The organism is Bacillus sp. AFS053548, from assembly GCF_002575105.1.
Classification (GTDB): domain Bacteria; phylum Bacillota; class Bacilli; order Bacillales; family Bacillaceae_G; genus Gottfriedia.
This window is the reverse complement of sequence record NZ_NUHI01000023.1, coordinates 1-57,671: the sequence shown is the minus strand read 5'-3', so window position 1 is coordinate 57,671 and position 57,671 is coordinate 1. Positions and strand designations below refer to the sequence as shown.

49 protein-coding genes and 2 pseudogenes (1 of these 51 running past the window's edge) are annotated in these 57,671 nt (G+C 33.5%); 30 read left to right on the top strand and 21 right to left on the bottom strand.

The annotated features are described in order from the left end of the window. A protein-coding gene (locus CN946_RS11815; protein ID WP_098861293.1) for a glycoside hydrolase family 65 protein crosses the window boundary here: on the top strand, window positions 1-1,841 show its 3' portion. It extends 382 nt beyond the left edge of the window; the window shows 1,841 of its 2,223 coding nt (coding positions 383-2,223); the start codon falls outside the window, past its left edge; it ends in the stop codon at window positions 1,839-1,841. Window positions 1,842-2,346: 505 nt separating this feature from the next. Here CN946_RS11815 and gloA2 read toward each other — a convergent pair. Together gloA2 and CN946_RS11805 are read right to left on the bottom strand one after the other, a co-directional pair. Then, window positions 2,347-2,733: an SMU1112c/YaeR family gloxylase I-like metalloprotein gene (gene gloA2 / locus CN946_RS11810; RefSeq protein WP_098861292.1), complete on the bottom strand. Its 387-nt coding sequence runs from the start codon at window positions 2,731-2,733 to the stop codon at window positions 2,347-2,349. A 196-nt stretch (window positions 2,734-2,929) separates the two neighbouring features. Beyond that, complete coding sequence (locus tag CN946_RS11805; protein ID WP_098861291.1) at window positions 2,930-3,148, bottom strand: hypothetical protein; 219 nt, start codon at window positions 3,146-3,148, stop codon at window positions 2,930-2,932. Window positions 3,149-3,497: 349 nt separating this feature from the next. On the opposite strand from CN946_RS11805, the gene CN946_RS11800 reads away from it, so the two are divergent. Continuing rightward, window positions 3,498-4,532 carry a DUF3048 domain-containing protein gene (locus tag CN946_RS11800; protein ID WP_098861290.1) on the top strand — a complete coding sequence of 345 codons (1,035 nt, stop codon included), beginning with the start codon at window positions 3,498-3,500 and terminating at the stop codon, window positions 4,530-4,532. A 187-nt stretch (window positions 4,533-4,719) separates the two neighbouring features. After that, window positions 4,720-5,580 carry a pentapeptide repeat-containing protein gene (locus tag CN946_RS11795; RefSeq protein WP_286133913.1) on the top strand — a complete coding sequence of 287 codons (861 nt, stop codon included), beginning with the start codon at window positions 4,720-4,722 and terminating at the stop codon, window positions 5,578-5,580. Between the two features lie 836 nt (window positions 5,581-6,416). Here the strand turns inward: CN946_RS11795 and CN946_RS11790 are convergent. Further along, window positions 6,417-7,262 (bottom strand): FtsW/RodA/SpoVE family cell cycle protein, encoded by an 846-nt coding sequence (locus CN946_RS11790; protein ID WP_141546902.1) that lies wholly within the window; start codon window positions 7,260-7,262, stop codon window positions 6,417-6,419. Window positions 7,263-7,294: 32 nt separating this feature from the next. Continuing rightward, the gene (pdxR, locus tag CN946_RS11785) at window positions 7,295-8,728 is read right to left on the bottom strand and encodes a MocR-like pyridoxine biosynthesis transcription factor PdxR (RefSeq protein WP_098861287.1); all 1,434 of its coding nucleotides are present in this window, start codon (window positions 8,726-8,728) and stop codon (window positions 7,295-7,297) included. A 139-nt stretch (window positions 8,729-8,867) separates the two neighbouring features. Here pdxR and CN946_RS11780 point away from each other — a divergent pair, with 139 nt between their 5' ends. Beyond that, window positions 8,868-9,797 (top strand): DMT family transporter, encoded by a 930-nt coding sequence (locus CN946_RS11780; RefSeq protein ID WP_098861286.1) that lies wholly within the window; start codon window positions 8,868-8,870, stop codon window positions 9,795-9,797. A 72-nt stretch (window positions 9,798-9,869) separates the two neighbouring features. Here the strand turns inward: CN946_RS11780 and CN946_RS11775 are convergent, their stop codons facing one another. After that, on the bottom strand, window positions 9,870-10,232 hold the full coding sequence (locus CN946_RS11775) for a VOC family protein (RefSeq protein ID WP_098861285.1): 363 nt from the start codon (window positions 10,230-10,232) through the stop codon (window positions 9,870-9,872). A 431-nt stretch (window positions 10,233-10,663) separates the two neighbouring features. Between CN946_RS11775 and CN946_RS11770 the strand changes: the two genes are divergently transcribed. From CN946_RS11770 to CN946_RS11735, 8 genes are all read left to right on the top strand, one after another. Next, window positions 10,664-11,944, top strand: coding sequence for a helix-turn-helix domain-containing protein (locus tag CN946_RS11770; RefSeq protein ID WP_098861284.1), 1,281 nt, complete (start codon window positions 10,664-10,666; stop codon window positions 11,942-11,944). A 143-nt stretch (window positions 11,945-12,087) separates the two neighbouring features. Then, on the top strand, window positions 12,088-16,323 hold the full coding sequence (locus tag CN946_RS11765) for a S8 family serine peptidase (protein ID WP_098861283.1): 4,236 nt from the start codon (window positions 12,088-12,090) through the stop codon (window positions 16,321-16,323). A gap of 258 nt (window positions 16,324-16,581) precedes the next feature. Beyond that, window positions 16,582-18,477: a DEAD/DEAH box helicase gene (locus CN946_RS11760; protein ID WP_098861282.1), complete on the top strand. Its 1,896-nt coding sequence runs from the start codon at window positions 16,582-16,584 to the stop codon at window positions 18,475-18,477. Window positions 18,478-18,576: 99 nt separating this feature from the next. Beyond that, window positions 18,577-19,533, top strand: coding sequence for a glutaminase A (glsA, locus tag CN946_RS11755; RefSeq protein WP_098861281.1), 957 nt, complete (start codon window positions 18,577-18,579; stop codon window positions 19,531-19,533). Window positions 19,534-20,021: 488 nt separating this feature from the next. Then, entirely contained in the window at window positions 20,022-20,771 is a 750-nt protein-coding gene (locus CN946_RS11750; protein WP_098861280.1) for a sulfite exporter TauE/SafE family protein, read from the top strand. 108 nt (window positions 20,772-20,879) lie between these two features. Then, window positions 20,880-21,371, top strand: a complete 492-nt coding sequence (locus CN946_RS11745) for a DinB family protein (RefSeq protein ID WP_098861279.1) — start codon at window positions 20,880-20,882, stop codon at window positions 21,369-21,371. A gap of 11 nt (window positions 21,372-21,382) precedes the next feature. Further along, window positions 21,383-21,859, top strand: a complete 477-nt coding sequence (locus CN946_RS11740) for a GNAT family N-acetyltransferase (protein WP_098861278.1) — start codon at window positions 21,383-21,385, stop codon at window positions 21,857-21,859. A gap of 16 nt (window positions 21,860-21,875) precedes the next feature. After that, window positions 21,876-22,358, top strand: a complete 483-nt coding sequence (locus CN946_RS11735) for a methylated-DNA--[protein]-cysteine S-methyltransferase (protein ID WP_098861277.1) — start codon at window positions 21,876-21,878, stop codon at window positions 22,356-22,358. Window positions 22,359-22,428: 70 nt separating this feature from the next. Here CN946_RS11735 and CN946_RS11730 read toward each other — a convergent pair whose 3' ends face one another. The 4 genes from CN946_RS11730 to CN946_RS11715 all read right to left on the bottom strand — a co-directional run bounded on the left by CN946_RS11730 (window position 22,429) and on the right by CN946_RS11715 (window position 28,671). Further along, window positions 22,429-23,580, bottom strand: coding sequence for an AI-2E family transporter (locus CN946_RS11730; protein WP_098861276.1), 1,152 nt, complete (start codon window positions 23,578-23,580; stop codon window positions 22,429-22,431). Between the two features lie 143 nt (window positions 23,581-23,723). After that, window positions 23,724-25,646: an LTA synthase family protein gene (locus tag CN946_RS11725; protein ID WP_098861275.1), complete on the bottom strand. Its 1,923-nt coding sequence runs from the start codon at window positions 25,644-25,646 to the stop codon at window positions 23,724-23,726. 234 nt (window positions 25,647-25,880) lie between these two features. Then, complete coding sequence (locus tag CN946_RS11720) at window positions 25,881-27,758, bottom strand: vWA domain-containing protein (protein ID WP_098861274.1); 1,878 nt, start codon at window positions 27,756-27,758, stop codon at window positions 25,881-25,883. A gap of 19 nt (window positions 27,759-27,777) precedes the next feature. Continuing rightward, window positions 27,778-28,671: an ATP-binding protein gene (locus CN946_RS11715; RefSeq protein ID WP_098861273.1), complete on the bottom strand. Its 894-nt coding sequence runs from the start codon at window positions 28,669-28,671 to the stop codon at window positions 27,778-27,780. A 386-nt stretch (window positions 28,672-29,057) separates the two neighbouring features. Here CN946_RS11715 and pflB point away from each other — a divergent pair, with 386 nt between their 5' ends. The 3 genes from pflB (at window position 29,058) to CN946_RS11700 (ending at window position 32,467) form a co-directional block, all read left to right on the top strand. Next, window positions 29,058-31,283: a formate C-acetyltransferase gene (gene pflB, locus CN946_RS11710; protein WP_098861272.1), complete on the top strand. Its 2,226-nt coding sequence runs from the start codon at window positions 29,058-29,060 to the stop codon at window positions 31,281-31,283. 80 nt (window positions 31,284-31,363) lie between these two features. Beyond that, the gene (gene pflA, locus CN946_RS11705; protein WP_098861271.1) at window positions 31,364-32,092 is read left to right on the top strand and encodes a pyruvate formate-lyase-activating protein; all 729 of its coding nucleotides are present in this window, start codon (window positions 31,364-31,366) and stop codon (window positions 32,090-32,092) included. Window positions 32,093-32,287: 195 nt separating this feature from the next. Next, entirely contained in the window at window positions 32,288-32,467 is a 180-nt protein-coding gene (locus CN946_RS11700; RefSeq protein ID WP_098429177.1) for a hypothetical protein, read from the top strand. A gap of 106 nt (window positions 32,468-32,573) precedes the next feature. Here the strand turns inward: CN946_RS11700 and CN946_RS11695 are convergent, their stop codons facing one another. The 4 genes from CN946_RS11695 to CN946_RS11680 all read right to left on the bottom strand — a co-directional run bounded on the left by CN946_RS11695 (window position 32,574) and on the right by CN946_RS11680 (window position 35,691). Further along, the gene (locus CN946_RS11695) at window positions 32,574-32,699 is read right to left on the bottom strand and encodes a YfhE family protein (RefSeq protein WP_098429176.1); all 126 of its coding nucleotides are present in this window, start codon (window positions 32,697-32,699) and stop codon (window positions 32,574-32,576) included. A gap of 68 nt (window positions 32,700-32,767) precedes the next feature. Further along, window positions 32,768-33,328, bottom strand: a complete 561-nt coding sequence (locus CN946_RS11690; RefSeq protein ID WP_098429175.1) for a GNAT family N-acetyltransferase — start codon at window positions 33,326-33,328, stop codon at window positions 32,768-32,770. 317 nt (window positions 33,329-33,645) lie between these two features. Next, window positions 33,646-34,776: an amidohydrolase gene (locus tag CN946_RS11685; RefSeq protein ID WP_098429174.1), complete on the bottom strand. Its 1,131-nt coding sequence runs from the start codon at window positions 34,774-34,776 to the stop codon at window positions 33,646-33,648. A gap of 18 nt (window positions 34,777-34,794) precedes the next feature. After that, entirely contained in the window at window positions 34,795-35,691 is an 897-nt protein-coding gene (locus CN946_RS11680; protein WP_098861270.1) for a TIGR01777 family oxidoreductase, read from the bottom strand. 79 nt (window positions 35,692-35,770) lie between these two features. On the opposite strand from CN946_RS11680, the gene recX reads away from it, so the two are divergent. Together recX and CN946_RS11670 are read left to right on the top strand one after the other, a co-directional pair. Beyond that, entirely contained in the window at window positions 35,771-36,586 is an 816-nt protein-coding gene (recX, locus tag CN946_RS11675) for a recombination regulator RecX (RefSeq protein ID WP_098861269.1), read from the top strand. Between the two features lie 207 nt (window positions 36,587-36,793). Next, on the top strand, window positions 36,794-37,117 hold the full coding sequence (locus CN946_RS11670) for a YfhH family protein (RefSeq protein ID WP_056468329.1): 324 nt from the start codon (window positions 36,794-36,796) through the stop codon (window positions 37,115-37,117). A 17-nt stretch (window positions 37,118-37,134) separates the two neighbouring features. Here CN946_RS11670 and sspK read toward each other — a convergent pair whose 3' ends face one another. Next, the gene (gene sspK / locus CN946_RS11665) at window positions 37,135-37,290 is read right to left on the bottom strand and encodes a small acid-soluble spore protein K (protein ID WP_082459389.1); all 156 of its coding nucleotides are present in this window, start codon (window positions 37,288-37,290) and stop codon (window positions 37,135-37,137) included. A gap of 120 nt (window positions 37,291-37,410) precedes the next feature. On the opposite strand from sspK, the gene CN946_RS11660 reads away from it, so the two are divergent. After that, window positions 37,411-37,689 carry a YfhJ family protein gene (locus CN946_RS11660; protein WP_098861268.1) on the top strand — a complete coding sequence of 93 codons (279 nt, stop codon included), beginning with the start codon at window positions 37,411-37,413 and terminating at the stop codon, window positions 37,687-37,689. A gap of 47 nt (window positions 37,690-37,736) precedes the next feature. On the opposite strand, the gene CN946_RS11655 is transcribed toward CN946_RS11660, so the two are convergent. Next, window positions 37,737-38,714, bottom strand: a complete 978-nt coding sequence (locus tag CN946_RS11655; RefSeq protein ID WP_098861267.1) for a metal-dependent hydrolase — start codon at window positions 38,712-38,714, stop codon at window positions 37,737-37,739. Between the two features lie 86 nt (window positions 38,715-38,800). Between CN946_RS11655 and mutY the strand changes: the two genes are divergently transcribed. Beyond that, window positions 38,801-39,898, top strand: a complete 1,098-nt coding sequence (gene mutY, locus CN946_RS11650) for an A/G-specific adenine glycosylase (protein WP_098861266.1) — start codon at window positions 38,801-38,803, stop codon at window positions 39,896-39,898. Window positions 39,899-39,951: 53 nt separating this feature from the next. On the opposite strand, the gene CN946_RS11645 is transcribed toward mutY, so the two are convergent. Next, entirely contained in the window at window positions 39,952-40,176 is a 225-nt protein-coding gene (locus CN946_RS11645) for a hypothetical protein (protein WP_098861265.1), read from the bottom strand. A 130-nt stretch (window positions 40,177-40,306) separates the two neighbouring features. Between CN946_RS11645 and CN946_RS11640 the strand changes: the two genes are divergently transcribed. The 4 genes from CN946_RS11640 (at window position 40,307) to CN946_RS11625 (ending at window position 43,690) form a co-directional block, all read left to right on the top strand. Next, window positions 40,307-40,609, top strand: coding sequence for a gamma-type small acid-soluble spore protein (locus tag CN946_RS11640; protein ID WP_098861264.1), 303 nt, complete (start codon window positions 40,307-40,309; stop codon window positions 40,607-40,609). A gap of 307 nt (window positions 40,610-40,916) precedes the next feature. Further along, window positions 40,917-41,174, top strand: coding sequence for a YgaB family protein (locus tag CN946_RS11635; RefSeq protein ID WP_025671838.1), 258 nt, complete (start codon window positions 40,917-40,919; stop codon window positions 41,172-41,174). Window positions 41,175-41,303: 129 nt separating this feature from the next. Further along, a complete protein-coding gene (ntdP, locus tag CN946_RS11630) occupies window positions 41,304-41,834 on the top strand; it encodes a nucleoside tri-diphosphate phosphatase (protein ID WP_088014823.1) in 531 nt (176 codons plus the stop codon). 95 nt (window positions 41,835-41,929) lie between these two features. Beyond that, window positions 41,930-43,690, top strand: a complete 1,761-nt coding sequence (locus CN946_RS11625; protein WP_098861263.1) for an ABC transporter ATP-binding protein — start codon at window positions 41,930-41,932, stop codon at window positions 43,688-43,690. Between the two features lie 569 nt (window positions 43,691-44,259). Here CN946_RS11625 and CN946_RS11620 read toward each other — a convergent pair. From CN946_RS11620 to CN946_RS11610, 3 genes are all read right to left on the bottom strand, one after another. Beyond that, window positions 44,260-45,357 carry an FUSC family protein gene (locus tag CN946_RS11620; protein ID WP_098861262.1) on the bottom strand — a complete coding sequence of 366 codons (1,098 nt, stop codon included), beginning with the start codon at window positions 45,355-45,357 and terminating at the stop codon, window positions 44,260-44,262. Window positions 45,358-45,693: 336 nt separating this feature from the next. After that, window positions 45,694-50,085 carry a glutamate synthase-related protein gene (locus tag CN946_RS11615; protein ID WP_098861261.1) on the bottom strand — a complete coding sequence of 1,464 codons (4,392 nt, stop codon included), beginning with the start codon at window positions 50,083-50,085 and terminating at the stop codon, window positions 45,694-45,696. A 95-nt stretch (window positions 50,086-50,180) separates the two neighbouring features. Continuing rightward, window positions 50,181-51,482, bottom strand: a complete 1,302-nt coding sequence (locus tag CN946_RS11610; RefSeq protein WP_098861260.1) for a glutamate-1-semialdehyde 2,1-aminomutase — start codon at window positions 51,480-51,482, stop codon at window positions 50,181-50,183. A 273-nt stretch (window positions 51,483-51,755) separates the two neighbouring features. Here CN946_RS11610 and CN946_RS11605 point away from each other — a divergent pair. From CN946_RS11605 to CN946_RS11580, 7 genes and pseudogenes are all read left to right on the top strand, one after another. Further along, window positions 51,756-52,545, top strand: a pseudogene (locus tag CN946_RS11605) (ABC transporter ATP-binding protein); the annotation flags it as partial. Between the two features lie 86 nt (window positions 52,546-52,631). Further along, window positions 52,632-52,769: pseudogene (locus CN946_RS24100) on the top strand (daunorubicin ABC transporter ATP-binding protein); the annotation flags it as partial. Further along, complete coding sequence (locus CN946_RS11600) at window positions 52,762-53,553, top strand: ABC transporter permease (RefSeq protein WP_056468360.1); 792 nt, start codon at window positions 52,762-52,764, stop codon at window positions 53,551-53,553. The pseudogene CN946_RS24100 and the gene CN946_RS11600, both read left to right, overlap by 8 nt. Before the next feature lie 3 nt (window positions 53,554-53,556). Beyond that, window positions 53,557-54,342: an ABC transporter permease gene (locus CN946_RS11595; RefSeq protein WP_069035236.1), complete on the top strand. Its 786-nt coding sequence runs from the start codon at window positions 53,557-53,559 to the stop codon at window positions 54,340-54,342. Window positions 54,343-54,394: 52 nt separating this feature from the next. Next, window positions 54,395-54,802 (top strand): potassium channel family protein, encoded by a 408-nt coding sequence (locus CN946_RS11590; protein WP_056468366.1) that lies wholly within the window; start codon window positions 54,395-54,397, stop codon window positions 54,800-54,802. Between the two features lie 23 nt (window positions 54,803-54,825). Further along, the gene (bcp, locus tag CN946_RS11585) at window positions 54,826-55,290 is read left to right on the top strand and encodes a thioredoxin-dependent thiol peroxidase (RefSeq protein ID WP_098861258.1); all 465 of its coding nucleotides are present in this window, start codon (window positions 54,826-54,828) and stop codon (window positions 55,288-55,290) included. 327 nt (window positions 55,291-55,617) lie between these two features. After that, entirely contained in the window at window positions 55,618-56,055 is a 438-nt protein-coding gene (locus CN946_RS11580; RefSeq protein ID WP_025672070.1) for a Fur family transcriptional regulator, read from the top strand. A 41-nt stretch (window positions 56,056-56,096) separates the two neighbouring features. Here CN946_RS11580 and CN946_RS11575 read toward each other — a convergent pair whose 3' ends face one another. Together CN946_RS11575 and CN946_RS11570 are read right to left on the bottom strand one after the other, a co-directional pair. Beyond that, window positions 56,097-56,456 (bottom strand): YgzB family protein, encoded by a 360-nt coding sequence (locus CN946_RS11575; protein ID WP_091023209.1) that lies wholly within the window; start codon window positions 56,454-56,456, stop codon window positions 56,097-56,099. Window positions 56,457-56,594: 138 nt separating this feature from the next. Further along, window positions 56,595-57,320, bottom strand: a complete 726-nt coding sequence (locus CN946_RS11570) for a YwaF family protein (RefSeq protein WP_098861257.1) — start codon at window positions 57,318-57,320, stop codon at window positions 56,595-56,597. Between the last annotated feature and the right edge of the window lie 351 nt (window positions 57,321-57,671).

Genomic DNA, 57,671 nt, shown 5'->3' with positions numbered 1-57,671 from the left:
AGGATGATTTACATTTACTCGCTTCAAAAATTACTGTCACGGCTTTAGATTGTAATGCCAAGATTAAAATAAAAACAGGTATTAATGCGGAGTGTGTTATTCAACAAAAGAATGAACTTACAGAAGAATTAGTAAGAATAATGGATAATAGAATTATGCATGGTGTTTATCAAACTACTGAGACTAAACAGAAAATTGCCATTGCAACATGCTGTGTAACACCTGATGAGAGTGAAGTTTCATATTTTACGTTAAATAATCAACTTCTAGCCTCAATTACACAAGAGCTCGTCGTTGATCGAACTGTTGAGTTTTCAAAAATTAGCTCAGTTTATACCTCTAATGATATGTTACGGGAAGAACCTTCTGCAGCTAGTGTTAATACTGTACAGAAATTTTTATCAGAGGGTTATGATAATTTGAGAAATAGTACGACAATCAAATGGCAGGATTTTTGGAAGCAAAAAAGAGTAGTCATAACTTCGAAGGATCAAGCAGATCAGTTAGCTCTAGATTTTTCTTTGTATCACATTGAAGCGATGACCCCTGGGCATGATGATCGATTGAGTATAGGCGCAAGGGGATTAACTGGTGAGGGCAATAATGGTTTAATATTTTGGGATACAGAGATGTTTATTGCACCGGTTCACTTATTTACTGAACCTGAGATTGCTAAAAGATTACTAAGATATCGCTATCATCATATTAAAGAAGCAAAAGTAAATGCATACCAATCAGGTTATGAGGGTACTTTATTTCCTTGGGCAAGTGCTTTTTCCGGAAAAGAAGAAACACAAAAAGGTTCAGCGGATAATACAATACCCGAGATCAATCAAAGCTCAAATTTAGCAAAATCAAGTGAACATATTGTAGCTGACATTGCATTTGCTGTCGTTCAATACTATGAAAACACGCTAGATGAAAGCTTTATGGCCAATGATGGACTTGAACTTCTCAAAGAAACTGCGCGCTTTTGGGTGAGTAGGACAACTGATACAAATGGCGATTTAATTATTAAAAATGTCATCGGTCCAGACGAATATACAGATCAAGTCGATAATAATGCTTATACGAATTACATGGCTTTTTATAATGTGCAGAATGCGTTAAATTATATGGGAAAATACAATGATCCTGATGCAGAATTAAAGCAAAAGTGTACTGATTTTTTAAAACGATTATATTTACCAAACCAGAATGATGAAAATGTCATCCCGCAAGATGATACATTTTTAAGTAAACCCGAGATTGACCTAACGGAATATAGACAATCCATTGCAAGTCGGGAAATTCTATTAGATTATTCTCTACAAGAACTTTATGAACTACAAGTGTTAAAACAAGCTGATGTTGTCATGTTGCTTTATCTTTTCCCAGATTTGTTCTCAACGGAAATCGCTAAAAAGAATTTAGAATACTACGAGGAGCGTACTGTTCATGATTCTCCAATAAGCAAAGCAATTCATGCAATTGTTGCTGCAAGATGTGACTATCAAGAAGAGTCTTACCAATTATTTCAAGAAGGATGTTTAATCGATTTAGGACCGAATCCAAAATCTTCAGATGATGGAATTCATGCTGCGCCTATGGGAGCAAATTGGCTAGTAGCAATCTTTGGCTTTGCAAACATCTCCATGGACATAAATCGTTTAAAAATTGATCCAAAATTACCTCCAAATTGGGATAAGATGATTTTTCCTTTCCTATGGCAAGGAGCAAGACTTGAAGTAACAATTTCCAAAAAATCGATAACAGTCACAAAGGAATATGGTCCACCAGTATCATTAGAAATTAATGGTGAAACATATAATATAACAGATAAAATAAAAGTTTCACTTTAAGAAGAGAGAAAAAAAGGGGAAAAACAAAACACAATCTTTTATTGAGATTGTGTTTTGTCAGTTAGTTGAAATAAATTGGAGTCAATTTTGAAAAGTTTGTGCATTAAGATAGTAGTGTGGATTTTATTAAGATCATAATAATTTTGTTGATTAAATTGATTGTATTATCTTTCAAAAATCAAACAAATTAAAGTGAAAATTAAACTTCTTTTACTCTAAGTAAAAGTTATTAAATTAGGTTTTTAGTGTAATCATTTTTTTAAGAAAAAGGTTGATTGGAACGGAGGGGTGCTCGACTCCTATGGGATATGCGGGAAGGCTGAGACCCCGCAGGCAGGCCGAGGAGGCTCAGGTCTCGCCCCATGGAAAGCGAGAGTATCCCGTAGTGGAAATCAACCTCACGTGGACTCCTTTTACGAGAAAAATGGTCATTAATTAAGAATTTTGTTTTTAAACAGCCTGAAAACCCAATCTTTCATTAAGATTGGGTTTTATTTTTTAAAATCTACTCTTCATACAATTCTAAAGGTAGGCCATCAGGATCCTGGAAAAATGTAAATTTTTTATTCGTTAACTCGTCAATTCGAATTGGTTCTACAAAGACAGCATTTTGTTTTAAGAATTGAATACTTTCTTCTATATTAGTTACAGTAAAGGCTAAATGGCGTAACCCAACTGCTTCTGGATTTGTTAGACGCTTCGGTGGATTAGGAAATGAAAATAGTTCAATTTGTCCAGTTTCTCCAATACTTAAGTCCAATTTATAAGAGTCTCGCTCCTCTCGATAGGTTTCCTTAATTACCTTACATCCTAATAAATTTATGTAAAAGTGCTTAGACGATTCATAATTAGAACAAATAATAGCGACATGATGGATATTCTTAATTTCCATAATAAAACTCCTTATTACTTTGATTTACTAAAACTTTTCCTAGTTTATCATGATTAGTCCAGTTTGAAAAAAGAATACATTCCATTTAGACAGTATAGTTCATAGTTTTAAGTGGAAAAATGAATTGTGATACTGTGAACCTGGACAAAAATTCAAAAAAAATAATGGGAATAATATCCCATTAAAATTTAGAAATTTATCTTCTTCTTTTTTTATCATCTTTTGCTAAAACCTGTACTTTCTTAATAACTTCTAGCTCTAGAATTACATGCACATGTTTATCATTTATTTGATTAACACTTAATACTTTACCTTTTCGACCTTTAATGGAAATAGTATCTCCTTCAGAGGGGACATTTTTGAGTAGTTGGTTTAATAGTTCAACGTTTTTCTCGATATAATGAACTACAATCATATAGCTTCAACTCCTCTAATCATTCTTATCTTTATAAATATTTAAGATTAAATAAAATAAGAACAAATTTAAGCTGATTATTTAACAATACAAGTTCATTTCAGACTGTTGACAAACGTTCGCTTTCTTCGTTGCTTCGCCTGTCTGCGGTGCTCATTACCGTTTAGGGTAACTCCGCTCCTCGAAAGACAAACTCTTGCAATCAGTCTGAAAATCAAATTTTGGGGACTTTTTCTACATACTCAATCATTAGTTGAATGTTTTATTTTTTGAAAAATTCTAACAAATCCTTTCTATTTTAAAAGTTATTTAATACAATTTAAGAAAATAACAGATTGTGAGGGAGCCAATGCATAAGAAAATTTTATCAATAATTGTGATAAGTATGCTTCTAGTAGGATGTAAGCATGGCGAAAAGTCTGTAAAAACAGTTAAAAATGATGATAAAAATCCTTCGAATGAACATGTAATTGATAAAGGAGAAATTGATACGATTTATGCTCCTTTAAGTGGATTGCCATTAAGTCAGGCTAGTGAACAAAGACCTGTAGCAGTTATGGTAAATAATTATTATTTAGCTAGACCTCAAAGTGGATTAAGTAATGCTGACGTTGTTTATGAAATTTTAGCAGAAGGAGATATTACAAGATTTCTAGCCATTTTTCAAAGCAATATACCTGAAAAAATAGGTCCTGTAAGAAGTGCGAGAGATTATTACATCAATTTGGCAAATGGTTATCATGCATTATTTATATGTCACGGAAATAGTCCTAAAGCGAAACAAATGATGGATTCGGGAATGATTGATGCATTAAACGGACTGATCTACGACGGTACGTTATTTAAAAGAGATAAAACGAGAAAAGCACCTCACAATTCTTATATTTTGAAAGAGGGTATTGAAAAAGGAGTTGTTCAAAGGCATTACTCTTATTCAGAAAAAGTTACTCCATTAGATTTTACGCAGAAAGACTTAGTATTTGATAACTCTTGGAAAAATGCTGGTGAAGTATTTATAAAATATTCTCATGATGCAAAAAATAATGTGACTTACAAATATTCGAATTCAACTAAACAATTTCAGCGGGTTCAAAATGGAATTGTAGCAAAGGATGCTTTGAACGGGAAAGAGCTTCAAATTAAAAATATAATAGTCGTAGAAGCGACTCATAAAATTATTGATAGCTATGGTCGCCGTTCAATTGATATCGAACATGGAGGAAAAGGATATTATATTGTTGATGGAAAGTATATGAATATACAATGGAAGAATGTAGATGATCGAATCATTCCGTTTACACTAGATGGAACTGAAATAAAACTTTCACCAGGTCAAACTTGGATTAATTTTGTTCCATTTTTAAAAGATGTAACAATAAAATAAAGTACATTAAAGCAGATAATTTTATATAATTATCTGTTTTTTATTGTTAAAGAATGAAAAAGTAACACCGCCTAATGAATGTTGAAAGTTGCACTTAATAAGCTGAACTATGTTTGACCAAAAAAATTTACGATGTTACGATAAAAAATATTATTCGTTTATATATGGGAGGAAGGAGGCGCAGGGAGTGGCTAGTAAAATTGAAAATATAGGATTAGTAAATGAGCGTTATCAAGATCTAAAAGCGGACTGTGAGAGTTGCTTTGGACTATGCTGTGTCGCATTACCTTTTGCTGCCTCGGCAGATTTTGCTAATGATAAAATTGCAGGCAAACCTTGTCATAATTTACAATCAGACTTTCGTTGCGGAGTTCACAAGAATTTAAGAGAGTTAGGTTTCAAAGGCTGTACTGTTTTTGATTGCTTTGGAGCGGGACAAAAAGTATCACAAGTAACCTTTAATGGACAAGACTGGCGACAAAATCCAGAATTGGCTAATGAGATGTATGAAGTATTTCCTATTATGAAGCAACTGCATGAAATGCTTTGGTATTTAAATGAAAGTTTGACGATTAGTCCTGCAAGTGAGATTCATAATGAAATAAAAACAGTTTTAGAAGAAACTGAAAAATTAACACTTATGGAGCCTAAACTAATACAAAACTTAGATATCACTGCCCACCGTGCAGAAGTTAACTCTTTACTTTTATGTGCTAGTGAGCAAGCAAGGACCGTGGCTTTGAAAAAATATAAAAACAATAAGAAGCGTCAAAAAGCTACAGGTAGAGCTTTAGACTTTATTGGTGCTAAATTAAAGGATGCGAATTTTATCGGAGCAAACTTAAGAGGGGCCTATCTAATTGCTGCAGATTTAAAGGGAGCCGATTTAAGAGGTTCTGATCTAATCGGTGCAGACTTACGTGATGCTAATTTGAGTGGTGCGGACCTTACAGGAAGTATTTTTCTTACTCAAGCTCAAATTAACTCAGCCAAGGGAGATTATCACACTAGAATACCAGCAACACTTAAAAGACCATCTCATTGGTGAGAAAAACTGAACCCTTTTAATGGTTCAGTTTTTCTCATGACGGGTTCATGAGGAAGTAAAATAGCAAAAAAATGATAAGAACATCCTCATAATAGGTTCATGAGTAAGTAAATCAGCGGAAATATGAAAAGAACTTACTCATGACAGGTTCATGAGTAAGTAAAACAGCGGAAATATGAAAAGAACTTCCTCATGACAGGTTCATGAGGAAGTAAAACAGCGGAAATATGAAAAGAACTTCCTCATGACAGGTTCATGAGGAAGTAAAATAGCAAAAAAATGATAAGAACTTCCTCATGACGGGTTCATGAGTAAGTAAAACAGCGGAAGTATGAAAAGAACTTCCTCATGACGGGTTCATGAGTAAGTAAAACAGCGGAAATATGAAAAGAACTTCCTCATGACAGGTTCATGAGTAAGTAAAACAGCGGAAATATGAAAAGAACTTCCTCGTGACAGGTTCATGAGGAAGTAAAATAGCAAAAATTTAAAAAGAACTTCCTCATAACAGCTTGATGAGGAAGTAAAACAACAAAAAAATGAAAAGAACTTCCTCATGACAGGTTCACGAGGAAGGAAAACAGCAAAAATTTAAAAAGAACGTCCTCATAACAGGCCCATGAGGAAGTAAAACAGCCAAAAAATGAAAAGAACGTCCTCATAACAGGCCCATGAGGAAGTAAAAAAGCAAAAAAATAAAAAGAACTTCCTCATAACAGGCTCATGAGGAAGTAAAACAGCAAAAAAATAAAAAAAACTTCCTCATGACAGGCTCATGAGGAAGTAAACAGCCCAAGCTCATTTACAACAGTCTAAAAATGAACCATTTTAATGGTTCATTTTTTATTATATACATACCAAGAAATAGCAATTAAGTAACCAATAAAAGGCGATGTTCCATAACCCATAATCGGTACCGGGAAGTTTCCAAAAAAGCTTGAAAGAATACTAATCGAAAAATAAATCCCGAGACTAAATGATAATGGTTTTGCACTGTTTGGCGGAAATAAGAAAAATGGCATTAATAAAATTAAAAGTGAGATTACCGCTAAGACTAGCCATCCGATTCCCATTCCCTTTACTAAACTTAGAATGTCCTCAACATAAGAAACTGGGGCAAGTTGATCTAAGTGAGACCAACTTAAGGTAATTAAAAGTATAAAAACAATTAATAGGAGTATTTGAACGCTTTTATTCTTTTTTATATTTAGTAATAGAAATGAGATTGAAATCGTAAAAGCTGTTAGTTGAGATGCATCAGGTTGAAAAAGTAATAATACTGTATAGATTAATGCAAAAGAAAAAGTAAGCCAAAATGGTCTTGATTTCATTAAACTAGCTAGTTGTATTATTAATAATGGAACTAAAACTAAAGCGATATTAAATCTTAATGGACCAATTGCTATCCAACGATGTACACCATGTAATCCTTTGTCCAAAAAGGTAACTAAAAATAATATGAGTATGCATGTAATGACAATGATATTTGTCTTTTTCATGGTAGATTTCTGATCTCTAAACAGTAATAAAAAGGAGATGAGTCCTCCTACAATAGTAATTAAAATATTTTGACCGTAAATGGACGGGGACACTTGGTTATTGATCATGGCAAGTACTCCGATTATCATTGCTGGCATGGTTATGACGAGTGGTAATAAGTATATTTTTTTGAAATTAAGCATCTTGTTCTAAATGGCCTTTCTTTACAATAGTTTTATATTTGTTTAATTATATTGCGTAGTTTCTTTAACCCCTCGGCTAAATCATTTTCGCTAACTAGTGAATAACTAATCCGAAATGAAATGGTATCTGAATTGTTGTTAAAACATGCTACACCAGGTAAGAATGATATATTTTCATGATTAGCTTTTCTTAATAAATTAAAAATATCTAGATTGGATTCATGAAATGTAAGCCACAAATTAAAGCCGCCATCAGGTATCCGAAAATTTAATTGATCATTAAGTGATGAAAGTATTTCAACACTTGTATCACGCCGAATTTGTAGAGCGATTCGTAGTTTTTCAACGTGACTTCGCATTCGGTCGGTTCGTAGAAATGGTAAAATCGCTTTTTGTGTTAGTAAAGGGCTACCCACATCCATTGAAGCTTTAACCGCAAGTAGCCATTCCAGAATCGGTCCGTTTGCTAGGAGTGCAGCAATTCTAACTCCGGGTGCTAAAGTCTTACTAAATCCTTTAATGTAGATGACGTGGTCTGATTGATCATAATACTTAATTGGGTAATATTGAAATGCTTTTTCGAAATAAATATCACTAAATGAATCGTCTTCAAGAATAAAAAAATGATACAGCTGAGCTAGTTCAATTAATTCTTTTCTACGACCATTACTCATTGAGATTCCAGTTGGGTTTTGAAAGGTAGGGTTAACATAAATTAATTTTGGTGTAAATTTAATGCACATATCTTCAATTAAGTCTGATCGAATTCCCTCTTCATCCATCTCGACAGGTATTATATGAATCCCCTTATTTATAAAAATATCAAGTGCACCACCATAGCACGGACTCTCGACTATAATTGAATCCCCAGATTTTAATAGAGCTTGTGCTACTAAGTCAATTCCTTGTTGAACCCCGCTTGTAATAATTAGATTTTCAGCTTTAGAACGTATTTTTTGAAATTCATATAAATGTTTAATAATTTCCGATCTTAATTCAAAATCTCCTTGAACCGGCCCGTAGGTTGTTAATATAGACGCATCATCTCTTAAAAGTTTTTGCATTTCATCCGCTAAAAATTTATTAGGAAGCAGACGTGGATACACAACTGCCTTTGAAAAATCATACTTTAACGGTTCCCTATTTATTAAGTATTGAGATCTTACAATATTGATTCCTAAAGTCTGTTGCCAGTTATTACTTGGATCGACTTGTGCTTGTTTTTTTACTTTCTTACTAATAAATACTCCTTTACCTGGCTCAACCGTGACATAGCCGTTTGTCTCTAACCATTTATAAGCCTTTCTAACAGTTAAAACGCTTATTGAAAGTTCCTCAGCTAATATCCGTAAAGATGGTAATCTTTCGTTAGGCAAAAGTAGACCACTTTGTATGCTACCTGCAATTTGAGTGCTTATTTGGAGATAAATTGGAACTGTTGATTTTTTATGGATTTGAATTTTCATATATTCACCACTAGTTTTTTAGTTATAAATTAATTAAAAAAAGATCAATCGTCAATGGAAAAAGAGCTAACTGTTATATGCTCTATTATACTGTTATACTCCGACTTTAATATAATACTTTTATCAAAGGGGTGATGAAATGATCATTATTAATTATATTTTTATTTGCATGATTTTCGGTACAACTTTTCTAGCAATAAAATTTGGAATTGAGTCGGGAGTTTCGCCTTTATTTTCAGCAGGCATTCGATTTACATTAGCGGGACTGATTGTCATTTTATATTTCCTTCTTAAAGGGGTAAATGTGAAGAAATTTATTTTTTCAAAACGAATTATGTATATTGGATTCTGCTTAACTTTTATGACATTTTCAACATTATATTGGGCTGAGCAGTATATAACATCAGGGTTAGCCGCAGTTTTGTCTGCAACTGGTCCAATGATGATCTTACTTTTCCAATTAAGGAGAAATAATAAGGGAATTGAGCGTAAACAATTAATAGCGTTATTAATGGCTTTTGCAGGTGTTATTTTTGTGTGTTTACCTGGGATAAGTCAGCATGTCTCTTACTTATGGGTTGCTGCTTGTATCGCAGTATTATTAGGAGAAGCTTTTTACGGATTTGGATCGATTTCCTCAAAAGAAATATTAACAGAATACAGTAGTGTATCGCCATTTTTAATCAATGCTTTTCAAATGTTATATGGTGGAATATTTCTACTATTAGTTTCGTTTTTATTAGAAAAACCGAAAATTGAAAGTTTAAGTTCTTGGGACGCCGTGTGGCCAATATTGTATCTAGTATTTATAGGTTCAATAGGGGGACATGGATTATACAGTTGGTTATTATCTAAAACGAACCCGGTCTTTCCCTCAACATGGCTTTATGTATCACCATTAATTGCAAGTGTCTTAGGTTATTTCGTAATGAACGAACCGATCAAACCAATTATGGCGATTGGTGGCATACTAATATTATCTGGTGTATTCATTGCAAATTGGTCAACGTTTTCTATGTATAGAAAGCAAGGAAGACTTTTAAAAAAAGAAGTGAATATTTCAAAGTAATATCGTTAATCTAAACTAAAAAAAGAAAATCCACAGGGAAATGAATTTATCCTGTGGATTTTCTTACTTTAATTATGATTTTTGAACAAATGCCCATATGTAACCGTCTGGATCTCTTAAGCAAAATTCCTTATAGCCCCATGGTTGAACAGTAGGTTCTGTGATGACTTTTTCTCCATTTGAGAAATCTAATGGCGTTAATTCTTTTTCCAACACACTTTCAAATAGTGGATCAACTTCACTTACGACTAATTGAAAGACTGCATCAGTATTGGATTGTGTATCTGTAGGATGGAGCATCAGCTCGCCATTCCCTGCTTTAAACCAATACATCCCATCGTGTCCTCTTAAATATTCAAATCCAACTTTTTCATACCAGCTCTTAGAAGAGTTTGTGTTTTTACAAAAAATAACAATATCTAAAACTCCATTCATTTAATCAGCTCCTATATATTTTACTGTTATTAACTATTCTTTGTAGAGCATATGCTTACTTTTTTTATCATTTGGAAAATTGAAATGGATCTTTCCCTAGTATTTCATTTAAAGAGTTTTTTAATGTCTAGGTTTCTTGAAATAATCTCTTAAATATCTATAGCGTCAGTAGTTTCATATTATATTAACAAATTATTAGGGTTCTCTATAAGTCATTATGTGACTAATGGAAAGCCCTTTTTCAATCGTTTGCCTATTAAAAATAGATTATGTTTACAAGATTAATACAAATTGACAAAATTTTTCAGAAATAAAATGATATCAAGTCTCGTTATAATGAAATTGTAATTTAATAGCTTTAAGAAGATGGGTCATTTATAACGCTCGGGAAAGAGCAGAAGTAAATAAGAAGAAAATTGTAGGTGAGAAGAATGAACGCAGCTCTATTTAAAGAAATTCAAAGTATATGCCTAAAGAAAGGCTGGACAAAAACTGATTTGGCTCAGGAGTCAGGTATTCATATTAGTGAAATAAGTCGTATTTTCAATCATAAACGCTCGCTCACACTAAAATATTTGGATGCCATTTCAGAAGCTATTGGGTTGGAGGAAGGCTCACTTTATTCATATTTTTATGAGGAGTGTTTTAATGAGGAACAAATTTTGGACAAGCGTAAAAGTGTACAGTTTTTATTCAAATGCTTTACTAATGGTTACGAAGAACATTGTCAAAATCTGTTACATCTGATGACAACTGAAAATTCAGTTTCGATTCAAATCGATTATTTGAATTATATTTTTTTCGTTGCAGAGGAGCTTTTTAAAGCTGGAAAAGAAGAGAAAGCTTTGTTTTTGTACGAGATTATAATTGAATGCGATTCGAAGGACGTTTTAGAACTATTGGCAATAAGTTATTATAGGCGTTTTTATATTTTAAGAATGACAGAGGATGGTCATAACGCATTGACATATGTGTTGGAGTATCTGTACTGTATGCCGAAAAAAGTTAGAATGGAAGCATACTTATGGCTCTCAGCTTTCTACTATAGGCGCGAGCAATGGGAAGAGGTGCTTTACTACGCCGAGAGATTAAGGAAATTGGTTAAAAACGGAGAGTATTATGGTAGAGCTCTTATGTATAAAAGCTTTGCACTTGCACGCCTTGGAGGCTCATTAGAAGAAATAATAGAACTTACAGAACAATATGCGGGGGTAAATGATTATTTTGCTGATTTAGCTATAGGGAATCGACTTGCTTCTTATTTGGATTATGGACAGCTTGAGTATGTAGATCAATATCTTAGTTGGCTAGAAGATAGAGAAGATGTATATGTTGGATTACCAAAAGTACTTGAAGCATTTATTCGTTTAAATCGATTAGATGACGCTAAAAGAATCTTAGATTTATATAAACATACAATTGAAGAATTGATAATAGATGCTGAACCATGGTTAAAACAGAAGGTGCATTTGGATTTTCGTTATGCATATGCTTTTTATCAGTGTGAAAGCCTACAGCTACCAAATGGTTTAGATGAATTACTGGATGTAGCTTATACAGCAAATCAAATAGGCAATTTAGAAAGATTCAATAAATGTCTTCTAATTTATTGGAGATATAAGGACCATGCGACTTCTGATCAAATAAATAAGTATATAAAACTATTAAGTATTAATGGTATAAAGGAGAGCTCCTCGCGCAACTTTGCATAGTGCTTTTCTATTTGTTTGAAGAAGAAAATAAAAACATAAATAAATTTCAAAAAAAAACACCATTTGACGTAATTTTCAGAAAATAAAATTATATCAAGTTTCTTTATAATGAGCTTATTAAGAAAAGAAAGTAGGGATAGTAGTTGAAAAAGAAAATGTTTAGAAATGTTACAACGTTAGCATTAACAACAGGGCTTATCAGTACTACAATGACACCAGGTTCCTTTTCACAACAAGTTCATGCTCAAGCAACTTCAAAGATTGAACAAGTACTAGCACAACTGACACCTCAGCAGCGCGAGGCAATTAAGCAATTGAAATTAAGTGACAAAGAGGGACTTCAATTGTCTCCTGATGTCGATCAAACAAGTGACAAGCTTACTTCGGTCATTGTTGAATTTAAGGATAAGCCACAGCAGACTGCCGTTTTAGAAGCAGAGGCGGATGGAGTAACGCTAACAGCAGAAGATGCAAAAGATAAAGTGAATGCTTCACACGAAACGTTCCAAAAAGACTTAAAAACAATTTTTAGCAGTGAATTAAAATCAAAGAAAAATCCATATTCAATTAAACGTTCATATAAAAAAGCATTTAATGGTGTTTCTATGACTCTACCAGCTAACAAAGTAAAGTCGTTACTTAAATCTAATGCAGTAAAGGCTGTCTGGAGTGATATGCAAGTTCAAGTAGAACCACCTTCGATCAAGGAGACGACGACTAAGCAAGCTGCAACTCATACAATGGTCACATTCCCTGGCGTTGAAAAACTTCACCAAGAAGGCTTTACAGGTAAAGGGGTAAAAGTCGGTATTCTTGATACTGGGATTGATTACAATCATCCAGATCTAAAAGGTGCTTTTAAAGGTGGATATGATTTTGTCGATAATGACAATGACCCGATGGAAACATCATATGCCGATTGGAAGAAGTCTGGCCAGCCAGAATTAGCTACAAACGGTGAGGCCTACTATACTGAGCATGGAACACATGTAGCTGGTATTATTGCTGGACAAGCGAAAAACAATGCAGATTTTGCAGTAGAAGGGGTTGCACCTGAAGCAGATATTTATTCTTATCGCGTTCTAGGACCTTATGGATCAGGTTCAACTTCAGCTATTTTGGCAGGGATTGATAAAGCAGTATCAGATGGAATGGATATCATTAATATGTCTCTTGGAGCGAATTACAATGATCCATTATATCCTACGAGTATTGCTGTAAACAATGCTGTCCTTGCAGGAGTAACAGCAATTGTCGCAGCTGGAAACTCAGGAGATCGAATGTATTCACTTGGTGCACCTGGTAACGCACCATTAGCCATTACAGTAGGGGCGAGTGATACATCTGTCTCAATTCCGACATATTCGGGATCATTACATTCTTCAACAGGAGATTTATCTGCTGATCTTAAGTTAGCTGCTCAAGGATTAACTGATAACGTAGCGGACTTTGAAGGTCAAACTTTGCAAATGGTAAATGTATCATATGGTGGTGAGGCTAGTTATTGGATGGGGTCTGCTGGTAATTCTGACCCAATTGACGTAAAGGGAAAAGTGGTCTTGGCACAAAGAGGTAGCTTTGGAATCACTCAAATTATAGCAACTGCTAAAGCACATGGTGCAAAAGCCGTTGTGTTATATGATACAAATGTTCCTTTGGGTGATGTATACCTTGGAGATGGCTATGGCTTACTTCCAACATTTTTACTAAGTTACGCACAAGGAAGTTCCTTAGCTGCTAAATTACCTTTAGTTGGGGCATCAAAAGGTACATCTCTAGGGTTTACATTTAGTAATATGAAACAATTAGTGACTATGGGGGATAAATTAGCGCCTTTTAGTTCACGTGGTCCATCTCGTGTACTATACGATATTAAGCCTGAAGTAACTGCACCTGGTGTATCTGTATTCTCTACTGTTCCTTCATATATGCATGGAGCAGATCAAATCGGAAACTATCAATACGCATATGAGCGTTTATCTGGAACGTCAATGGCAACTCCTAACGTTGTTGGTGTAGCAGCATTATTAAAGCAAGCTCACCCAGATATGTCTCCTTCTGATATTAAATCAACACTTATGAATACAGCGGATCAATTAAATGATAAATACAGTGTATATGAAGTTGGGGCAGGGCGTGTAAACCCATATGATGCTGTTCATGCTCAGACGGAAATTCAAGTAAAAGACAAGACTTCAACAGTAAAAGATAACTCAACTAATAATGGGGTAACTACTCTTGCAAGCAAAGGAATTAAACAAATTAAAAACATTACTGGTGCATTAAGTTTTGGAGAACAAGCTGTTACGGGTAAAGACTTAACAAATCAACGTTCAATTACGTTATTTAATAAAAGCTCTGTAGATAAAACATATGATGTGAAGGTTCAATTCCAGACATTGGATGGACGTTTTACAAATGACTCTAGAGCAGACCAAGACGCTACCGCAAATGGAGTTACATTAGATGTGAAATCATCTGTAAAAGTAAAACGATACAGTAGTGCGAATATGGATGCGACAATCAATGTTCCTAAAACTGCAAAGCTTGGAACTTATGAAGGTTATGTAGTCTATACAAACCAAAAGGATCCTAATGAAACATATAAAATTCCATTTGCTATTCATACGGTAAAAGGAGGTATTCACCATGTTGCAGGAAATCCACCTGCATTTACGACTGCGGTAGAGGCGGGGTATAACGGAATAAGATGGTCCATCGGTCTTAACTTCCAATTAAATTCTCATATGCGTACGATGGATTTATTTCTTGTCGATCCGAAAACGAACAAAGAAATTGGCTTCCTTGGGACTTTGGACGGCATGGGTGCGGATGAGAATATTGAATATTATTTAAGAGGTGCAATGAACGAAGGTTATTATTATCCATTAACGGGAAATCCAGAGCAACCAATTGCTTATGATAAGGAACAAACTGCACCAGGATTATACAAAATTAAGCTTGTAGGAACAAATGATCAAGGGAAAACCTTCAGCGCAGACGCTCCTGTTTACTATAGCGTTACCCAGCCTACACTCAATCTAAGCTCGGAATCTGGCATCTATGAATATAGCCCTGATCAGCAAGTCGTATCGTTAACAGGTTCAGTCTATGATCCTGATGTGGACAATATGAAAATCGGCGGTATCAATGCTTCTCAAGGAAATAATAAAGTTTTCTATTCGGTTCCTAGTAAACAATTAGGAGGGGGGACTGTTTCGGTTCCGGTGAACAGTGATGGTAATTTTACTACACAAATCCCGCTGAACAAGACAATCCAACCGTTTAAAGTGGATATGTATGCGGAAAACATGGCGACAGTACAGAACTATTATGGCCATAAATCCCTATACTACGTGAAACAAGGCACACCGTATGGAACAGCTATCGCTGATAAACAAAAAGTAAAAGCAGGCGAAACGGTGACAGTTACCCTTTCCATGAACAATATGGCAAATATGAAGCAAGCTGTGTATTCATTTTACGATCAAAGCTTATTGAATGCTGAGTTAGTAAGTATTAAACCAAATGCAGCATTGAAAGGAAAAGTAGATATTCAGACAGTGGATACAGATGTAGAAGTAAACGGAACAAAGGTAAAAAGAACAGATATTACTGCAACATTAATTGGTGATGAAGCTCAAACAGGAGTTTCCGGAAAAGTTCCAATGGTAGATATAACATATAAAGTGAAAGGTGATTCTGAAAGTGCAAGCCTAGGTTTAGCACAATTCAATGTATCGTACACAAATACGGATAGCACAACGAAATCTTCTTTTGGTATTAGTCTTCCTTATCAGGTGGAACGAGCATACTCCTTCATGAAATCATGGGTTTATGGAGAAGCATTTATGCTTCCTCAACTTGATGAGCCATCAACATTGGATTATGTAAAGGCAGGTGCAAAAGTCAAAGTGACAGATGAAGCAGGAAAAGAATATCCAAACACGTTTGGAAGTAGTAGTGGTTTCCCTTGGCATTTTACATCTAACCTGCCGTTAACGGATAAACCATTTACACTAGAGGTGGATATTCCGGGACATTTCACTGTTAAGAAAACCTTTACGATCGGTCTGAAAGAAAATGGGGAAGTGAAACCTTACTCGAAGGCACTCTATTATGAAAATGCACCTGCCGGAGATGTGAATAAAGATAATGTCATTGATGTGAAAGATGCTTTATACATCCAAACTTATTGGGGTACAAATAAGCGTGCGGCAGACATTAACTTTGATGGCGTTGTTGATGCAAAAGATATGCAATATGTAATCAATAACTACCTAATGCAAAATCCATGGAACGACAATTCACCAAAAGCAGCTACAAAGTATAAGAGCAAAACATTAGATGATGTTTTAGTAGCTCTTGGATTAGAGTAACTTTATACAAGAAAAAATCAAACGGTAACCTTCAAAAGGTTGCCGTTTTTTTATAAATACTTGTTTATTTCGCCGAAAGATTGAGAAAAATAACTTGATGCAGAAGAAATCTGATCGATTTTACTGACAAAGTTAAATAAGAATTATTTTAAAAGATTAATAAACGTTGTGATACAATGGATAAGTCATTTTTGAGTAAATATATGAAACAACCATTATTATTTATAATGATAGAAAATAGAAAGTAAGGTAAATATAATGAATAAATTTTCTAGTTTAGGTTTAAGTGAGGAATTAACTGAGTATTTAACTGAATTAGGGATAACAGAGCCTACTCCGATTCAAGAGAAGGCAATTCCGATTGTATTTGAAGGTAAGGATTTAATAGGACAGGCGCAAACAGGAACTGGTAAAACATTTGCATTCTTATTTCCAATCCTAGAAAGAATTAACTTAGAATTACCACATACACAAGCATTAGTCGTTGCTCCAACAAGAGAGCTGGCTCTTCAAATAACTGCTGAGGCTAAAAGGATTGTTAGTGATGATTTTGGAGTACTTGCTGTGTACGGCGGACAAGATGTTGAACAACAAGCGCGTAAACTAAAAAGTGGTGCACATTTAATCATTGCAACACCTGGTAGACTTTTAGACCATTTAAGAAGAGGAACTATAAATTTAGATAAAGTTGATTTTCTAGTGCTTGATGAAGCAGACCAAATGTTACATATTGGATTTTTACACGAGGTAGAAGATATTATCAATCAAACTCCTGTATCGAGACAAACCTTATTATTTTCTGCAACAATGCCAGATCAAATCCAATCACTTGCAAAGCGTTACATGAAAAAGCCGGAAATTATTAAAGTAAAGGTTAAAAGAATTACACTAGATGAAATTGAACAATTAATTATTGAAACAACAGATCGCGGAAAACTTAATGCTTTATTGAATCAAATCAAAGAAGCAGAGCCGTTTCTAGCAATCATTTTTTGCAGAACAAAAAGAAGAGCTAATAAATTAAATGAACAGCTTAAAGGAAAAGGTCTTTTATCTGAAGAACTACACGGAGATTTAACCCAAGGCAAGCGCGAAAAAGTTATGAAATTGTTCCGTGAAGCTAAAATACAATATCTTGTAGCAACAGATGTAGCAGCTAGAGGAATTGATGTCGAAGGTGTTACTCACGTCTTCAACTATGATATACCATTAGATACAGAAAGCTATGTACATCGAATTGGAAGAACAGGACGTGCTGGAGATACTGGTATTGCGATTACATTTGCTACTCCAAAAGATTTTCAAGATATGAGAGTAATTGAAAAAGAGCTTAATCTTTCAATTAAAAGAATAGAAATGGAAAGAGGAGAAAGTTCAGGCAGAGCGGATCGAACAGAAAATGCAGGCAGAACAGAAAGATCGAGAAATGGCGGTAGAGCAGAAAGATCGAGAAATGCAGGCAGAGCGGAAAGACCAGGAGATGCAGGCAGAACGGATAGACCAGGAAATGCAGGCAGAACGGATAGACCAGGAAATGCAGGCAGAACGGAAAGACCAGGAAATGTAGGCAGAACGGATAGAGCAGGAAATGCAGGCAGAGCGGATCGAACAGGAAATGTAGGCAGAGCGGAAAGACCAGGAAATGCAGGCAGAACGGAAAGACCTGGAAATGCAGGCAGAACGGATAGATCAGGAAATGCAGACAAAGCGGATAGAGCAGGAAATGCAGGCAGAGCCGATAGAGCAGGAAATACAGGCAGAGCGGAAAGACCAGGAAATGCAGGCAGAGCGGATAGATCAGGAAATACAGGCAGAGCCGATAGAGCAGGAAATACAGGCAGAGCGGAAAGACCAGGAAATGCAGGTAGAGCGGATAAAGCAGGAAATACAGGCAGAGCCGATAGATCAGGAAATACAGGCAGAGCGGAAAGACCAGGAAATGCAGGCAGAGCGGATAGATCAGGAAATGCAGGCAGATCGGAAAGAACTGGAAATGCAGGTAGAGCAGAAAGAATAGGAAATGCAGGTAGAGCAGAAAGAACGGGAAATGCAAGCAGAGCGGAAAGACCAGGAAATGCAGGCAGAGCAGATAGAACAAGAAGTGCAGGGAGAACAACAAGAAATGAGGGCAGATCTGGTAGGAGAAGTAGATAAGAAAAAACGTGAAGAGTAGGTAGGGAGTTGTAGGCATACTCTTATAAAGTGATTTTGGGAATGTCTTTTCCCTTAAAAATGAAATAAACAGGTGATTTTATGACGCAGAATGGTTTTCGAGAGGAAAAAGAAGTTCACCATATGGAGGAATTGAAAGTCCTTATTGAAGAGGCAAAGGAGTTTATTCAGTATGGAAAAGTAGCCAATTATATTCCTGCTCTTGCAAAGGCAAATAAAAAGGATTTATCGTTGGCTGTGTTTTTGCCTGATGGACGACATTTTGAAGCTGGTAATACGAGCATCCGTTTTACTTTGCAAAGTATTTCGAAGGTAATTTCGCTAGCTTTAGTTTTAATGGATCGTGGAGAAGATTTTGTATTTGAGCGAGTAGGGATGGAGCCTACTGGTGATCCGTTTAATTCAATTGCAAAATTAGAAGTTAGGTCTGCTGGAAAGCCGTTAAATCCAATGATTAATGCGGGGGCTTTGGCAGTTACAAGTATGATTAAAGGTCATAGTATAAATGATCGCTTTAATCGACTATTAAACTTTATGAGGGTTTTAACAGATAATAAAGATCTTTCTTATTCGAAAGAAGTTGCTACATCTGAATTTGAAACAGCGCACTTGAACAGATCGCTTTGTTACTTTATGAAAGAGCATGGAATTATTACTGAAGATGTTGAATTGTTATTAGATTTATATACAAAACAATGTTCAATCGAAATAAACTGTTTAGAAATGGCGAGAATTGGACTTATTTTCGCACTTGATGGTTGGGATCCAATTTCTAAAGCGCAGCTTATACCTGAAAAAGTAGCAAAGATTTGTAACACTTTTATGGTTACTTGTGGGATGTATAATGCATCGGGTGAGTTTGCGATTAAAGTTGGAATTCCTGCTAAAAGTGGTGTTTCTGGTGGTGTTATGGGTGCGGTACCTCGCCGATTTGGAATTGGTGTTTATGGACCGTCACTTGATGAAAAAGGAAATAGTATAGCCGGTATTAAATTATTAGAGTTACTGGCTTCACGATATAACTTGAGTATTTTTTAATATAGAGGGCTGTCCATAAGTTAGGTTAATTGACGAGTGGGCAAGCCCTTTTTATGTTGAGGTGGGGTATCTTGTCAGTATTATTCATTTGTGATGAATTTTACTGCTACTCTTTATAGTAAACTAGCAAATTTTTTTCGTTTTTTATCAGATTAGAGAAAACTTAGAGAAATTTTGCTATTATTCCATTTGAAATTAGCTACTTCAGTACAATTATTATGTTCTAATACCTTTACCACTATAGGTATTTTTCTACTTTATTTGCGATTCTCGAATTTTAATTGCAGTTCGTCGTTTAGTGCTTTCTTAAAGTCAGTTTTACATTTTATCAAGTTCCTCACTTTAGTGATAAAGTCCCACCCCCCTTTTAATTTCTCTCCTTAGTCCTGCTATTCCATAATCATCCACATATAATGAGGTCTTTAGATTCCCTTTTTTCGAATATTTTGTGTATAGTAAGGATAGACGCAAAAAAGGGAGATAGGAAAATGGACTCACTATTATTACTTTTTATTTTAGGAATCGGTGCAGCAGTAGTTGGAACATTAGCAGGTGGTGGAGGATTAATTACACTCCCGATGATGATTTTTCTTGGCATTCCTATACAAACGGGTATTGCCACAAATAAGTTTGCTTCAGGTTTGGGTTCGTTTAGTAGTATCCTTTATACAATTAAAAAGAAAGATTTTAAGGCCTCAGTCATTTTTCAATTTATATTCGTTTCGTTTATTGGTGGGGGAATTGGTGCATTTGTAACGAGCATGTTAGATGAACATGTAATGAATATTGTGGCATTAGTTTTATTAACTGGTTCATTATGGCTAACATTTGCAAGTAAAAAGTGGAACTATGAAACTACGAATAAAAGTGGTGTTGAAAAGCAAACATTGCTAGATAGGGGCATCTTAACAGGGATTGGTGTTTATGACGGAGGCTTCGGTCCAGGTTCTTCAACATTTGCAATCTTGTATTTTATTAAAAAAGGGTTTACTTATGTTAATGCAGTTCAGTTGGCTAGAGTATTAAATTTTGGGAGTTGTTTATCAGCATTTATCATATTTTATATGACAGGGCACTTCCAATGGAAAATTGCTGTGACCATGGCTGCTGCTTCAATTGTTGGTAATCAAGTAGGGTTAAGATTTGCAGAATTTGTTCCAATGAAGCTAGCTAGAATTCTATTAATTTCAGTTTCTGTTTTATTAATTGTTCAAGTAAGTTTAAAGTTATTTATATAAAAAAACTAGGTCTGTAGGTATATACAGGCCTTTATTATTTTACTTGGAGGTAATTTTTACCACTAGGTAGAATAGCTTAATTAATCAAAAGTGTAAGAGGTGAGTGTAGTGAATTTGAAGGAATATCAATGGGTAAAAGAAAATCGTGAAGCCTTGTTAAATTTTTGTGGTGAATTAAAGCCAGAGGATTTTACTCGTAAATTAGACGGGTTTGGTTTCCAAAGTGTTAGAGAAACGCTACTACATATAGCTGAATGTTATATTGCATGGGTTGGGTCTTTTATATTAGTGAAAACGAAAAAGCCAATTACGCCAAAGGAAAACGTTGTAAATCTTAGCCTTGATGATATTAAATCAAGATTTGAACAAGCTGATTTATTCGTGAGTGAATTATTGGATATGACAGTTGACCGTTTGAATAAACCAATTGTTAGAAAGATTCCATGGAGAGATCATAAGGAAGAAATATCTTTCACACCGATGAAATTGTTGGTACATACGATCACGCATGAATATCATCATAAAGGGCAAATTGTCGCGATGGCTAGACAGATGGGCTATATTCCACCTAATACTGATGTTTTAGGTACCGAGGATTAGGGGGGGATAAAATGAATACGAGATTGGCAGAAGTAAAAGATATTGAGCAGTTAATTAAGATGAGATGGGATATTACTTTGGAAGATTACGAGACTGGAAGAATTAAAGAGAGTGAATACAATAACTTTTCCAGTGAATGTCGTGATTTTTTACTAAATGCAATGAACAGTAAGCAGTGGTATATATGGGTTGCTGAAATAGAAGGTACAATTGTTTCCCATATTTATATTGAACTTATTCAAAAAGTACCTCGACCTGGTAGAGTGACTAATCCTTTTGCTTTCATGACGAATGTATATACATTAAAGGAGTATCGAGGGAAGGGGATTGGAGGAAAATTAATCTCCAAAGTAAATAAATGGGTAAGCGAAATGAAGTTCGAATTTGTTATTGTTTGGCCGAGCGAGCAAGGTGTTAATTTTTATAAGAGAAACGGTTATAATCAATGTATTGAAGCAATGGAGTATTTTCCAAATTTAGATAAATAATCTAGGAGAATGATTTATGAATCAATTAGATACAGCTTATATAGACACTCCGTTAGGTACTTTAAGGATTGTTGGAAATGAAAAAGGAGTAGCATATATTGATTTTGTCAAAGAAGAGAATGACGAAATTCAAAAAATAGTGCCACCTTCTTTGAAGGATGCAGGAAATGAATTGGTTGAATATTTCAGTGGATCTAGGAAGGAATTTAGTATTCAATCAATTGCAAAGGGAACTCCTTTTCAAGAAAGTGTGTGGCGGGAACTAGTTAAGATTAAATATGGAGAAACTGCTTCGTATGCAGATATTGCTACTCGAATAGGAAACCCCAAGGCAGTAAGAGCAGTTGCGAATGCAAATGCAAGAAATCCATTAAGTATCATCGTTCCATGCCATCGCATTATTGGGTCAAATGGGAAGCTAACAGGCTATGCTGGTGGCCTGTGGAGGAAAGAATGGCTATTAAATAGAGAGCAGGGAAGAGAGACTTTTAAATTTTAAAAAGAAAGAGCAGGAATAACGGAAGTGTTAAGAGTGAATATCACTCCAACTTCATTATTCTTGCTCTTATTTATTCTTTTTGATCGTTATCGTTGTTAATGTTTATTTCGATATTTGTTTCAGGATCGTCATCAATAATCTTATCCGCGAATTTCGCTTTTTTCCTTAAATTGATGATTCTAGTTATATTAACAATCACTACTTTACATATTGCGTATGTTGGCACAGCTAAAACCATACCAAGTACACCTGCAAAGTTACCAGCGAATAATAATAATAAAATAATCGTTAAAGGATGAATATTTAACTTTTTCCCCATGATATATGGTGAGATTAAGTTTGAATCAATTTGTTGAACAATTAAAATGATCAGTACAACGAATAAAGCTAATTTAGGAGAAATTAGAGCCGCAACGATCACTGCAGGAGCTCCACCAATAAACGGGCCAAAGTAAGGGATAATATTTGTAATAGCAGCTACTAACGCTAAAATTAAGGCATTAGGTATTCCGATAATACTATATCCAATAAATGTCCCAATTCCAACAAAAATACAAACAATCGTTTGACCCTGAATGTATGAAGCCAATGTTTCGCTTGTTTCATTTGCAATATGAATTGCTTCATTCCTTAAGCTTTGTGGTAAAAAACGAGACATCGCAGCTGGAAATTTATGACCATCTTTAAACATATAAAACAGTATAAATGGAACTGTTAATATGATTAACGTTACATTACTTAAAATATTGAAAAACGCACCAATTCCTCCAGTTATGCCCCCGATAAATACTAGGGCATAGTCTGCAACTTTCTTTTCTAAATCTTTAATTTCAACGTAATTTTGACTTCCTAACCACTTCTCTAATAGGCCAATCTTATTTGTTGCTTCATTTACAATTGTTGGCATATTATTTACTAAATCTTTAAATTGTTCAGTTAAGGTTGGGAATACATTAATGATAGATACTACAGCAATTAGGATTAATCCGAGATAGAGAAGAAGAATGCCTATTGAACGGGGCACTTTTTTTCGCTCTAAAAAATCAACTATTGGTGCAAATAGGAAATATAGAAAGATTGAGACAAGTATTGGCGCGAATAAAGTACTGATTAAAATAGCAATTGGTTGAAATAAGAATGATATTTTTGTTCCAACGAATAAGACTAAGAATAATAATAGTAGTTCGATCGTCCAAAATAATAACTTAGAGTTTTTATACAATTAATATCCTCCCACTATATTTTAATTAAAAAACTATGTATAAATACCATATTATAACAAAAAGAGATGCTTGTAAAAGCATCTCTCGGTGTATAAAACTAAAAATTTAATTACTAGACTGTGAGGTTCTTTTGAAGTACCTTTTACTGATTTGGTTCAGTTATTGTTTGCATTGTACCTGTTTTATGCTTGTTTCCACTGTAGAAACGGAATAGATCACCGTAAACAATATTATCTGATAGTGTTAGCTCTTTTTTTGCTTTATCAATTAATAGTTTCGCTTCTTGATCAGGAACTTCTACTTTTTCAGCAGTTAATCGATTATAAAATTCATTAGAGCCAGCTACATAATAATATTTATTTGTAACGAAGCTTCCATCACGGAAAACAATGAATTCCGAATAATCTGGGCTAAATAAATCTTTACCAAATTCAATATCTGTTTTTGTATCAACGCCTAACAGATGAAGAATTGTAGGTTTTACATCAATTTGACCAGCAACCTTTGAGATTGTTTGACCTTGTTTTTGCTTAGGTAAATGAATAATAAATGGCGTACGTTGTAAATCCATATGGTCATATGGAGTAATTTCGTCTTTACCTAAGAACTGAGCCATTGCACGATTGTGGTTTTCAGAAATACCATAATGATCACCATACATAACAAGAATTGTATTATCATATAGACCTGATTTTTTCAGACCTTCAATAAAGTGTTTAATTGATTCATCCATATATCGTACTGTTGTTACATAACGATCAAGTGTCTCGTCACCAGAATTATATTGATCAATGTATTGATCTTGTGGATCAAGTACGAAAGGATAGTGGTTTGATAAAGTTAAGAATCTAGTATAAAACGGTTGTTTCACTTGTGATAAAAGAGGAAGTGATTGTTCAAAGAAATCTTCATCCTTTAATCCCCAGTTTACTGAGTTTTCATCGGTAATATTATAATCTACTTCATTAAAGTAGCGATCGTAGCCTAAAGAAGGGTACATTACATTTCGATTCCAAAAGCTTTTATTATTTGCATGGAAAACAGCTGAATAATATCCTTGATCTTTTAAAATTTCAGGAGTAGCCATATATTCGTTATTTGCATGGGTAAAATAGACAGCACCGCGATCTAATGGATATAAAGAGTTATCAATAATGAACTCAGCATCAGATGTTTTTCCTTGACCAGTTTGGTGATAGAAGTGGTCAAAATAATAACTTTCTTTAATGTATTTATTTAAAAATGGAGTTATTTCTTTACCATTAACCTTTGCGCCAATTGTGAAATTTTGCATTGATTCTAAAGAAATAACAATAACATTTTTACCTTTATATTTACCGAAAAGCTTTGCATTTGCTTTTACGCCGTTACTATTTACATAGTTTTCAATTTCAGTTAATTTACTGCTATCCGCAAAGGCCTTTTGTGTTGAAGTCTTTGTTTGAAGTGATAAATCATAACCTTGGTAAACATATAATCCAAGATTTTTTACAAGCATTTCACGATCAAATGAACGAGTAAGCAATTCAGGTCTTTCCATTTCAGCTAAACCTAAGTTTAAAACTGCAATTGCAATCGTCATTAAATAATAAGTTGACTTCATAAATGAAGGTACTCGACCAGTGTTTGAAAATTTAGGAAATTTCTTTGAGATTAAATATAGGATAACAATATCAATAAACATAAAAAGAATTTTAAAGCTTGCTAGTTCTTTTACACTTGATCCTAAATCGCCCATATTACTAGTTTGGAACAGCACTGGTAATGTTATGAAGTCGTTAAAGAATCCGTAAAATAAAACGTTTCCACATAATAGCAAGGTTAAAATGAAATTAGTCAAAAGCGCGATTGTATTACGTTTTTTCCCTTTGAAAAAAAGTGCGATCCCTACAAGGAATAATGAGGATGCCAAAGGGCTAATAAATAATATTACATTTTGAAAGACTGTATCAATTTTTAAATCGAATCCAAACAGAGTAACAATATACGTTTTTAGCCAAACTACTAACGCAACCAGTAATACGAATCGTACACGTGAAAATGTTGCTTTAATTGAAGTAGGCATAGTCCTAATCCCCCTTAAATACAAAACAAACTAGCGGTCATTCACTAGCTTTTCTTTAAATATGCATCTCTCTAAGTCGTCAAAATTTATCGTACTCCGTTTAATTTTAAAAATCAATAGGAAATACGATTTCGTTATGTAAATCTGTTCGACAAAATATTCTAACTACCTATAAAATAAAAAAGAAATAGGCTACTAGTAAGCCTATTTCTTTTCATTTTATGGACAACTATCTTAATCTATGCTTCTTAATAGTAATTTTTTTAGCATTGGTTTTAATTGAAGTCTTAAATCCTCTGCATTTGAGGCGATTAAGTAATGGTGCTGATAAATATTTTTCATTAATTGTGAAGTTTCTTCTTGGTGTTCTTCTTCCTCAATGAAAGTACCGATTACCTCAATTCCAAGTTTTCTAGCTTGTTTAACTGCTTCATGCGTATCGATAATCCCATCCTGGAAATAATCTAATGCTGAAGGTTCGCCATCTGTAAATACGAGCAAAAATTTATGCTTTTCCGAACGTTTAGCGAGCTCTTCTGAAACAATTCGAATCATTAAGCCGTCACGATTATCCTCTTCTTCTTGAAGCTGCATGATATTTGGACCTACTGAAGGTGATAAAGAGCTTGAAAACGGAATGACTTGATGTAAAATATTTGGTTTGTTTTCTTTTGTAGCATTTGAAGCATCCTCCCAAAAGCCACTAATACTATGAGAGATTTTTAATTGTTTTAAAGTTTCATGGAATAGAATGACGCTTTTTTTCACTTCATCCATTTTATTAAACATCGATCCCGAGCAATCAACTAATAAGTAAAAAACAGCATCTAATTCTTTCGATTCAGTTTGTTTTTTATAAAACATTTTTGGATTTTCTTCAGTGAAAAGTCGAATCCATTTTTTATTTAACCTACCATAGTATTTATCAGTAGGTGCATTTTGTTTATTTTCTAATGATTTTTCTATCGTTTTTCTTAGTTCTTTAACATCTTTAGATACCATTGATGACAATGTAGAATACTGTTTCTTTTCGGTAACTGTTTGTCCAATTGCTTCTTTATATTTGATAGAAACATTACTATTGTATTTACCAAAAGGATTTTGCTGTGAAGAGGATGAATTCGTAGCCTCATAAGAATCAGTTTGTTTTGACTTTTTATTCTCTCCTTGTTTGGAGGAACCAAATGCATTTGCAATTGCCTGATCGCCGGCCTCTTCTTCTCGTGCAAAATTAGCTTTAATAGAAGTTTTTGTACCACTTTCAACTTCAAATCGTAAAAAATTATCATCTGTTTCATTATTTTTACTTTCTCTATGCCAGGTTGATAATCTTTCATCTTCGCTATTTCTTTCATCAAGACCCTCTTGCTGGTCGTCATTTTGAAGCTCTTTTACCTTACTATTACATAAAGCTAATTCGTTAATTTTATTTAACGGTAAATAGCCAAAATATGTGTGAATCATATCTTCCTTATACAGTGAGAGTAGTCTCTGCTGCACTCTAAATACAATGGAAGAAATATCACTTGTTTTCTTAGCTTCAAACGCTTGGAAGAGGATGGGTAAAATATCCTCGAGTTGTTCATTCGTTTGATAAGTTAATTGAGTAGAAGTAAGTGAAAGATAAATTAAACAAAATAATTGATCTAATTGGAAATTACGCATTTCATTTGCTTTGAATTGTGATTGAAAATAATGTCTATATATATTTCTTCTAGTAGAAAATAATTGTCTTGTACCTGATCTTTGATGAATAATTAACTCTTCAAGCCGGATATCCTCAAGAAGGACAAATAATTGTGTGAAAAAACTTTTTAAATGAGTTTCTTGTAATTCCTTTAGTGTCTCTTTAAATTCACTAAAATCTGAGTAATGTTTATTACCTAAAGCTTTTAAGTACACATCTGATTTCAAACCTTGTAACTGTGTACTATGCTCTTGTGTATCCCAAAAATGACTGACAGTAAATTTTTGTTCTTCATCGTCGTAATACGCCTGAAAATCAAATTCTAAAAATGAACTACGATCTTTCGAAAGAGAAATCGATAAATTTTCCATTTGAAGAAAAGTGGAAGCGTCGATTTTTTTATTGTTAAAAATGATTTGTTTCATATGTTAATCATCACTCATTTCAAGAAAGAAAATAACTTTCTGCTAGTTCTCTAACAGTCTCGCGCTCAATGTCATCACTTAATTTAGCGATAATTGTACGTTCAATTGCTCGAAGTACTGGTATATGAACAGATAAATCACATGCGTCAAGAACACCTCGAATACTTGCTGCATCTTCACTAATTCTGCCTTCACTTGCTAATGGAATTAAATCACTTGAAAAGCTTGTGAATTTCTTTAGTAGGTCTTCATCTTTAAGCTCAGATTCATCTTTTAATAACTGAAGTAATGATTCCCCGTTAATATATGGAACATCTATGATAATGAAGCGATTTTTTAAAGCTTCATTTAATTCGCTTGTTCCTACATATCCTTCATTTATTGCGGCGATTACTCTAAAGTTTTCGTCACCTTTTACTACTTCTTGAGTGAATGGATTTGTTATCATTTTTCGATAATCAAGTGCACCATGTAGTAATGGTAATGTTTCTGGTTTAGCCATGTTAATTTCATCAATATATAAAATATGACCTTTTTTCATTGCTTTCATTAAAGGTCCATCGATGAATACTACTTCAGATCCGTTCGTATTAGAGGTAATTGTGTTGTATCCAACAATACCTTCTATATCTAAATCGACTGAACAGTTTATGCTATGCATCGGTTGATAAAGCAATTTTGAAAGAGTCTCAGCTAAAACCGTTTTACCACTTCCTGTTGGACCTTTTAATAAAATATTTTTACCAAGAAGAAGGGCAGTAATAGCATCTTCTAAAATCGTTTTGTCTTGAGAAACATATTGTTTTGTGCCGATTAATAATTGCTCTTCTTTTAGAACTTTTTGAATTTGTTCATTATATATTAAATTTAATTTTTCATTAATCGAACTAGAAAGATTTAGTTTTGTATTCATAAATTACTCCTTTAAATAAACATTGTTCAATTGGATTATGCATTTGTGTATTAACCATTGTATTATCGCATAGTTGGATTGTGAATGTCTTGTCCACAAATTCACATGAAATTGCTAATACAGTTATTATCTTTTGAGTATAACAGTTTGTCGTTTAACAGGAAAGTTTTCAGAGTGAATTACTATATATATGAAGCAACTGTAATTTAGTGGAAAGAATTAAGTGTTTATATGAGTTAACTTTGCAACTAATTTGTTCAATGTTTCACAATATGTTCATAATACAAACGATTGTTTCAGTTCATCGTATGTTAAATTAGATACGTAATCTGTTATATACTTAATTAACTTTCTGTATTATATGCAAAAAGAGGAGGAGTAATACGATGGAACAATGGAGACAATTTGAAACTGGACGATGGGAACAAACGATTGATGTAAGGGACTTTATTCAAAAAAATGTTAAATCTTATGTTGGGGATGACTCATTTCTTTTAGGACCAACAGATGCAACTAATAAACTATGGGATATAGTACTTAAACTATCTAAAGAAGAACGCGAAAATGGCGGAGTTTTAGATATGGATACGAAAATTGTATCTACGATTACTTCACACGAACCAGGATACTTAGAGAAAGAATTAGAGCAAATTGTTGGATTCCAAACAGATAAACCGTTTAAAAGATCATTACAACCATTCGGTGGAATTCGAATGGCTGAAGCATCATGCGAGTCTTATGGATATAAAGTTGATGATGAAATAAGCAAAATATTTACAGAATATCGAAAAACACATAATCAAGGCGTATTTGATGCCTATACATCAGAAATGAAAGCAGCAAGAAGTTCTGGTGTTATTACAGGTCTACCTGATGCTTACGGGCGTGGAAGAATTATAGGTGACTATAGAAGGGTAGCTTTATATGGGGTAGATAGACTGATTAAAGATAAAATTGATACTTTAAATAAAACAACAAGTGTTATGTCAGAAGAAGTAATAAGAGATCGTGAAGAAATAAATGAACAAATCCGTGCATTAAATGAATTAAAACAAATGGCAACAAAACATGGGTTTGATATTGCTAGACCTGCAACAAACGCAAAAGAAGCTTTCCAATGGTTATATTTTGGCTATTTAGCAGCAATAAAAGAGCAAAATGGAGCAGCTATGAGCTTAGGGCGAGTTTCAACATTTTTGGATATTTATATAGAAAGAGATCTTGAAGAAAGTACTTTAACTGAACAAGACGCACAAGAATTAGTCGATCACTTTGTAATGAAACTGAGATTAGTCAAGTTTGCTCGTACGCCTGATTATAATGAATTATTTTCAGGCGATCCTACTTGGGTAACAGAGTCAATCGGTGGAATAGGAATAGATGGTCGTCCACTTGTAACAAAGAACTCATTCCGTTTTTTAAATACTTTAGATAATCTAGGACCAGCTCCAGAACCTAACTTAACTGTCTTATGGTCATCAAAACTACCAGATGGATTCAAACAATATTGTGCTAAAATGTCAATTAAAACTAGCTCAATTCAATATGAAAATGATGATATCATGCGTCCGGATTATGGTGATGATTATGGTATTGCATGTTGCGTTTCCGCTATGACAATCGGTAAACAAATGCAGTTCTTTGGCGCACGTGCAAATCTTGCTAAAGCATTGTTATACGCGATTAATGGTGGTAAAGACGAAAAGTCAAAAGCTCAAGTAGCACCTATGTATGCTCCGATTACATCTGAGTATCTGGACTATGAGGAAGTAAAGGTTAAGTTCGACGTTTTATTAGATTGGTTAGCAGACTTATATGTTAATACATTAAATTGTATCCACTTTATGCATGATAAATATAGCTATGAACGAATTGAAATGGCGTTACATGATGCAAATATAAAACGTACTATGGCAACAGGTATTGCAGGATTGTCAGTATGTGCTGATTCATTATCAGCTATTAAGCATGCAAATGTTAAAACAATTCGAGATGAGAATGGAATCGTTGTTGATTTTGAAATTGAGGGAGAGTATCCAAAATACGGGAACAACAATGATCTCGTAGATGATATTGCAGTTGAACTTGTTGAAAGCTTTATGGCAAAAGTAAGAAAGCATAAAACATATCGTAATTCAATTCATACAACATCAGTGCTAACGATTACGTCTAATGTTGTTTATGGTAAAAAGACAGGGAATACACCAGACGGAAGAAAAGCTGGAGAACCATTTGCTCCTGGTGCCAATCCGTTACATGGTCGCGATACAAATGGAGCTCTAGCATCATTAAATTCAGTAGCGAAATTACCTTACGAAGATGCACAAGATGGAATTTCAAATACTTTTTCAATCGTTCCAAAAGCTTTAGGTAAGGACGAGAGTACACAAATAGTAAACTTAGTAGCAATGTTAGATGGATATACAGAAAAAGGTGGTCATCACTTAAACGTAAATGTATTCAATCGAGAAACATTAATGGATGCAATGGAACATCCTGAAGAATATCCGCAATTAACGATTAGAGTTTCGGGTTATGCAGTTAACTTCATAAAACTAACTAGGGAACAACAAATTGACGTAATAAATAGAACTTTCCACGGTTCTATGTAATAATCTCTGTTTTTCAAGCCTAGTGGGGGACATGCTTCACTAGGCTTGAATGTTTTTACTAAATGAGGAGGAGAATGACAATGATTTCAGGAAATATACATTCAATTGAAACTTGTGGAACTGTCGATGGACCAGGTCTTAGATATGTAATCTTTACGCAAGGATGTTTATTAAGATGTCAATATTGTCATAACGCAGATACGTGGAAAATTGGAGCAGGCAAAGAAATGTCAGTTGATCAATTAATGAAGGATATCAAGACGTATATTCCATTTATGAGATCATCTGGAGGTGGTGTTACGGTTAGTGGTGGAGAACCATTATTACAATTAGACTTTCTATTAGAACTGTTTAAATCTTGTAGAAAAAGTGGGATTCATACAACGATTGATACATCGGGTGGATGTTTCAGCACTGAGCCAAACTTTCTTTTAAAATTAGACGAAGTATTAGAATACACTGATTTAGTATTATTAGATTTAAAGCATTTTGACGAAAAAAGACATATAAAACTTACGGGAAAATCAAATGAGCAAATTAAAAATTTTGCAAAATACTTGAGCAAGAAAAATATTCCGGTTTGGATTAGGCATGTCTTAGTTCCTGGGATCACCGACTCAGAAGATGATCTAATAAAACTAGGTAGTTTTATAAACACTTTAGGTAACGTGGAAAAAGTAGAAATTTTACCATATCATCAATTAGGAGTCTATAAATGGGAAGCATTAGGATTAAAATATCCTTTAAAAGATATTCAACCACCATCAAATGAAAGTGTTAATCATGCTTATCAACTATTAACTCATTAGAAAGAATTACAAACTTGTTTATAAAACTAATTACGTTGAACTGTCCTTTAAATGTTAGGCGTCTAACATTTAAAGGACAGTTTATTTAATAAGCTTTTTATTATTATTTAGACGATTGACTAAAATAAATTTGAGGTTAGTGAATATAATGAAAAATAGTTATTTATAGTTACTTATTTTAAAGGGTGAATTTTTATGAAGGAGTTTCGTTTTTCTTGGTATGTTTTACTAGATGATCAGAATGGAATCGAAGGGGGATCTTTTGTTCGAGGAGAAAAAATTGAAGATGAAATGCATCGAATAAAAGAAAAACTTAGTAAGGAATATTATGTTAGACCGTCATCTGTTTATATTATTGAATCAAGTGAAAATTAAATAAGATATTGTAAATTTTGAAAGTTGTTTATACAGAGTATTACAGTTTATAAAGTTATTCTAGAAAAACAAAAAAGGCTTCCTAAGAAAGCCTTTTTGAATAAAATTATTTGCCTACTCCATTAAAATTAGTATAACCTGCAGCACGATCAGCTTTCTTAAATTCCTTTGCATATAATACTTCTTGAGTAGAACTTAAATTACGTCTCGTTTTATCTTTTCGTTTATCCACAAAAAACACCTCGCTAAGTTATAAAATCCTTAGTAAGTCTCTCCATTTTTTGTGGCTGATATACTAAATTATGCTTCTTTTAAATGCGTAACTTCATGTTGTTGGTAATCTTCACGCATTGTATGCAATAAATAATTGTCTTTGGTAATTTCAAATAAATCGTAAATTTCTTCATTTTGATTAATTTCATCATATAAACATTTACGTGATTCATTTGCTAATGATGCGTATGGTAGTTTACTTGCAGCATAAAAAGAGCGTTTATTAACTTTACGAATACGCATAAAAATAGAGTTGATTCCTAAATCGTGAAATAACTCATGGAAGAAAGCGTCTTTTGCTGGTTTATTATAACCCATTCCGTGAAAAGGTTTGCCTAACCACGTTCCTAAAAAGCCATATCCATCTTCAATATCATGTAAAGAAATGTTACCAATAGGGTTACCCCACTCATCTAAGATTGTTCTTGATATCATTTTTCCTTGTTCTTCTAGTTCGATTGCCTGCTTTGTGATAAATAGAAATTCTTCGTACGAATTTGCTTTATGACGCACAAAGGGAAAGACATCATGATGCACCATAAGTTCAAAAAGTACAGAACAATCTTGTAAATCTCGCTGTTTCAGCATCTCTACTCCTCCTCATAATAAGGGTAGCGAAAGAAGGTTACGCCACCCGCGAAATTTTTGTGAGGACTAAACAATAAAATTTAAAGTCCTGTGAAGTGCATTAATTATGAATAAATTAAGAATAATTTTTTAATGCACCCTAAAATTTCGGGGTGGGAATCGAACCCACTAGGACCAGCGATTTACTGGTGGCTCACCATTTGCCTTTCCCGTTAAAATACTATATAAGAAAAGTGTTTTCACACTTTCTATTTAATTTACCGCAAACGTTCTTACTATACTATAATAAACGATTTTGTTCAAATTGCAAACTAAAATTATTCGATATTTTTATACACAATTCTACCATCTATGACAGTGAGTAATGGTTTAGCCATATAATGAAACGGATGATGGGACCATAATACTACATCACCATCTTTACCAATTTCTAAGCTACCAATTCTATGAGATAAATTAAGATTTTTTGCTGGATTAATAGTAATTGCTTTTAATGCTTCGAGCTCAGGTAAACCTTCTCGAACTGCGATAGCTGCACATACATTTAAATACTGAATTGGCGTATAAGGATGGTCAGTTGTAATTGAAACACTTACCCCAATATCAGCAAGAGCTTTGTATGTAGTCCAGGATTTATTTTTTAATTCGATTTTTGAACGTCTAGTTAATGTAGGACCAACAGATACTTGAAGGTTTCGATCCTTTAGATGGTCAATAATTAAATGACCTTCTGTACAATGTTCAATTCGTATATCTAAGTTAAATTCTTCACCAAAACGTAAAGCTGATAAAATATCATCTGCACGATGAGCATGAATTCGTACTGGAATTTCTCTATTTAAAGCTTTAATAATTGGTAAAATTCGAAAGTCATCTGGGTTATGCGAGTTTTTAGCTTCATAGAATGCTTCACGAAGCATTCCCATAATACCCATTCTAGTAATTGATTCTTTATTCCCGTTACTGTGAGTTCTTTTTGGATTTTCACCAAAAGCGATTTTCAATCCAGACGGTTCTTGAATAATCATTTTATCGACACTTTTACCATATGTTTTAATTGTACAAGTTGTTCCACCAATTACATTTCCACTACCAGGCATAATATGAGCTGTTGTAATTCCATGTTGGATCGCATCAGTAAAAGCAACATCAAGTGGCAATATTCCATCCATTGATCGAATATGTGGAGTCAATACTTCAATTGTTTCATTCGCATCATTTCCAGCCCAACCAGTTCCTTCGTCATATAGTCCTAGGTGAGTGTGTACATCAATAAAACCCGGAAAAAGCGGTTTTCCTGCACATTCTATGACAATTGTTTGATCTTCAATCGAAAAAATCTCAGGTGCAATTTCTTTAATTTTCCCATTTTCAATTAACAAGTCATGGTTATATAAAACTTGAGATGTAATAGGAAAAATGGTTGCATTTTTAAATAATAGATTCATGATAAATCCTTTCAAATACTAATTTAAAGTTAACAGTAAAGCTTCTTTTAAAGATGGGAATTGAAAGTTATAATTAGTTTGAATGGCTTTAGAAGGCATAACTTTTTGACCTTCTAAAACTAACATACTCATTTCACCTAGTAATAATTGAAGGGCAAAATTTGGAACTTTCAATATATTTGGCCGATGTAAAGCTGCTGAAAGGGATTTGCTAAACTCGTTCATTGTTACTGGATTAGGTGACACTAAATTGATTGGCCCTCTAATTTCGGTATTTTTTATCGAATGAAGTATTAGTCCAACAACATCCTTTTCATGAATCCAAGATATCCACTGGTTACCTTTTCCGATTGGACCACCAATAAATAATTTATAAGGCAAAATCATTTTTGGAAGTGCTCCACCATTTAACCCTAAAACAAGACCAAATCTAGCGAGAATAGTCCGAATTCCCAGTTCTTCAGCTTTTCTGGCAACAGTTTCCCATTCTCTTACAGTTGATGCTAAAAAATCATTTGAATTAGGCTTGTCATGTTCATTAAAAGTTATTGACCCGGAGGTTCCATAAAACCCTATTGCGCTAGCATTAATAAAAAGGTTTGGACGATGGGCTTGTCTTTCAAACCATGTAATTAGAATATTTGTTGATTTTATACGACTTTGTAGAATTTTGTCTTTTAATTGTTTAGTCCACCTACCGCTGTTTATTGATTCACCGGCTAAATTAATGACTACATCAATGGACTCCCCAAAAGAATTCGAGGTTAATTGATCCCAATTAATATAAGTAATAAATGGATTAGATGTTGTTCTTATATTTCTTGTGACAATATAACATTGAAATTCATGTCGAATAAATTCATTTATTAATTGAGATCCAATAAACCCTGTACCGCCTGTAAGAAGAATCTTCATCCACGCATCTCCTTAATTCATAATATGATATTATTATTTTTATGTGTACATAAAAACAAAATTTCTTTTGAGGTAAATTATGTCTATAATTACGAAAATTCAAGTTCAAAAATTAAATAAAGAACGATTTAATATTTATACAGATAGTGGTAATGGTGAAGAGTATTCGTTTAGTGTAGACGCTGATACTCTTGTTAAATTTAACATTAAAAAAGGACAATCATTTGAGCTATTTGAACTAGAAGAGATATTAAATGCCGATCAACTTAGAAAGGCATATCTTTCTAGCATTGTTTACTTATCTCGAATGATGAGAACAAAAAAAGAAATAGAACAATATTTAACAAAGCAAGAGTTCTTAATTGATACAATACAAACTACAATTATCCGACTTGTAGAAGAAGGGTATATTAATGAGGAAAAATACGCTGAAAGTTATGTCCGTACGTCTATTAATACGACATTGAAAGGTCCAACAATCATTAAGAATGATTTACTAGCAAAAGGGATTCACAATTCTGTAATCGAGAAAAGCTTAATTTTATTTTCAAAAGATAAACAAATTCAACATGCTATTTCACTCTGCCAAAAAAAAGTTTCTGCACTTTCGAAGTACTCAACAAATCAAAAAAAGGCAAAGCTTGAAGAACTTCTGAGAAGAAAAGGATATTCTGCAAACATCACTTCGATTGCAATTGAAGAAACACAATATGAAAGTGAAGAAGATGAAGAATTACAAGCTCTATTAATACATGCTAGAAAAGCGAAAAAGAAATATGAAAAATTAAGTGGCTGGGAATATACTCAAAAAATGAAAACAGTATTATTTCGAAAAGGTTTCCCAATTGATTTAATTGGAAAAGCAATTTTAATTTTAGAAGAGGAAGAATACTAAATTAATTGAGTATATGGACAAAGTTTAAAAAAATTGATTTTAAAGACTGATTGCAAGCGCTTGTCTGTCGAGGCGCGAATTTACCCTAGACGGAAATGAGCACCGCAGAAAGGCGAGCGTTTGTCGACAGTCTGAAACTAAATTAATTGGTTGTCTGTTATTAGCTTGATATAATAAAATATCTAAATGATTTAGAGGAGACTTAAAATGGAAATTCCAAAACGATATAGTGACTTAACGAAAGATGAATTAGTTCAAGAAATCAGCAATTTGAATCATCAAGCTAGAAAAGCTGAACAAATGGATATGATCAATGAACTTGAAGTTATACTTCGTAAAAAAACGATGGCTCAATCATATTTATTAGACGTAAGTCAATTTATTCCTGGCGAGCAATATGAATTAATTGAAGAACCTGGTGTATTATTTATGATCACATATATGAATGGTATATTTGCTTGGGGTCATAAAAGCACTAGTGAAGAAGAAATAGGAATCCCAATCGCATTATTAAAGAAACCAGGGATGTAAAAACCCTGGTTAAATTTCTATTCATCACGATTACTTTTTGCCATACGATCTTGTGGATTTGTATTAATGCTCCCATTTGGACGGATAGAGGCATTTTGTGATTTGTAATCTATATTACCATCAATAGCCATATCATGCTTTTGTTTTGAAAAACGTTCACTTTTTGTTGTCATCTTAAAAATCCCTCCTAGTGATTAATACTAATTGATGAAATAAACCATCATCAATATGATGACCATTTTGAATTTAGATATGATGATAATTAATGTTTAAAAATTGGAAGGTGTAATTTTATGGAGAAATATTTAGAGCAATTAACTGAGCTATTACTAAAAGAAAATAGTCATTTAACATACTCACAAGCAAAAATTTGGGTTGAATGGCTATGGGAAGATTTTGAAGCAACTTATGCTAAAGCTGGAGAATATTATGGAGAACAAATGTCTAAAAAAGTTGTTCAACAATTTATTTTCCAATATGGAAAATATTTGCATGAAACAGATATAAAAATTGCAAAGCCACCAGGATTAGAAATTATAGAAACGAAAGAAAAGGATAATCTTCTTCACTAATTAAATAACCCTTAGCAAAAAATTGCTAAGGGTTATTTTTGGGTTTTTCAAGATTCCGCCTTTAGTTTTTTCTGTAATTTTTTCTCACTAAAGATCCAGCCTGTGAAGGAACTGATAATATTATGTTCGTAGTCAAATTTGACTACTGCAACAAATGGGTAGTATGTTTCGGTCCTGTACCTTAGATCGATTAATCTTAATTCTTTATGGTCGTCATGTCCAATCAATTCCCAAATATAAACTGGTGAAAATGCAAGGAATGATTTAACGTTTTCATCCTTAAAGGCTGCTTTTACGTCTTCAATTACTGGTAACGGGATTCTTTTAAATACGTCGTGGATTTTAAAGATTCTTTTCTTTATTTTACCAACGTAATGATGAGAATCTGTACTTGCTACAATATGATAATGAGTGTATTTTATAGAAGGTGAAACATAGACACGTTTTACATCAGGTAATTTTTTTGTGACTGTTTGAATGACGATTTGTTTTTGTCGATATCTAAACGCATAGTAAAAAATCATAATGAAATAGAGCATGACACAGATTGGACCGGCTCTAAAATGAAAAATAACAAATGGAACTCCAACTAAATGGATTGCAAAAATAATTGGATCGAAAGTATTTATGATGCCAAAAGCAATCCAGCGTTTTGAAAAAGGCCTTAGTGCTTGGGTTCCGTAGGCATTAAATAAATCAACAAATACGTGTACACTTACTGCCAGGAAGGACCAGAATAAATAGAGTCCAAAGTGTTCTCTATTGTTAAATAATGTCATAAGTGCAGAAAGTGATAATGTCCATAAAATGACTGCTGGAATTGAGTGCGTAATTCCACGATGATGTTTTAAATATTTTGCGTTATTTCTTAATTTTAATATCGTGTCACTGTCTGGTAATTGTGATCCGATGATTGTTGTTAATAAGAGTGAGTTTGTCAAATGTGGGTCATGTAGGACAATTGGACTCAGGGTTGCTAATCCGCCAAGTGTAAATCCCATTACAAGATGAGTACCAGTATCCATTTAGTTCCTCCCTTTACTTACCCTTTTAATTTTTATAGTATTGACTATTAACAAAAACATATAGATGTTAGAGAAAGGTATAAGTTATGAATAATGATTTAAATACGACATTAGAAGTTTTCCCCAAAAATGACTTTAAAAATAATTTAGTTAATTGGTTTTTAGCAGAACAGAGAGATTTACCTTGGAGAAAGAATAAAGACCCATATCGAGTATGGGTTTCAGAAATAATGCTTCAACAAACACGTGTAGATACAGTAATCCCTTTTTATAATAAGTTTATGCAAAATTTCCCTACTATTACTGACTTGGCTAATGCCGAAGAAGAAAAAGTACTAAAAGCATGGGAAGGACTTGGTTATTATTCTAGAGCTAGAAATTTGCAATCGGCTGTACGTGAAGTCCATGAAGAGTATTCAGGAAAAGTACCAGATACGCCAGAATTAATTAGCAAATTAAAAGGTGTAGGACCATATACTGCTGGAGCGATCCTTAGTATTGCATACGGTAAACCAGAGCCAGCGGTTGATGGGAATGTAATGAGGGTATTATCTAGAATATTAACAATTTGGGAGGACATTGGTGTTCCTAAAAACCGAAAAATTTTTGAACAAGCTGTAAGAGCTTTAATAAGTCATGAAGATCCATCTGCCTTTAATCAAGGTTTGATGGAGTTAGGCGCATTAATATGCACGCCAACAAATCCAGCATGTTTACTTTGTCCTGTGAGGGAACAATGTTTAGCTTTTGAAACTGGAGTTGTTACTGAGTTACCGATAAAAAGTAAAAAGAAAGCACCTAAACCAGTTAATTTAGCAGTAGGTGTCATTAAGAATAAAAATAACCAATATTTAATTCAACAAAGACCTTCTAGTGGATTACTTGCTAATATGTGGGAGTTTCCAACTGCTGAATTACAATCAACGATGTTATCAAAAAGTGATACACTTAGCTTTTTCTTAAATCAAGAATCTCAATTAGTAGTTGAAGGGTTATCTTATCAATTTAATATTGAACATGTTTTTTCACATCTTGTATGGAAAATGGAGGTATATGTTGGAGAAGCAATAAATGAAGGTAGTTTATCAAGTAATCAGAAATGGGTAACATTAGATGAGTGTAAAGAGCTCCCGTTTCCGGTAGTTCATCAAAAAATATATCAGCAAATCGAAAAGCTTCAGTAATGAAACAAAAAACCCCAACAAAGAGTTGGGGTTTTTGTGCTTTAAGAGTCACTTTAGTCAAAAGTAGGGCGGGTACCACTAGCCCAGTCTGCTTCATTTCTATGAAGACCGCCACGTGATTCAATTTCTTTTATTATTTCTTTTTGCATTGTGCTACCTTCAATATTTAAATAACCAGTAATTTGCTGAAATGAATGATGATAGTACTCCAATTCACTATCTTTCCACTGAGTTTTTGGAGTCATTGATAATTCTGAAAGATCTCTGCCAACGTACATAAAAAACCTCCTCATAATTTCTTCTCATAGTTTTCCACTCGAACAGTTCATTAAACAAAAAAATAAAGTAAAGTTTTTTACATATTACTCCGACTAATGGACATCATATTATTCGTGGAGGTGATAAATCATGAACAACAACAACAATCAATTCAATGCTGGAAAAACAGCATCTGGAACTAACATTGGAAAAGTTAAACAACAAAACCAAAGTTTTGGGCAAGAGTTTTCAAGTGAAACTGATGCTCAAGCTGTAAGAGGAGCAAACGCACAATCTACTCAAAAAGCTGCTTCTAAAAACTTTGGACAACAAAACCAAAGTTTTGGACAAGAGTTTGCAAGTGAAACTGATGTTCAAGCTGTAAGAGAAGCTAATGCAAAATCTGCACAAAAATCTTCTTCTGGCAACTTTGGACAACAAAACCAACAATAATTAACTAAAGAGAAAATTACTAGAAGTGCGCTGTTGATGAGAGTTAGTGAGTAAAGTAATTTACTTTCTATATTCATCTTCCTGTCTGATGAGAGATCATGCAGTCTAGTTGTTATAAAGAACGTTCAAAAAGAGCACCCTTATATTAAGGGTGCTCTTTTACCTACGTGAAATTTAAGTCCAACATTTTAAATCCACATAGAATTATTAATTTCTTCTCAATAGTCAAATATCGTCAAATGTAGTCAAAGGGATTATGTTAGTTTTCAAGAAATAGTGTAATAATGAAATAAGGATGGTGAATGGTATGCAAGTATTCGATGAATTGGTAAGTCGTCAGCTTGAAACAATGGATCAGTTAATAAAGATTCAAGAAGAAATTGAACGATGTCAAGAAATTGAAAACCAACTATTTGAATTAGAGGATTTGTCAAAATTGTCTTCTATCCAAGATGAAATACATATAATGAGATCTGAATTAAAAGCTATCCAAGACACCTTTTTAATACAAACACAGCAAATTATTAAATCTTTCTCGGATGAGAGGAAAATTGCATTAAAATAAAAAACAATGGGGCATTTTACCAAATTAAACTCCCTTTTGTTTAAAAATGGATAAGAACTAGTTATAATAGAAGTGTAAAGTATAAATAAAGTGTTGAAATGCGTCCACACTAGAAAGAAGGGAGAAATAATGAACGTTCCCAAACCAGGAGAAAAAATACAGATACATAGTTACAAACATAATGGACATATTCATCGTATATGGGAAGAGACAACCATTTTAAAAGGGACGCAGCAGTTAGTAATTGGCGCAAATGATCGCACGCTTGTAACTGAATCGGACGGTAGAACATGGGTTACACGAGAGCCAGCAATTTGTTACTTTGATATGGATTATTGGTTTAATGTCATTGGAATGATTAGAGAAGATGGAGTTTATTATTACTGTAATATTAGCTCACCATTCGTCTTTGAAGATGGTGCCATTAAGTATATTGACTATGATCTAGATATTAAAGTTTTTCCAGACATGACTTACGTGCTGTTAGATGAAGATGAATATGAGAATCATCGACAAATAATGAATTATCCTCCTATTATTGACCCAATCTTAAAAAAGAACTTAGGTTATTTAAAGGAATTAATTCATCAACGAAAAGGGCCGTTTGCTACCGATTTTATTGATAATTGGTATGAACGATTCTTAATGTATCGTGATTAATCGAAACTGTTGAGCGGAATTAGTCTTTTGAGAATCAATCATCTCAAAAAGATTGCTCAACAGTTTCTTTTTGGATGATATGAAAGGATGAAAATATGGGAAGTATTAAACGTTATTTAAAATTTGTTAAACCATATCGATTTCATATTTTTTTAACGATTGCGGTCGGTATCGTTAAATTTGGAATCCCATTGATATTACCGTTTTTATTAAAATATGTAGTTGATAATATCATTAATTCATCAATACCAATTGCAACTAAAAGCTCACATCTTATTTACATCATGCTAATTGCAGTTGGAATTTTTGTTATTGTAAGACCACCTATTGAGTATTTCAGACAGTATTATGCTCAATATATCGGTAGTCGAATTTTATTTGATATTAGAGATCATTTATTTAAACATTTACAAAAACTCAGCTTAAAATATTATGCTAATGCTAAAACAGGTGAAGTCATTTCACGAGTAATAAATGATGTTGAATCTACTAAAGACTTTGTTATTACTGGGTTAATGAATGTTTGGTTAGATTTAATTACAATCTTAATCACAGTTACAATCATGTTAACAATGGATGTAAAGTTAACGCTTGTATCATTAATCGTTTTGCCATTTTATACATTAGCAGTAAAGTACTTTTTCGGTCGACTTCGATTTTTGACTCGTCAAAGATCTCAAGCTTTAGCTGTTTTACAAGGGTTCTTAACAGAAAGAATTCAGGGGATGCAAGTAACACGTAGTTTTGCCTTGGAAGATTATGAAAGCGGACTATTTAAAGAAAAAAATGGTGAGTTTTTAGATCGTGCTCTTAAACATACAGGCTGGAATGCGAGAACGTTTACAATTATTAATACATTAACTGATATTGGACCATTATTAATAATCGGTTTTTCTGCATATCAAGTCATACATGGTCACTTAACTCTTGGTGAGATGGTAGCATTCGTTGGCTATATTGATCGTTTATATGATCCACTTAGAAGATTAGCTAATTCTTCAACAGCATTGACACAATCGTTTGCGTCGATGGATCGTGTCTTTGAATTAATGGATGAAAAGTATGACATCGTTAACCGGGATAATCCAATTTATGCAAAGAAGTTAGATGGTCAAATACACTTTAATCACGTATCTTTTCAATATAATGCTGTTGATGATGAGGTCATTCAAGATGTAACTTTTCAAATTGAACCAGGTCAAAAGATTGCATTGGTTGGATCGAGCGGTGGTGGAAAGTCTTCGTTAGTTAGTTTAATACCACGTTTTTATGACGTAACAAAAGGGTCTATTAAAATTGACGGTGTCGACATAAGGGATTTTGATTTAAAAAGTATGCGTGAAAAAATCGGTATCGTTTTGCAAGACAATTTTCTATTTAGTGATACGGTAAAATCGAACATTCGTTATGGAAATCCGAGTGCTAGTGAAGAAGAAATTATTGCAGCTGCTAAAGCAGCAAATGCACATGATTTTATCATGAGTTTACCAGATGGATATGACACGCTTGTTGGGGAAAGAGGAGTAAAGCTTTCTGGTGGTCAAAAACAACGTGTAGCAATTGCCCGTGTATTTTTAAGAAATCCTACTATTCTAATATTTGATGAAGCTACTTCAGCTCTTGATTTAGAAAATGAAAGGTATATCCAAGACGCGATTCATGAACTAGCAATGAACCGTACAACAATATTTATTGCACATAGATTATCTACTATTACACATGTAGATAAAATCGTTTATATTGATCAAGGTCGTATTGTCGAAATTGGTTCGCATGAGGAATTAATGGCTAAAAAAGAAGCTTACTATCATTTGTTTGAAATTCAAAATTTAGAAACTAGCTCGAGTTCGGTATAGAGGATTAGCACAAAGAAATTCTTTGTGCTTTTTTTATTTGAAGAAGTAAGTGTAAATACGGCTTGTAAGGAGAAGAGTAGCGACAAATTAAATGGGTACTGCAAATAAGTGAAATAAGAATAAGAGTAGTTGCGAATAAATCTGTACTGCAAATAAGCATGAGGAGAACGCAAATAAGTGAATTAAGTGTGCAAATAAACAAGGACAAGTTGCAAATAAACAGCCAACTGCAAATAAAATTCGAAAATCGCAAATAAAATTGGCAGAACCGCAATTAAAATATGAAAACCGCAAATAAAATCAGCAAAACTGCAATTAAAATTCCAAGAATCGCAAATAAGATAAAAAATTACCCATACCGGTTAATGTATTTTAACGGAATGATCGCTCGAAAATAGATACTCTCTGTAGGGAAAATAGCAATATTGCCCTAATTTCTTTCCAATTGATCAAAAATCGGCTAATTATCTATGGCAAGGATTGAAAATTTCAGCATCAAATAAAGAACGCTGTCGAGATACCCTAATTACATATTTCCAAAATAAAAAGCCTCCACAATTCGGAGGCTTTTACATTGTTTCAACCTGTTCAACTTGAACTTGGTATTCTTTGTGATAAGTTTGATGGCTATCAACGAGTGTATTTAAATGTTGAACATTTTCGCTATATTCTAAAATGGCAGATACTACTTGGAATAAATGTAACCATGTTTTTTGTTTTTCTTCGTCATTAAGATCATGGTGGTCCAAGAATGCCTTTGTTAATTTATCTTTTAATATATTTTCTTCTTTATGAAGTGGAGCAGTTTGATCAAAGTTTACTTTTCCGATTAATTTCATTAAAGCATGTTCGTGAAATTGCATTAAGCATGTAAGTTCATTTTTTACTAAATCTTGGAACTCTTTCGGAGATGCGTTAATTTCATATTCTAATCGGTTTAAAGCTTTTAACGTATCAAATGCGTTATCGGCTGTGACAAGCATTTGTCTAAACAATACGATTTTACGAGCTTTTTCATGCTCTTTTTTCTTACGACCAACAAGAATGATTCGGTCTTCTTTGTATAAGCGATATATTTTCGTAACATTTCTCATGATTTCTTTTAATGAATAAATTTCATCTTTTAAACCATTATGGCTAACAGTTTTGTGTAGAGCCATCATCATTAATTTATTTGTTTGTTCAGTAATCGAAATCATGCCACGAGATAATTTTTTTTCATAATTTGGTGGCATTAAGAAAATATTTACAAATGATGCAGCTAAAACACCAATTGTTACTGCCAAAATACGATCGAAAGTAAAAATGGCAAAGTGTTCGGTACTTGTACTTACTTCCATAATAACGACTACAGTAACTAATGTTGTAGCAATTGTATTTTCGAGTTTTAGTTTTAATGTAATGAGAATCACGAGAATACATGTAAATCCTATAATTACTGGATTATTCCCTAGAGTAATCACTGCAATAATTGCCAGTATCGCACCAATCAAGTTAGCTTGAAGTTGTTCAATTAACGATTTATATGATTGGTTTACTGATGATTTTAATGCCGAAATAGCAGAGATACCTGCAATCGAAGCAGTTGATAAATCAAAAAACATCGCGCTATAAATGGCGAGCGTAATAGCTATACCAGTTTTTAGAACACGCGCTCCTAATCTCATTGTATTACTCCTTTTTGTTTGTCTAGCTTAAAGCTTGTAATGAAATATGAACGTTTAACTATATTACTACTAAACTACTATTTATTACATCGAGTGTTTTTCAAAATTGCTTCAATTTAAAGTAACTTTTATTATTTTCTCATGTAACATCCTGTAACTATACAATGAACTACACGCATTATCAATACAATTTTTTAAGAAATTTTGTTAATTATATGAATGAGGAAAAAGATTAAATTATTAGTTAAATTAAAAGATTTCGAACTTAAAAATGAAAGGGCTTTACTCCTAAATAATGAAAAAAGAAGCGAAATATTTCGCTTCTTTTTTATAAAATCATTCAGTTGAAACAGACGGATCCGCTTGTTCTTTTTTAGGTTTAATTTGTAAGAAGTTTAGTTCGACGTCGTCTAATAAACTTTGAACAAATTCAGCTTCGTCATTCTGATTATGCTGAGTTAAAAGTGAGATATATTGTTCTAACAGTTCATTTAGATCGTTTTTACCAGTTTCATCGATAGGTACAATACTTACGCTTGCACCTTTTGCGATTCGATTTTGGTAAGCTTCCTTAGTAAGGCCTAATTCAGATGAGTTTCGAACATAAATTACTCCGCCAGTCATACCAGCACACATCCATGGACCTGGATCTCCTAGAACAACTGCACGACCACCAGTCATATATTCAAAAGCAAAACCGTTTATATTTGCTTTTGCACCAAGGCGAGTTTTCTGTGAAATAGGTTGGCTAGATTGATTACGGCCACCAATTACAACATCTGCTCCTGATAAACGAATGCCTGCTCGCGAGTCAGCGTTACCTTGGATAAAGAATTGTCCTTTTTGTGCTCCATACGCAAAGCATTTTCCGACAGAACCACCAAAGTATTGTTCGTTAGCACCTAAAGCTTTACTAATAAAAATCGTTCCACCAAAAGCAGTTTTTGCTACACCATCTTGAGCTCCGCCTTGAACGAATACAGAATAATCTTCTACTGTATAGGTTCCTAAGCCATTTCCAGGAATGGATTGATCCTCGAAGCTAATCTCGACAGGGGAAGCTCCACCTTGCGTTTGTTTTTTTACTACTAGGTCATGGATTAGTAAACTGCCGGCATGGCGATATTCATTGTCAACCTTTGAATAAACTCCAACGTCATTACTTTGAAGTACTTTAGCAGATTCTCCATTCGAAAGTACATATTCTTTATCCTCAATTTTATTAGTAGATAATAAATTAGTTAAACTTAGCGTATCTAAAAATCTTGTTTGTTTTAAGAATTCAGTTTTACCAACAAGCTCTTGAGCATTTTTTACTCCTAATGAACCAACAATCACTTGCAATTCATCTTTGAATGCAGTGAAGAATTGTACTAAATTTGTTACTGCTGTTTCTAGTTGTCTAGGTGTGAATTTTCGTAAACCGTGACGCATTGCTTCAATTTCTGATTCGATTTGTGTTGCAATACCGACGTGGCATGTATCTAAATGACAACCACGACATGTCGTACAACCGATTGCAATCATTGATAAAGTTCCAAATCCGATTCGGTTTGCACCTAAAATCATCATTTTTACTACATCATTTACGCTTTTCATTCCGCCATCAGCCCAAATCTCGACAGAATTACGTAAACCAGATTCTAGTAGTGCATTGTGGGCTGCACGAACACCAATTTCAACTGGTAAACCTACATTTTGAATTGCATGAACACGGGCAGCACCAGTACCTCCATCAAAACCGCTAATATTGATAAAGTTTGCACCCGCTTTTGCAATACCAACAGCAATTGTGCCGATATTAGGAACAACAGGGACTTTTACAGCAACTTTTGCTTTTGGATTAACAGCTTTAATTTCACTAATCATTTGGGCTAAATCTTCAATTGAATAAATATCGTGATTATTTGAAGGTGAAATTAAATCAGAACCAAGTGTTGCATTTCTCGTTTCCGCAATTTTTTGTGTAACCTTTGAAGCAGGTAAATGACCACCTTCACCAGGTTTTGCACCTTGACCGATTTTAATTTCAATTAAGTTAGATGAGTGAAGTAAATTAGCATTAACTCCGAATCGACCTGAAGCAATCTGCTGTCCACGAGTGTTTGGATATTTTCCAATCATATCTTGGATTTCTCCACCCTCACCATTTAAGCTAATCATATTCAGTCGATTTGCACCTTCAGCATATGCCCTAAAAGCAACTTCATTTTGAGATCCGAATGACATTGAACTGATAATAAATGGTAGTGAGTGACTACCTATTTCTAATGAAACCTGACTTGAATCAACTGGTTTACTACTTTCCACTAAAGAAAGCGCATGACGTACTGTAGTTGGTCGTTCTTCTTCAATTTGATTTAATTTTTGACGGTATGTTTCATAACTACCTGTTTGTGCCGTTTCTCCAATAGCTTTCCAAATTCGAGGGAATACGTGGAAAGATTTTGGCATAGCTGCGTTATTTGCGTTGTAATCTTCAGATCGTTTTTTCGAATCAGCCTCTAATAATTTGAATCCAGAAACGGTTTGATCACCGAAGAAATTTATAACGCCTAAAGACGAAGCGATATCTTCTTGTAAACCAATACTACTGAACATTTTTGCATAGCCTCGTAGCTCATGCATACCTATTGTTGAAATAACTTTTTCGATACCTTTATTTAAAACATCATAAAGTTTTACTATTTTTTCAGGAGCTTCCAATTCTGAAATTGTTCCAAAAAGGAAATGAGGATTAATTGCATCCGCTCCTAAACCTTTCATTACCATTAAATCGTGAAGATTACGAACTGCAGCTGTCTTTAAGACAATCGAACAGTTTCTTCTTAACTTAGCATTCACAAGTCCATTATGGATTATTGCTGTAATGAGAGCCGGGTCAATCCAGTATTGATTATTTTTATGAGCTTCATCATCGGTAATAACAATACATTCTGCACCATTTTTTACAGCTTCTACTGCTTCGTATTTATATTGGGACAACGTTTCTTCTAAAGGTAAATTAGAAAATGTACTTTGAATTGTATGAAGTTTATTTTCTAATTGATATAGATTTAGAATTTCTTCATACGAAATTTGTTGACGACTAGCTTTTAACGTATTTCCTACAAAACCATCACCTAATATCGGAGAAGGGAGTTGTAGAACAATGCCTGAATCTTTCTTTGTAATGGATGGCCTTTTTCCTAATATGACAGAAATAGAGAAATGCTCTGTTTCACGATCACGATCGATCGCAGGGTTCGTTACTACTGCAACTGTTTCTTTCATAAAGTCAGAAAGATTTTTTCTAGCTTCATCTAAACATGCTAGTGGTGCGTCATGCCCTAATGAACGAATAGGTTCTGCACCTTTTTCTGCCATTTGTTCAACTAATTGGATTTGTTCCTTTTGCCATCCAAAAGCTCCATATTCAAACGGATGAATTGAAGGAGGTGAGTGTTCAACGTAATCAGCTGAACTTGCTTCTTTATTTGCTAGATTCATTGTTAATTTTTCGTTTAATTTCGTTGTAACGAAATGCGTTAATTCACGGTGTGTTAATAGTTGAGCACGGTCTTTTAATAAATTAATACCGACTTTTTCTCCAGGCGAAAGAGCATGTGGCTCAGATATAAATAATTCTGGAGAAAGGATGCCTTGCTCGGATGAAAATACATAATAATCAGTTGTTTCAAGTAACCAAACAGGACGTAAACCTAAAGCGTCCACACTAGCAACAAATTCATTTCCTTCTCTTGTAAGTACACCTGCGGGACCTTGACAATATGGACCGAATGTACTCCGAATCGTATTGTAAATGGAGTTTACTTCTGGATCTGCTTCATATTCTGCAGGTACAGGTGGGAATAACAGTTCCATTGCTTCTTTCAAAGAGTAGTTATATTTATAAATAAGTGTCTCAAGTGTTATATTTACATCTTGTGAATCACTATTTCCATGCTTAATATTTGCGCCAATTTGTTTTGCTTCAATTCTTAATTGTTCGATTGTATTAATTTCGCCATTATGTGCCAGCATGCTAAATGGTTGAACTCTTGAAAACGAAGAAGATGTGTTTGTTGAGTAGCGATTATGACCTACAACAACAGATGATTGAAAATTAGGCTGCTGTAAATCTGAATAGTATGACAATAAAGTATCGATTGTTCCCATTACTTTATAAACACAAGTTGATTGACTAAGAGAGACAACAGTTACGTTTGTTTTTTTGCTAATAATATTTGTTAAATCAAACAGAGTGGTACTTTGGTGATTTTTAATTGGGAGTAAAGCTACTTGTAAGAACTCAGGTTCTACTGCTTGAGCGATCGGACCAAGTGCTGAAGTAAAGGTTTGATTACAACTATGATATAAAGTTTCATAACCATTTTCTTCAAAAATTTGGAGCAATGTTTGTATTTCTGATTTTTCATCTAAGAAGAAATGTCCCACTATAAATGAAGGGTGTGAAACAACTTCTGGACTAATTCCTACAGATGTAAGTTTTTCTTGCCAAAGCAGAGTAGGGATGTCAGTCTGAATTCCTACACCATCACCTTCACCGTTCGTAAATCCCGCTCGATGATTCATCTTTCGTAAACTTTCGGCAGCAATATCGATCGTATCTCTTGTTTGAGTTATCGAACGATTGATAAAGGCAACGATCCCACATGCATCATGTTCGTTATTATAATAATCTCTAAATAAACCTGGTGACCATTCTGTTTTCGTTTGAAATTTCATTTAACTACCTCCTATTTTATGGTAAAAAAATTGATTATTCAGAATTAACTATGTATGAATAGAGGTCACTTCAAGTTGTAGTGACCTCAGATATATCATAGTTTAATCGTAGATAATTTTAGGAACGCGTTCCCAACAGCGTTAATAGTTTGATGAACATCTTGTTCAGTATGAGCTGTAGTTAAGAACCAAGCTTCATATTTTGATGGTGCTAGATTAATACCTTCTTCTAATAGAAGTTTAAAAAATCTACCGAAAACTTCTCCATCGGATTCTTTTGCTTCTTCATAATTCGTTACTTCGTCAACGTTGAAATAAACTGTTAAAGCACCTTTTAAGCGATTGATTTTTATATGGATGTTGTGCTCATCTGCTTTTTCTTGAATACCATTTTCAAGAATAGCACCTAGACGATCTAATTCTTCATAGACACCTTCTTGTTGTAATACTTCAAGACATGCAATACCAGCTGCAACTGATGCTGGATTACCTGCCATCGTACCAGCTTGATATGCAGGACCAAGTGGGGCAACTGTTTCCATAATTTCTTTTTTACCACCATAAGCTCCGATCGGTAATCCACCGCCTATAATCTTACCAAGAGCTGTTAAGTCTGGTTCAATTCCTAATAAGTTTTGTGCTCCTCCATACATAAATCTGAAGGCAGTAATTACTTCATCATAAATGACTAATGCACCATGATTGTGCGTAATTTCATTTACAGCTTCTAGGAATCCTTCTTGCGGTTCAACGATTCCGAAGTTACCGACGATTGGTTCAACAAGTACACCAGCTACTTCATGACCCCATTTTTCCATTGTTTCTGCATATGCCTCAATGTCATTAAATGGAACTGTAATCACTTCATTAGCTATACTTTGTGGTACACCAGCGGAATCAGGAGTACCAAGAGTAGATGGGCCAGAACCTGCAGCAACAAGTACTAAATCTGAATGACCATGATAGCACCCAGCAAATTTAACGATTTTAGTACGACCAGTGTATGCTCTCGCTACACGAATAGTTGTCATTACGGACTCAGTACCTGAATTTGTAAATCTGACTTTATCCATACTAGGAATCGCTTCTTTTAGCATTTTGGCAAATTGTACTTCAAGTTCATGAGGAGTACCGTATAGGACACCATTTTCTGCTGCTTTTGTGATTGCAGCTGTAATATGTGGGTGAGCGTGGCCAGTGATTATAGGACCGTATGCTGCTAAATAATCTATATATTGATTGCCATCAACATCCCAAAAATATGCGCCTTTTGCACGCTTCATTGTGACAGGAGCTCCGCCACCAACTGCTTTAAACGATCTTGAAGGACTGTTTACACCTCCAACGATGTGTTCTAAAGCTTCATTATGTATTTCAATTGACTTTTGATTATTCATGGAGTACCTCCCATTATTGATAAAAAAATGAAAGAATTTAACCGGCATCTTTACATTATTTATGTGGTTAAATTACATTCTAGCACGAAATTTTAGCGTGTGGTAAATGTAAGCCTTTACAAGTTGAAAAGAAATTTGAACATTTTGTAGAATCTATATTTTTCACAAAAATAGTCCGAAAAAAATTGGAAACTACTTTTTAGTACTTTTTTATTGTACTTAGTTCGTATTTCAAATACACTAAGCGACGGAATAAAAAATGGAGGCAATCTTATGGAAAACATAATTGAAGTTCAAAGCTTACACAAAGAATTTAAAACTTTCTTGAGTCGCTCTGGTGTAAAAGGTGCATTTAGAGATTTGTTTACAAGAAACTATAGAACAAAAAAAGCCGTTAATAATATAAGCTTTTCTGTAAAAAAAGGTGAAATGATGGCTTATATCGGGGAGAATGGTGCAGGCAAGTCGACTACAATTAAAATGTTGACGGGAATACTAACGCCTACTTCTGGAGATGTGACAGTTAATGGTTACCACCCTCAAAAGGATCGAGAGCGTTTTGTAAAATCAATAGGTGTCGTATTTGGGCAAAGATCTCAATTATGGTGGGATATTGCAGTACAAGAATCATTTCGATTACTAAAAAAGGTTTATCAAATACCAGATAAGCAATATGAAGAACATATGGGTTATATCATAAAGACTTTGGATATTGAGCCTTTATTAGATCAACCTGTAAGAAAGTTATCTTTAGGTCAAAGAATGAGATGTGAATTAGCAGCTGCGTTAATTCATAATCCACCTTTATTATTTTTAGATGAGCCAACAATTGGATTAGATGTATTAGTAAAATTAAAAATTCGCGAGTTTTTAAAAGAATTAAACCAAAAATATGGCACAACAATTCTTTTAACAACCCATGATATTTCTGATATAGAGGCATTATGTGATCGTGTAGTTATGTTAGATGAAGGAAAAATCATTTATGATGGAAAACTTGAACAGTTAAAAGGGCAATGGGGCGAAGAGAAAGAAATTCAATTCCAGTTTATTAAGCCAGTAAATCATACTACATTAAATGAATTAATCGGACGAACTGATGTAAAATGGAAAGAAGAAGAAGGCGAAAATATTTGGAGTGTTACATTACCGAATGATGAAACACTTATCTCTATGATTATTGCAAAAGTAGTTCAATCAAATCCCGTAAAAGATATGAAGATGTTAGAAATTTCTACAGAAGAAATTATACGAAATATCTACCAAGAAGGTATTAGTAATGAGTAAGTATATTGAAATCATTCGAATCCGTTTTTTAATGATGTTAGCATATCGTACAAATTATTACACCGGGATTGTTATTTATACAATTAATATAGGTGCTTATTTCTTTTTATGGAAAGCGATCTATGGTCACCAAGGATCAATTCAAGGTGTTTCAGTAAACCAGATGACTACTTATGTAGCAATTGCTTGGATGGCAAGGGCGTTTTATTTTAATAATCTTGACCGTGAAATTGCTGAAGAAATTGTAGAAGGTAAAGTAGCAATAGAACTTATTAGACCTTATAACTATTTACTTACTAAAGTGATGCAGGGGTTAGGTGAGGGGATTTTCAGATTCTTTTTCTTTTCAATTCCAGGCTTTATTATAGTTGCTTTAATTTTTCGTTTAGATGTTTCATTTAATTTAAAAACTTTAGGTTTATTTTTAATTGCTTCGATTTTCAGTTTTGCAATTAATACACAATTGAATTTATTAACAGGTTTAATGGCATTCTTCCTTCAAAATAATATGGGATTTATTCAAGCTAAACGTGTCATCATTGATTTATTTTCAGGCTTAACGATTCCGATCACATTCTTTCCGGTTTGGGCACAAGATGTAATGAAGTACTTACCATTTCAAGGGATCAGCTATATTCCTAGTATGATTTTTGCTCAAGGCATAAAAGGTGAATTGATTTTAAGAGGCCTTTTATTTCAAGTAATTTGGATCATTATTTTATGCATCCCTATTACTCTTATATGGTATAAAGCTAAAAAGCATCTTGTTATACAAGGAGGTTAAAGAATGTTTTATTTAAATATATTTCTTCAATATTCAGGTCAATATTTAAAAACGAAATTACAATATAGAGCAAACTTCTTTTTATCATTTTTATCAGATTTGATGGCTCAGGCTGTAAATTTAATTTTTATATTATTAGTTTTCAATCATACTTCACTTATTGAAGGATGGAACCGAGACGAAATTGTATTCATATATGGTTTCTTTTTAGTTCCGTTTGCTCTTTTTGGTTCTTTTTTTAATATATGGGATTTTAATGATCGTTACATTGTAAAGGGAGAGTTTGATCGTATTTTAACCCGACCAATTCATAGTCTTTTTCAAGTAGTTTTAGAGAAAATGGAGTTAGAATCGTTACTAGGTGCTATTACTGGATTGATTATTATGATCTATGCAGGTTTTAAATTAGGACTTTCAATCACTTGGTATGATCCATTTTTATTTCTATTAATGGCTTTTGGTGGAATGTTTGTTTATGCTGGAATCTTTATCGCATTAGCAAGTATCGGTTTTTGGTCAGATGCAAGAACTTCTATTATGCCGCTAATGTATAATATAGGAAACTATGGTCGTTATCCGATTAATATTTATCATCCAATCATTCGCTTTGTATTAACATGGATTTTACCATTTGCATTTGTTGGTGTTTATCCGGCTGCTTATTTTCTACGTAGAAGCGAATGGTATGTCTATTCATTCTTAACGCCTGTTATGGGATTAGTTGTTTTTGTTATATCTGTTCTAATTTGGAATCAAGGTGTAAAAAAATATAAAGGTGCGGGTAACTAAGCAGTATTCTATTTCAATAGCTTGTTTCATAAATTGAAATGAGGTGATTGGAATGGGAACTGCTTTTTTCTTTTTTATTTCTATATTTGCGATTTTGTATAGTCTAGTGTATTTATGGAATACTTCAACTACAAAAGTTAATAAAAGTCTTATTTCAATTAATAATTACATTCTTTTATTTTTAATATATGGAACGGTACTTATAGGCTTTAGCGCAGTGTATTTTATACTAGAGCGAGGGCCACATCCAATTTTAATTGAGCATTCTATTCCTATTGAAGGGACTAATTACAATATAATGGGGTTATGCTTATATTTTAGCGCAATCACCCTTTTGTCTGTAGGCTATGGGGATATTGTACCAGTGGGGATCGGAAGATGGGTTGCTATGGTTGAAGCGCTCATCGGTTATACGATGCCAGCGGCTTTTGTTTTACAAGTATTTAAAGAAGAACGTTAATATTTATGATTAAGGAGATTATTATGACTGTTGAAATTGGAATCAAAGCACCGGAATTTACTTTACCAGCAAGTAATGGAGAAGATGTAACTTTATCAGACTTTAGAGGTAAAAAAGTAGTTCTATATTTTTACCCAAAGGATATGACACCAGGTTGTACTACGGAAGCTTGTGACTTTAGAGATTCATATGAAAGGTTTATGAATAGTGGAACTGTCATTTTAGGAATAAGTCCTGATCCTATAAAAAGACATGAAAAATTTATAGAAAAACATCAGCTACCATTTTTATTACTTTCAGACGAAAATACTGAAGTTGCAAAGTTATATGATGTATGGAAATTAAAGAATAATTTTGGTAAGGAATATATGGGGATAGAACGTACAACATTTTTAATTGATGAAGAAGGTTGTATCGAAAATGTATGGCAAAAGGTTAGAGTAAAGAATCACGTTGAAGATGTTTATAGTGTAATTAGTCGATCTTAAAATTGTACAAACTATTTGGATCAATTAACTTGATTTATGTTAAGTTTTTTTGAGAAAGAATCGTTTTATCTAAAATAATCGAGCTTTTCGTCTATACCTATATTGCTTTAGAGAATATATTGAAGTATAGGGCATACCTCCTCAGATGATAGCATATTGAAGTGCGAGAGAATTCTCGCACATTTTTTTTGTTTTGGTATATGGAATACAAGCAGTGACTAATTTTTTTAAGAAATTCTTAAAAAGTTGACAAATATTCTTGCAGTTGAATAAACTAATAATAAGTAATTAATTTTGGAACTATTTATAGAAACGGGGAGAGCGGCGTTGCATAAGGAAAATATTCAAGATGCAATTTTACATTTAAAGAATAGCGGCGTACGTATTACACCTCAGAGGCATGCAATTATAGAATATTTAATAGGAAGTGGAACACATCCAACTGCTGATGAAATCTATAAAGCACTTGAGGGAAAATTTCCAAATATGAGTGTGGCAACAGTTTACAATAATCTCAGAGTATTACGTGAAGTAGGAATGGTTAAAGAATTAAACTTTGGTGATTCTTCTAGTCGTTTTGATTATATAACAACTGATCATTATCATATTATTTGTGAAAAATGTGGTGAAATGAATGACTTTCATTACGACGGATTAGAAGGAATCAATCTTTATGTTGAAAAGGAAACGGGATTTGAAGTAACCAATCATAGAATGGAAGTATACGGTATTTGTCCTAAATGTAAAGAAAAAACATTATCATAATAAAGCACATTACATAATTGTAATGTGCTTTATTTATTATGCTATTGTTTAGCATCTCGTTTGCTATTATATTTTTCATTAAATTCTTTTCCTTCTAATGAAGGATCTAATGTAAGTGGCTCATTACAATACATACAGATGTCAACTTTACCAAGCATTTTAGTCGTTTTGTTACAATTCGGACAGATGACTTGAATTGTTTTTGTAGACAGCATTCCGATCCAAAAATAAACAACTGTACTACCAATAATCGCTAAAAATCCTACAAGCATAAATATCGTCATGACAATCTTATGCTCTCTGAAAAATACACCACCATACATAATGATGAAGCCAATAAATAATAATGAAAGTGCAAACGTTCTTATATTATTAATTTTACTACTTTTCTTTTTTGCCACTTTGTCCACCCCATTCATTGTAAATATAGCATAAATGAGATAGGAAATGTTAGTGCTAACATGGAAAACAATTCGAACTTATTTAATGCTATTGATGAATACTGAACTTAAGTTAAATACAGGACATTCACACATTAATTAATTGATAGTATGATCAGATGGTACTGGGTTTATCTTCAGCTTTTTGTTAAAAAAATGAATTGGGAGATATAAAATCAAAAAATAGGGGATAAGAATTAAGCCTAATACAATTAAGTAATATGGCCATGGCCCAAAAAAGTCTAGCAAGTTTGCCCCAGCGGGTTTAGCCCTTAAAAATAAGTAGTTTCCTTTTATGACATAATCCAGTAAATAAATAGGTATAGCCAATAAAATTATATAGTGGAAGGACTTTAGTATTGAACGGAGAGTTGGAGTATATCCAAAGATAAATGTCATATAACAAATAGAAATAATGATTCCTCCGTGAGTAGTGAAAAATTGTATATATTTAAAATGAGGAAAGCTATATTTAATATCTGGAGTAAGTACAGCTTGGATAGCCCCAGCTAATCCCCAAAAATAGATGATCTCATAAACTTTATAATTTTTTGTAATGAGTGTATAACAGCATAGATACATACTTATTCCGCATAGTTGGAGAGGTAATGAATCGCCCCAATCCCACTGGTTCGTTTTAATAAGCCATCCATATAGTAGAAATTCAACTGTAAGCATAGAGACGATTAATAGAGTGCGGATGAATAAATCTACTTTTTTCTTATTGTTTATTAAATTTCTGAAGTAAAACAAACAGATAAGAAGGAGGAGAATGATTAATAATGTAATAATATGTTGCTTTGAAAACAATACGAAACCATTCATTAATTACACCTCTCTCAAATCGGATAGATGATATTGAACAATTCGCTACTGTTAGGATCCTTTTATTGTACTTTTTTAAGTTTATTCAGCTTGTTTGTATTAAAGTATTATGACTTAATTTTTATATGTCCAAATACATGTGTGTTCTTTTTAGAAAAGTGTTTTCATCTTTTTTGCAAAAAACTTTTAAAAAGTGTTGACGCTGTGATTTATCGATGTTATATTATTCTATGTCGCCAAGAGATAACGGCGTCGAAAGAAAAAAGATTTCAAAAAATGTTGACAGGCTCTTATGAGAATGTTAATATGAATAAGTTGCTAATGACGCGACGAAGTGAACTTTGAAAACTA

Excerpts from the sequence above, each read along its gene's own strand:
- CN946_RS11760 (WP_098861282.1), top strand. The coding sequence starts at position 16,582 with ATGAATAAATTTTCTAGTTTAGGTTTAAGTGAGGAATTAACTGAGTAT.
- CN946_RS11615 (WP_098861261.1), bottom strand. The coding sequence starts at position 50,085 with ATGAAATTTCAAACGAAAACAGAATGGTCACCAGGTTTATTTAGAGAT.
- pflB (WP_098861272.1), top strand. The coding sequence starts at position 29,058 with ATGGAACAATGGAGACAATTTGAAACTGGACGATGGGAACAAACGATT.
- CN946_RS11805 (WP_098861291.1), bottom strand. The coding sequence starts at position 3,148 with ATGATTGTAGTTCATTATATCGAGAAAAACGTTGAACTATTAAACCAA.
- recX (WP_098861269.1), top strand. The coding sequence starts at position 35,771 with ATGTCTATAATTACGAAAATTCAAGTTCAAAAATTAAATAAAGAACGA.
- CN946_RS11625 (WP_098861263.1), top strand. The coding sequence starts at position 41,930 with ATGGGAAGTATTAAACGTTATTTAAAATTTGTTAAACCATATCGATTT.
- CN946_RS11750 (WP_098861280.1), top strand. The coding sequence starts at position 20,022 with ATGGACTCACTATTATTACTTTTTATTTTAGGAATCGGTGCAGCAGTA.
- glsA (WP_098861281.1), top strand. The coding sequence starts at position 18,577 with ATGACGCAGAATGGTTTTCGAGAGGAAAAAGAAGTTCACCATATGGAG.
- CN946_RS11590 (WP_056468366.1), top strand. The coding sequence starts at position 54,395 with ATGGGAACTGCTTTTTTCTTTTTTATTTCTATATTTGCGATTTTGTAT.
- CN946_RS11680 (WP_098861270.1), bottom strand. The coding sequence starts at position 35,691 with ATGAAGATTCTTCTTACAGGCGGTACAGGGTTTATTGGATCTCAATTA.
- gloA2 (WP_098861292.1), bottom strand. The coding sequence starts at position 2,733 with ATGGAAATTAAGAATATCCATCATGTCGCTATTATTTGTTCTAATTAT.
- CN946_RS11790 (WP_141546902.1), bottom strand. The coding sequence starts at position 7,262 with ATGCTTAATTTCAAAAAAATATACTTATTACCACTCGTCATAACCATG.
- CN946_RS11645 (WP_098861265.1), bottom strand. The coding sequence starts at position 40,176 with ATGTACGTTGGCAGAGATCTTTCAGAATTATCAATGACTCCAAAAACT.
- pflA (WP_098861271.1), top strand. The coding sequence starts at position 31,364 with ATGATTTCAGGAAATATACATTCAATTGAAACTTGTGGAACTGTCGAT.
- CN946_RS11740 (WP_098861278.1), top strand. The coding sequence starts at position 21,383 with ATGAATACGAGATTGGCAGAAGTAAAAGATATTGAGCAGTTAATTAAG.
- CN946_RS11655 (WP_098861267.1), bottom strand. The coding sequence starts at position 38,714 with ATGGATACTGGTACTCATCTTGTAATGGGATTTACACTTGGCGGATTA.
- CN946_RS11640 (WP_098861264.1), top strand. The coding sequence starts at position 40,307 with ATGAACAACAACAACAATCAATTCAATGCTGGAAAAACAGCATCTGGA.
- CN946_RS11800 (WP_098861290.1), top strand. The coding sequence starts at position 3,498 with ATGCATAAGAAAATTTTATCAATAATTGTGATAAGTATGCTTCTAGTA.
- CN946_RS11770 (WP_098861284.1), top strand. The coding sequence starts at position 10,664 with ATGAACGCAGCTCTATTTAAAGAAATTCAAAGTATATGCCTAAAGAAA.
- CN946_RS11635 (WP_025671838.1), top strand. The coding sequence starts at position 40,917 with ATGCAAGTATTCGATGAATTGGTAAGTCGTCAGCTTGAAACAATGGAT.
- ntdP (WP_088014823.1), top strand. The coding sequence starts at position 41,304 with ATGAACGTTCCCAAACCAGGAGAAAAAATACAGATACATAGTTACAAA.
- CN946_RS11725 (WP_098861275.1), bottom strand. The coding sequence starts at position 25,646 with ATGCCTACTTCAATTAAAGCAACATTTTCACGTGTACGATTCGTATTA.
- CN946_RS11595 (WP_069035236.1), top strand. The coding sequence starts at position 53,557 with ATGTTTTATTTAAATATATTTCTTCAATATTCAGGTCAATATTTAAAA.
- CN946_RS11715 (WP_098861273.1), bottom strand. The coding sequence starts at position 28,671 with ATGAATACAAAACTAAATCTTTCTAGTTCGATTAATGAAAAATTAAAT.
- CN946_RS11610 (WP_098861260.1), bottom strand. The coding sequence starts at position 51,482 with ATGAATAATCAAAAGTCAATTGAAATACATAATGAAGCTTTAGAACAC.
- mutY (WP_098861266.1), top strand. The coding sequence starts at position 38,801 with ATGAATAATGATTTAAATACGACATTAGAAGTTTTCCCCAAAAATGAC.
- pdxR (WP_098861287.1), bottom strand. The coding sequence starts at position 8,728 with ATGAAAATTCAAATCCATAAAAAATCAACAGTTCCAATTTATCTCCAA.
- CN946_RS11775 (WP_098861285.1), bottom strand. The coding sequence starts at position 10,232 with ATGAATGGAGTTTTAGATATTGTTATTTTTTGTAAAAACACAAACTCT.
- CN946_RS11660 (WP_098861268.1), top strand. The coding sequence starts at position 37,411 with ATGGAGAAATATTTAGAGCAATTAACTGAGCTATTACTAAAAGAAAAT.
- CN946_RS11700 (WP_098429177.1), top strand. The coding sequence starts at position 32,288 with ATGAAGGAGTTTCGTTTTTCTTGGTATGTTTTACTAGATGATCAGAAT.
- CN946_RS11670 (WP_056468329.1), top strand. The coding sequence starts at position 36,794 with ATGGAAATTCCAAAACGATATAGTGACTTAACGAAAGATGAATTAGTT.
- CN946_RS11735 (WP_098861277.1), top strand. The coding sequence starts at position 21,876 with ATGAATCAATTAGATACAGCTTATATAGACACTCCGTTAGGTACTTTA.
- CN946_RS11620 (WP_098861262.1), bottom strand. The coding sequence starts at position 45,357 with ATGAGATTAGGAGCGCGTGTTCTAAAAACTGGTATAGCTATTACGCTC.
- CN946_RS11690 (WP_098429175.1), bottom strand. The coding sequence starts at position 33,328 with ATGCTGAAACAGCGAGATTTACAAGATTGTTCTGTACTTTTTGAACTT.
- CN946_RS11720 (WP_098861274.1), bottom strand. The coding sequence starts at position 27,758 with ATGAAACAAATCATTTTTAACAATAAAAAAATCGACGCTTCCACTTTT.
- bcp (WP_098861258.1), top strand. The coding sequence starts at position 54,826 with ATGACTGTTGAAATTGGAATCAAAGCACCGGAATTTACTTTACCAGCA.
- CN946_RS11600 (WP_056468360.1), top strand. The coding sequence starts at position 52,762 with ATGAGTAAGTATATTGAAATCATTCGAATCCGTTTTTTAATGATGTTA.
- sspK (WP_082459389.1), bottom strand. The coding sequence starts at position 37,290 with ATGACAACAAAAAGTGAACGTTTTTCAAAACAAAAGCATGATATGGCT.
- CN946_RS11780 (WP_098861286.1), top strand. The coding sequence starts at position 8,868 with ATGATCATTATTAATTATATTTTTATTTGCATGATTTTCGGTACAACT.
- CN946_RS11685 (WP_098429174.1), bottom strand. The coding sequence starts at position 34,776 with ATGAATCTATTATTTAAAAATGCAACCATTTTTCCTATTACATCTCAA.
- CN946_RS11570 (WP_098861257.1), bottom strand. The coding sequence starts at position 57,320 with ATGAATGGTTTCGTATTGTTTTCAAAGCAACATATTATTACATTATTA.